Below are 57,671 nucleotides of genomic sequence, written 5' to 3'. Positions count from 1 at the left end.
GAGCCCGACCGCCGAGACATCGCCCATCGCGGGCAGCACATCGGGCCAGTAGCGCTCGCGCTGGAAGGCGTACGTCGGCAGGTCCACCCGCCGCGCACCGCGACCGGCGAAGAACACCTCCCAGTCCACTCGGACGCCCCGTACGTGGAGCTGTCCTGCGGCGGTCGTGGCGGCGGCCGCCTCCGGGCGGTCGCCACGCAGTACCGGTACGAAGGTTGCCTCCGGCGCGGACTCACGGCCCAGCGCCGACAGCGTGCCACCCGGGCCGACCTCGACGAACGTACCCACGCCCTCAGCGACCAGAGCCCCGACGGCGTCGGCGAACCGCACCGACTCACGCACATGCCGCACCCAGTACTCCGCCGACGCCAACTCCTCGGCGGACGCGCGGACGCCGGTCAGCGTCGACACGATCGGGATCTGGGGTTCGCCGCACTCGACTGCCTCGACCACCGAGCGGAACTCGTCGAGCATGGGGTCCATCAGCGGCGAGTGGAAAGCGTGACTCACGCGGAGACGGGGACGGGACCCCGCCCATCAGGCGGAAGAGGCGCGCGGCCTCGGCCCGGAGGCGGCCCGCCTCCGGCTCCGGCTCCGCGTCGGCCAGGGCCGCAAGCGCGGGGGCCGTGCCGACCAGATAGCCCAGCTCCTCGCGGATGCGGAGGGACTCGGAGAAGCCGTGCCGTGCCTCCGCCAACTCCCCCTCCCGCAGGGCGAGTCCGGCAAGATGCCGCCACGTGAAGGACAGCAGGAGCGAGTCGCCGTGCGCCGTCGCGCCCGCATGCGCCCGCCGGTACGCGGCCCGCGCCGCCTGCGGTGAGTCCGCGAGATGCTCGGCGACAAGACCGCGACGGAAGTCGAGGAGAGGCCGCCCCGAGGCGTTCGGGGCGAGCAACGCCGCCGCCCGCCCCAGCGCCGTACGCGCCTCGTCCGCCCGGTCCCGGACCCCGAGCACCGTCGACGCGTACGCCAACTGCCCCCGCTCACAAGCCGCTTCGCCCCGGTCGTCGTCCTCGGCGGCCAGCGCCTCCGCCGAACGGAGCCCGTCCTCGGCCTCGCTCCATCCGTCCCCGGTGAACAGGCAGCGTTCCACCAGGAGTGACGTTCTCTGGAGGGCCGCCCTCGCCCCCTCCCGGGAGGCGAGCAGCGCGGCCGCGTCGGTCCAACAGCCGCGCGAGCGCAGCCGCCATACCGCGGTCTGGAGTGGATCGTCCCCTGCAGTCGTTCCGGTACCAGACATGGCGGTATGCGCCACGTTGCCCTCCCCGAGCACGCCATTGAGCTGTTGAGTCGTGGGCGCATCTCAGCACGGATCGACACGTCCGGCCAAGGGGCTGGGTGAAAGATTTCACAAAGGGCGGGTCATGGAAGGGGTTTGAGGGCCGTGCCCGCTGTCAGCTCATGCGCAGTGCCAGGAAGAAATCGAGCTTGTCCTCGAGGCGCGAAAGGTCACGACTCGTCAACTGCTCGATACGGCCGACGCGGTAGCGCAACGTGTTGACGTGCAGGTGCAGCCGCGCGGCGCAGCGCGTCCACGAACCGTCGCAGTCGAGGAACGCCTCCAGGGTGGGGATGAGCTCCGCGCGGTGGCGCCGGTCGTAGTCCCGCAGCGGGTCGAGGAGGCGGGCCGTGAACGCCCTGCGGACGTCGTCCGGCACGAAGGGGAGCAGAAGTACGTGCGAGGCCAGTTCCTGGTGGCCGGCCGCGCAGACCCGGCCGGGGCGCGCCGCGGCGACCCGGCGGGCGTGCCGGGCCTCCTCCAGGGCGCCGCGCAGGCCCTCCGCCGAGTGCACGGACGCGCTCACGCCGAGCGTGAGGCGGCCGTCGCCGTCGAGGCCCGCCGACAAGGGGGCGCGGACGGATTCGAGGAGAGAGTCCGCGAGCAGGCCCGTCTCCGAGCCGTCGTGTTCCGAGGACACCGCCGGCAGCGGTACGAGCGCGATCGCCTCGTCACCCGTATGGGCCACCGCGATCCGGTCGGAGGGCTCGGGGCCCGCCGACAGCGGGTCCACGAGGATCTCCTCAAGGAGGGACTGGGCCACCGGGCCGCCCTCGATCTCCCCGCCGTCCCACTCGACGCGGGCCACCACGACCTGCCAGTGCGGCGCCGCGCCGAGGCCAGGAAGCAGCACCGGGGCGGCCACCCGGAGGCGTGCGGCGATCTCCGCCGGGGCCGCGCCCGTCTGGACCAGTTCAAGGACCTCCTGGGCGAGGCGGCGGCGCACCGTGCGGGCGGCGTCCCGCCGGTCCCGCTCGACCGCGATCAGCTGGGTCACGCCCTGCAGCAGGTCGAGCCGCTCCTCGGGCCAGTCGCCCGCGTCGGCCTCGACCGCAAGGAGCCAGTCCGACAGGATCGTCTCGCGCACGTCGCGCGATGCCGCCGTGCCCGCGCTCGCGGATGCCGATGCCCGCCCGCTGCTCCGAATGGGGAACAGCGAGTACGTGACGCCGTCCACCAGGACCCGGTGCGGCCCGCGCCGCCCGGTCCGCGCCGCCGCCAGGTGCTCGCCCGCCAGACGCGCGCAGCCCTCGGTGGACAGGGCGGGCCCCGCCGCGCTGGAGCCAGCGATGGGGCGGCCCGCGGGGGAGAGCACCCAGGCCCGCAGGTCCAGGTCGGAGCCGAGCAGGTCGAGGACGACGTCGGGGCCGCCGCCCGCGGGGCCCGAGGTCATCAGGCGGCGGTGCCGGTCGACGACCGCCGCGAGGTCACCGGCCCGCTCGCCGGAGACCTGACGTACGACGTGCTCGGTGATCGTCGCGAAGGCGACCCGCTCGTTGACCGCGAACAGCGGCAGGCGGTGCCGTGCGCAGGCCTCCACGATGTCGTCGGGGATGTCGCCGAGTTCGGCCTCGCCGGCGGCCAGCGCCGCCACTCCGGCGCTCGCCAGGATCCGTACGAAAGGTTCCGTGTCCGAGGCGTCGTGGCGCCAGGCGAGACCCGTGAGGACCAGCTCGCCGCCGGTGAGGTAGCGGCTGGGGTCCCGCAGGTCGGTGGTCATTACACCGCGCACCGTGCGGTCCAGCTCGTCCTCACCGCCGAGCAGCCGCAGGCCCAGCGCGTCGGTGTCAAGGAGTGCGCGCAGCCGCATGGTGTCGTCGCCGCCGATCTGTCTCGAATGGGATGTACATGGAGTCCCCGTCCGGCTACCCGGTGTGGTGTGTCGGCGGGTGCCTGGGGTTTCCAGGGGGAATCCGCGAGGTTGCTGAGGACCGTTCTTCATACGAATCTACAAGACGCGCGGCTTGGCCAGCCAACTCCTTCATGGTTTCGGTGACTGACCCCATCGGACGGCCTGGCGGTGTACTTGCTCCACTCCGCGTTAACAGCACATGAACGAGCAGTCGAGAGGCCTCCGGCCCGGCTTGGCTGGATCACCTCCACCGAACGACCCACGATACGAAGAAGAGAGCCTCATGGACTTCCTTCGCCCCGCCAGCTGGGAGGAGGCGCTCGCCGCGAAGGCCGAGCACCCCACCGCTGTGCCGATTGCGGGTGGCACCGATGTGATGGTCGAGATCAACTTCGACCACCGTCGTCCCGAGTACCTGCTTGACCTCAACCGCATCGTCGAGCTGCGCGAGTGGGAGGTGGGCGAGGAGACGGTCCAGCTGGGCGCCTCCGTCCCGTACACCCAGATCATGGAGGAGCTGCGCACCGAGCTCCCCGGGCTCGCGCTCGCCTCGCACACGGTCGCGTCCCCGCAGATCCGTAACCGCGGCGGCGTCGGCGGCAACCTGGGCACGGCGTCCCCGGCCGGTGACGCCCACCCGGCGCTGCTCGCCGCAGACTGCGAGGTCGAGGTGGAGTCCGTACGCGGCTCGCGCCTCATCCCGATCGACGACTTCTACACTGGTGTCAAGCGCAATGCGCTGGCCCCCGACGAGCTGATCAAGTCCGTCCACATCAAGAAGGCGGACGGCCCCCAGCAGTACTCGAAGGTCGGCACCCGCAACGCGATGGTCATCGCCGTGTGCGCCTTCGGCATCGCCCTGCACCCCGAGACCCGGACGGTACGGACGGGCATCGGCTCCGCCGCCCCGACCCCGATCCGGGCCAAGGCCGCCGAGGAGTTCCTGAACGCGGCGCTCGAGGAGGGCGGCTTCTGGGACAGCAAGAAGATCATCACCCCCTCGATCGCCAAGCAGTTCGCGGATCTCGCATCCGGCGCCGCCAACCCGATCGACGACGTACGCGGCACGGCGAGCTACCGCCGCCACGCCGTCGGGATCATGGCCCGCCGCACGCTCGGCTGGACCTGGGAGACGTACCGCGGCAAGGGCCGCAGCACTGAGGGAGTCGCGTAATGCGTGTCAACTTCACGGTCAATGGCCGTCAGCAGGAAGCCGATGACGTCTGGGAGGGCGAGTCCCTTCTGTACGTGCTGCGCGAGCGCATGGGGCTTCCCGGTTCCAAGAACGCCTGCGAGCAGGGCGAGTGCGGTTCCTGCACCGTCCGTCTCGACGGTGTGCCGGTGTGTTCGTGCCTGGTCGCGGCCGGACAGGTGGAGGGCCGTGAGGTCGTCACCGTAGAGGGCCTCGCCGACTTCGCCAAGCAGCGCGAGGAGCACGGCAGTTGTGCGTCCGGCGCCTGCGGTGTCTCCCTGGACAGCGCCCAGCGCTGGCAGGCCGAGGGCACCGACGGCCAGACGGGCGAGGGCACCGAACTCTCCCCGATCCAGCAGGCGTTCATCGACGCGGGCGCCGTCCAGTGCGGCTTCTGCACCCCCGGTCTGCTCGTCGCGGCCGACGAGATGCTGGAGCGCAACCCGCAGCCGACCGACGCGGACATCCGCGAGGCGCTCTCCGGCAACCTCTGCCGCTGCACGGGTTACGAGAAGATCCTGGACGCCGTCCGCCTCGCGGCCGCCCGTCAGGATCGTCAGGAAGAGGCGGTCTGACCATGGGATCCACCCGTACGACAGGCGCCCCCACCAAGATCACCCAGGGGTCGCAGACCAAGGGCGGCATCGGCGAGTCGACGCTGCGGCCCGACGGCACCCTGAAGGTCACCGGAGAGTTCGCCTACTCCTCGGACATGTGGCACGAGGACATGCTGTGGGGCCAGGCCCTGCGCTCCACCGTGGCGCACGCCGAGATCGTGTCGATCGACACCTCCGAGGCCCTCGCGATGAGCGGCGTCTACGCCGTCCTGACCTACGACGACCTGCCGGCCGAGATGAAGAACTACGGCCTGGAGATCCAGGACACGCCGGTTCTCGCGCACGGCAAGGTCCGCCACCACGGTGAGCCGGTCGCCCTCGTGGCCGCCGACCACCCGGAGACCGCGCGCCGCGCCGCCGCGAAGATCAAGGTCGAGTACCGGGAGCTGCCGGTCATCACGGACGAGGCGTCCGCGCTCGCTCCCGACGCCGTGCTCGTGCACGAGGGCCGCACCGACAGCCACATGGGCCACGTCCCGCACCCGAACATCGTGCACCGCCAGCCGATCATCCGCGGCAACGCCGACGAGGCCGCCAAGAAGGCCGACGTCATCGTCAAGGGCGAGTACACCTTCGGCATGCAGGACCAGGCCTTCCTCGGCCCGGAGTCCGGCCTCGCGGTGCCGTCCGAGGACGGCGGCGTCGAGCTGTACGTCGCCACCCAGTGGCTGCACTCCGACCTCGAACAGATCGCCCCCGTCCTCGGCCTGCCCGAGGAGAAGGTGCGCATGACGCTCTCCGGCGTCGGCGGTGCCTTCGGCGGTCGCGAGGACATCTCGATGCAGATCCACGCGTGCCTCCTCGCGCTGCGCACGGGCAAGCCGATCAAGATCGTCTACAACCGCTTCGAGTCCTTCTTCGGCCATGTGCACCGCCACCCGGCGAAGCTCACCTACGAGCACGGCGCCACCAAGGACGGCAAGATCACGCACATGAAGTGCCGGATCGTGCTCGACGGCGGCGCCTACGCCTCCGCGTCCCCGGCCGTGGTCGGCAACGCGTCCTCGCTGAGCGTGGGCCCGTACGTGATCGACGACGTCGACATCGAGGCCGTCGCGCTCTACAGCAACAACCCGCCTTGCGGCGCCATGCGCGGCTTCGGCGCGGTCCAGGCGTGCTTCGCCTACGAGGCGCAGATGGACAAGCTCGCCGACAAGCTGGGCATGGACCGGGTCGAGTTCCGGCAGCTCAACGCCATGGAGCAGGGGACCATCATGCCGACCGGGCAGCCGGTCGACTCCCCGGCTCCCGTCGCCGAACTCCTTCGCCGCGTCAAGGAGATGCCGCTGCCGCCCGAGCGCCAGTGGGAGTCCAGCGAGGGCTCCGACGTACGGCAGCTGCCCGGTGGTCTGTCCAACACCACGCACGGCGAGAGCGTCGTACGAGGCATCGGATACGCGGTCGGCATCAAGAACGTCGGCTTCTCCGAGGGTTTCGACGACTACTCGACCGCCAAGGTGCGCATGGAGGTCGTCGGCGGCGAGCCCGTCGCGACCGTGCACACCGCGATGGCCGAGGTCGGCCAGGGCGGTGTCACCGTGCACGCCCAGATCGCCCGCACCGAGCTCGGTGTCACGCAGGTGACCATCCACCCCGCCGACACCCAGGTGGGCTCGGCCGGTTCGACGTCCGCGTCCCGTCAGACGTACGTCACCGGCGGCGCCGTCAAGAACGCCTGCGAGCTGGTGCGCGAGAAGGTCCTTGAGATCGGCCGGCGCAAGATGGGCTCGTACCACCCGGCGTGGGCGACGGCCGAGCTGCTCCTCGAAGGCGGCAAGGTCGTCACCGACGGCGGCGAGGTCCTCGCCGATCTCGTCGACGTACTGGAGGACGAGACCGTCGAGATCGAGGAGGAGTGGCGCCACCGGCCCACCGTCGCCTTCGACCTGGTCACCGGACAGGGCAACGGCCACGTCCAGTACACCTTCGCCGCGCACCGCGCCGTCGTCGAGGTCGACACCGAACTCGGTCTGGTCAAGGTCATCGAACTGGCCTGCGCCCAGGACGTCGGCAAGATGCTCAACCCGCTCTCCGTCGTCGGCCAGATCCAGGGCGGCACGATCCAGGGCATGGGCATCGCGGTCATGGAGGAGATCGTCGTCGACCCCAAGACGGCGAAGGTCAGGAACCCCTCCTTCACGGACTACTTGCTCCCCACCATCCTCGACACGCCGACCATCCCCGTCGACGTGCTCGAACTCGCCGATGAGCACGCCCCGTACGGGCTCCGTGGCATCGGCGAGGCTCCGACCCTTTCGTCGACTCCGGCCGTACTCGCGGCCATTCGGAACGCGACGGGCCTGGAGCTGAACAGGACGCCGGTACGCCCCGAACACCTCACCGGCACCTGATCCCTCCCGGGAGGGGGAGCAGAGAGAAAACTTGGGGGACTTCGTCCCCCAAACCCCCTCCCACAAAAGCCCTCCGGGCGGTGTGTGCCTCCCAGGAACGTCACACTTCCGCTTGCCCGCACCGCCCGGAGATCACAAGTACCGCACCGCTCGCGGTCATTCGCAGTACCCACGCTCTTAGGAGCCCCCGTTCGCCTCGGGCCGTCCCCCGGGTCGTGCAGCCAAACGCACCATCCCAAATCCCGCAGTCTCCACAGGTCGATCCAACCGAACCACCTGTTGCGGGTGCCCCTTTGAACCTTGGGAGTTAGGCACCATGACCCAGCAGTCAACGGAGCCGAAGACAACGGCGGAGGACGCGGGCAACGGCTCGCGTGTTCCGGCCGGCAGGTCTTGGCTCGACCGGTACTTTCACATATCCCTGCGGGAATCCACGGTCGCGCGTGAGGTGCGCGGCGGAATCACCACCTTCATGGCGATGGCGTACATCGTCCTGCTCAACCCCGTCCTCCTGTCCGGCAAGGACGTGGCCGGGGACACCATGGGCCAGAAGGCCCTGGTCACCGCGACGGCGCTCGCCGCGGCGGTCACCACCCTGCTGATGGGCTTCGTCGGCAAGGTGCCGCTCGCCCTCGCCGCCGGACTCTCCGTGTCCGGCGTGATCGCCTCGCAGGTCGCGCCCCAGATGACCTGGCCGCAGGCCATGGGCATGTGTGTGATGTACGGCGCGGTGATCATGCTCCTGGTGGTCACCGGGCTCCGCGAGATGATCATGAACGCCATCCCGCTCGCCCTCAAGCACGGCATCACCATGGGCATCGGCCTGTTCATCGCCATCATCGGCCTGGTCAAGGGCGGTTTCGTCCACCCCGGCAAGGCGACCCCGCTCACGCTCGGTCCCGCCGGTGAACTCGCGGGCTGGCCCGTTTTGCTCTTCGCGGGCACCCTGCTCCTGATCTTCATGCTGCAGGCGCGCAACACCCCCGGCGCGATCCTGATCGGCATCGTCACCGGCACCATCGTGGCCATGGTGCTCAACGCGGCGGGCGTCATCGACCCCAAGCAGTGGGCGAACGGCGCCCCCGAACTGCACGGCAGCGCGGTCTCCACACCAGACTTCTCGCTCCTCGGCGACGTCGAGTTCGGCGGCTGGGGCGACGTCGGCGCGATGACCGTCGGCATGATCGTCTTCACGCTCGTGCTCGCCGGCTTCTTCGACGCGATGGCCACCATCATCGGCGTCGGCACCGAGGCCAAGCTGGCCGACGACAAGGGCCGGATGCCCGGCCTGTCCAAGGCGCTGTTCATCGACGGCGCCGGCGGTGCCATCGGCGGTGTCGCGGGCGGCTCCGGCCAGACCGTGTTCGTCGAGTCGGCGACCGGCGTCGGCGAAGGCGCCCGTACGGGTCTCTCCTCGGTCGTCACCGGCCTGTTCTTCGCGGCCTGCCTCTTCTTCACGCCGGTCACCGCGATCGTGCCGCAGGAAGTCGCTTCCGCCGCCCTCGTCGTCATCGGAGCGATGATGATGATGAACGCCCGGCACGTCGACTGGGCCGACCGCGCCACCGCCATCCCGGTCTTCCTGACCGTCGTGCTCATGCCCTTCACGTACACCATCACGACCGGTGTCGCGGCGGGTGTCATCTCCTGGGTGGCCATCAAGGTCGCGCAGGGCAAGGCCCGCGAGATCGGGGCCTTCATGTGGGGCCTGACGGTGATCTTCATCGTCTACTTCGCCCTCAACCCCATCGAGAGCTGGCTGGGCGTCCACTAGGCGCCAAGCCCTCCACACACCCGTAGAACCTTTGAGGAGGCCGAGATGCTGGACATCGCCGAAGAGCTGAACCGGTGGGTCGAGCAGGGACGTGACTTCGCCGTCGCCACCGTGGTGGCGGTCGGCGGCAGCGCGCCCCGGCAGCCGGGAGCGGCCATGGCCGTCGACTCGGACGGCACGGCAATCGGTTCGGTCTCCGGCGGGTGTGTGGAAGGCGCCGTCTACGACCTGTGTCAGCAGGCCCTCGAAGACGGCGAGAGCGTCGTCGAGCAATTCGGATACAGCGACGAGGACGCCTTCGCCGTGGGCCTGACATGCGGCGGCATCATTGACATCTTGGTCACCCCGGTCCGCGCGGACTCCTCCGCGCGGCCGGTTCTCGCTTCCGCGCTCGCCGTGGCCTCCTTGGGAGAGGCCGCGGCGGTCGCCCGGATCACGTCAGGACCCGCGGAGCTCATGGGCCGCGCCCTTCTCGTACGTTCCGACACCGACGCCGGGTACGAAGGCGGGCTCGGCGGACATCCCGAACTGGACCGCACCGCGGCGGGGGAGGCCCGCGCCATGCTCGACGCGGGACGCACCGGCACCGTCGAGATCGGCGAGGACGGCTCGCGCTGCGGGCAGCCGATCACCCTGCTCGTCGAGTCGAGCGTGCCGCCGCCCCGCATGATCGTGTTCGGGGCCATCGACTTCGCGTCCGCGCTGGTGCGCATGGGCAAGTTCCTCGGCTACCGCGTGACGGTGTGCGACGCGCGCCCCGTCTTCGCGACGAAGACCCGTTTCCCGGACGCCGACGAGATCGTCGTCGAGTGGCCGCACAAGTACCTGGAGCGCACGGAGGTCGACGGGCGGACCGTGCTGTGCGTGCTCACGCACGACGCCAAGTTCGACGTGCCCCTCCTTGAGGCGGCGCTGCGGCTTCCCGTCGCCTACATCGGCGCGATGGGTTCGCGCCGCACCCACGAGGACCGCAACAAGCGGCTGCGCGATGTCGGCGTCACCGAGCTCGAACTGGCCCGTCTGCGCTCGCCCATCGGCCTGGACCTGGGCGCCCGTACGCCGGAGGAGACGGCGCTCTCCATCGCCGCGGAGATCGTCGCGAACCGGCGGGGCGGCAGCGGTGTCTCGCTGACCGGTGCGCACACGCCGATCCACCACGACGGCTCGCGCAAGGCGGCAGGACACATCGGATCCGTCGCCTGACGACGGCTCAATTGTGAAAACCTCCAAAGGTTTTGCTCACGCTCCGCCAGCTTTTCGTCACAAGGAATGGTGGCTGCCCAACGGGCCCACGGAATAGGTTTGTTCCCGAGCGGCAGAGAAAAGGGAATCGAAGGGGTGGGTGTGGCTCTCCAGTTGACGGAAGAACGTTTAGGAAGCAATGAAGAGCTGTTCCTGAGACAGGATGCCGCCTTTATCGAGGCACCCGGCGGTGTGCTGTTGCGGGGGAGTTCCGAGGATTTCTTCCTGAAAGGCGGCTCCGCCTATCGCTGGCTGACGGCGCTCGCCCCCGCACTCTCCCGCGGCTGCACCGAGGAACGGCTGTGCGCCGGCCTCGACGAGGAACGCGCAGCGGCGGTCTCGCGCCTGCTCGGCCAACTGGCGAGCAGCGGCTTCCTGCGGGCGCGCCGGGTCGAGGGCGACGACGTGCTCGACGCGGAAACCTGCGCCGCGTTCGCCGAGCAGATCGCCTTCTTCGCCCACCACACGGACACCCCGAAGGCCGCCTTCCGCACGGTGCGGGACGCCAGGGTGCTGCTGGTCGGGGACGGGCCCTGCGCCGCGTCGGCCGCGCGCCTGCTGCTGCGCAACGGCGTGCGCAGGGTGGCGCTGTGCCGGATCGCCGCCGGCTCCGACGACGCGCAGGGCGCCGTGGCCGGCGTGGAAGGCCTTGAGCTCTACGACGAGCGGGACGGCGCGGCCGTCCGCAGGCGGGCCGCCGCATGGCGCCCCGACGCGCTGCTCGTCCTTCCGTACGGAGTGCCCGGCGCTCTCGCCTCCGACCTCGCCGAACACGCCGGTGAACGGGGGCTGCTGTTCCTCTCCGGCGACGCGAGTTCCGAGCTCCTGCTGCTCGGTCCACTGGTCGGCACGGGAAAGTCCTGCCGGTTCTGCCTGCAGCTCTGGCTCGCCGAGAACGGGACGATAGGCGGTGCTCCCGCAGAGCTGTTTCCCGCTGTATCGGCCGCCGCCGGAAGCGAATTGGCGGCTGAGTTGTTCAAGCAACTCTCAGGCTGTATGGATTCGGAGCTCTCCGGCGGTGTCGTCCTGCGCGATCCGATTTCCCTGGAGAGCGTGCGGGAGCCGCTTGCCGTCCATTTGGACTGCCCCTACTGCATCAAGCAGCAATCCCTCCGTGAATTCACGGAAAGCGTCATGCGATTCGCCGCCGGGGGCGCCGACCTGCCCGTGGAGAGCGCGGAGCGGGCCGCGCACCAGGAGACCGCCGCCGCCCCGAGGCTCGGCCTGCTCGCGGGCTTCGACGACGCGGAGCTGCCGCAACTCCTGGTGAAGATCGGCAGGGCCCGCGTCGGCGGTGCGCCGGGTCCCGACGCGTACGGCTGCAGCTACGACACCCTGGAGGCCGCGCGGACCGACGCGGTCGAACGCCTGGCGCGCCGCGTCGCAGCGGTCCGGCGCACCCCTGTGTTCATGCCGGTCCTCACCGGCAGCCACGGCAGGCTGACGGGCGAGGGCACGGATGCGCTGCCCGCCACCGCGTTCGGCTCGCAGGCGCAGGCGCAGGCGCAGGCGCAGGCGCAGGCGCAGGCGCAGTCATCGTCATTGGCGTCGCCGTCGCCGGGTACGGGCGAGGATCCGGAGGGCAAGGACGCCTGGATTCCCGCCTACTCGCTGAGCCGCCGCGTCGTCACGTGGATTCCGGAGCGGATCGCGTTCGCCCCTGCCCTCGCCGCGGCGGATCCGCACGGCGACATGGCGGCGGGCTACGGCGCGGGCGCGACGTTCGAGGAGACCGCGCTGAACGGCCTGCTCTCCGTGCTGCTCCACGAACGCGTCCGGGCGGCCTGTGCCGGCACGGCGGCGATCCGGCGCCTCGACCCCTCGGCCGCCGGGCAGGTGAGCCGGGAACTGTCGATCCTGCCCTCGCTGCGCCGCCTCGCGGCCGACGTGAGCTTCACCGAAGTCCTTGGGGACGGCCCGGAAAGGGTCGTCGTGGCGCACGCGGAGCCGCTGCGGGACAGCCGCAGGACCGCCGTACGGGTGGCCGCGATCGGCCTGACCCGGACCGATGCGCTGCACCGCGCCGTGCTCGAACTGGCCGGGCTGCTCCAGCTGCCGGCCGAGGGGCCGCGTCTCGACAGCGCCCGGTCGGTCGTCCTGGTGCCGTACGAGGAGTTCCCCGAGGCCCGCGACGAAGCGGCCACGGGGGATGAGGCGGCGGACGGCGGCCTGGCGGGCCTGCTCGCCGCGCTCCGGCGGCGCGGACGCGAGGCCGTCATCGTGCGCACGCTGCCGCCGGCGCCCGCGGCGGGACTGCCCGCCCTGACCGGCCGCGTCCTGCTGACCCACGCGTAGATCCCGACAGATCCCTACGAACTTCCCGGTGCGCGAGCGCCGGGCGGCTTCCGGGGCGTCCCGTCCCGGGAGAAGGCCAACAGAAAGGTACGACGTCATGCAGAACGACCTCGCCGACCTCAGCAGCCTGTCCGTGGAGTCCTTCGAGCTGGAGGCGGTCCCCGCCGAGCTCGTTCCGGAGTCGCTGCACACCGACTGCGTCTTCTGCGGCTGTCACTGCAACCAGGTGCCCGAGAAGAAGTAGCCCTCATGGGCCGTGGCGGCCGGCCGTGCCGCCGGCCGCCACGGCCCTGGCCCCACGGCCACGCCCCCGCCACCTACAAGGAGCGCGCTCAACCCATGGAGATAGTGACGCTGCCCGCCGCCGGGGAACCGGCCGCCGATGTGGCGGCGGTGCGGGACGGGCTCGCGCGGGAGGCGGCCGGCTACGGGCTCACGACGGGCGAACTGCTCGTGGAGATCGGTACGTTGGGCCTGCCCGGCAAGGACGACGCGCCGGCGCAGGCGTCCGCCGCGCACACCGACCGGCTCCGTGTGCCCGTCCTGCTGTACCGGACCACCGCGCTGATCGGCCCCGTACAACACCCCGTCGCCCCCGGCCACGCGCCGGTCCGCCCGTGTGTGGGCTGTCTGCGCCGCCGCTGGCTGCGCCTGCGCAAGGAGCATGAGCGCGAAGCGCTCGAAGCGGACGGTGGCGCGTATGTCGTGGCGGGCGGCACCCCGCTCCTCGCCGAGTTCGGCACACCGCACATCGCGGCCGTCCTCGCCCGGCTGTGCGCGCGGGGCGACGCCCGCGACCCACGGAGAGCCGACATGGCGGACGTCATCGAAGTGGACCTGAGCACAGGGCGGACCACCCGCCACCCGCTGCTCGCGGAGCCCGACTGCCCGCAGTGCGGCCCGGGTTGGCCGGACGCGCCGCCCCAGGCCATCGGTTTTCCCGCCGCTCGGCCGGGCCTCGCACCCGGCAGCTCCCGGCTACGGAGCTGGCGCGACTACGCCCTCCCGAAGAAGGCGCTGGTCAACCCCGTGTGCGGCGTCCTGGGCGCCCTGTCGACCGGATCGTCGCGCGGGGCCGCGGTCAACGCCAACCTCAACGGCACCATGCGCCTCGGCGGGACGCGGACCGAGGGCGTCCCCCTGTACGAGGTGAGCTGGTCGGGGCACTCCCAGTCGTACGCCGAGAGCGAGGCCATGGCGTTCCTCGAAGGCCTCGAGCGGTACGCGGGACAGCACGCCCGCGGCCGCAGGGCAGCGGCCACGGCTTCGCTGAACGAGCTGCGGCGGCTCTCCCTGCCGGCCCTGGACCCGCGGGCGGGCCTTGGGCACGGGCCGGAGTTCTACGCCGCGCGCAGTCCGCACATGGTGCCCTTCACCCCGGATCTGAGCCTGGACTGGCTGTGGGGGCACTCGTTGCGTGACGAGCGGGCCGTCCTCGTACCCGAACAGCTGGCCTTCTACGGGCCGCGCCCGCCCGGTGTGCGCTTCACGACGAGCTCATCCAGCGGGTGCGCCACCGGCAGCTGCCTCGAAGAGGCCGCCCTGTTCGGCCTGTTGGAGCTGATCGAGCGCGACGCGTTTCTGCTCACCTGGTACGGGGCGCAGCAGGTCCAGGCGATCGACCCGCGCGACTGCGGCCGCTCGGGGACGGCCGCTCTGATCGACCGGATGAGCGGCGAGGGCTACGACATCCACCTCTTCGACATGCGGATCGACCTGCCCGTGCCCGCGGTGCTCTGCGTCGCCAAGCGCCGCGTACCGGGCCCGGGTGACGTCGTCTTCTCGGCCGGTGCCGCGCTCGAACCGGCCGACGCCGTGGCATCGGCGGTGGGCGAGGTGTCGTCCCTTGTGGAGAACTTCTCCGCGCGCGTCACCACCGCCGAGAGCGAACTGCGCGCCATGGCCGATGACTACGACAAGGTGCGCACCCTGCACGACCACCTGATGCTCTACGGCCTGCCGGAGATGGCGGACCGTACGGACTTCCTGTTCGGCGCGCGGGAGACCGGGCCGCGGCCCTTGGACGAGGTGTTCGCGGACTGGAACCGCGTCAGGCCGCGGGACGGTGATGTGCGCAGCCAACTCGCCCACTGCGCACGGCTCGTCACCGACGCGGTGGACGGGGAGCTGGCCGTCGTCGACCAGACGCCGCCGGAACAGCTCGGCATCGGAGTGCGCACCGTCGCCGTCATCTCCCAGGGCCTCATCCCCATCGACTTCGGCTGCGACCAGCAACGGGCTCTGCACAGCGAGCGGTTGCGCACCGCCGCTCATCGGGCCGGACTGCGGTCCGCGCCGCTGAGCGACGAAGAGATCCACCGGCACCCGCACCCGTTTCCCTGACGGCACCCGGATCGCCGGCCCGGCGGTGACACCACGAACCATGACTGAACGACCGTCAGGCGGAGGAGAGCGATGGCCCCGGAGGACGCGGCGCAGGCCGTCCTCGACTACGTGCACGCCGTGCGCACGCGCTGGACGGCTCCGATCGCGCCACCGGGATTCGCACCCGACTGGGCCGACCGGCCCGACCCGCACACCTACTACCCGCAGACCGAACGCCAGCCGCTGCCCTTGCACGACCCCCAAGTCCCCGCCGGTGAGGGCCGGTTCGACCTGCCGCTCCTCGGTTCGTTCCTCCATCTCTCCGCCGGGGTGCTGTCCCGCCGCTGGCAGATCGACTGGAGCCCCGACGTCGCGGGCTCGACGACACTGACCGGGGCCCGCTGGGGCCGTGGCACCCCGTCCGGGGGCGGCGCCTACCCCCTGGAGCTGTATGTGGCGGCGGGCCCGTCGGCGCCGATGTCCTCCGGGATCCATCACTACGCCTCGGGGCTGCACGCGCTGGAGCGGGTCGCCGCCGGGAACCCCGTGCCGGAGATCGCCGGAGCCCTGCGCCCGGGGCGCCCCGAAGGGACCGACGCGTACCTGCTCTGCGCGCTGCGCTTCTGGAAGTCGGCGTACAAGTACAACAACTTCGCCTACCACCTGATGCTGCACGACCTGGGTGCCTTCCTCGGCTCATGGGGTGCGCTGGGGCAGCAGTACGGTGTCGTGGGCGACCCGTGCCTCGCCTTCGACGACCGGGCGCTCGCCCGGATGCTGGGCCTGGACCCCCGCGAGGGCGGTGTGCTGGCGGTCCTTCCGCTCTCCTGGGCCGCCCGGCCGTCCGGGAGCCCGCTCCGGTGCGACGATCACCGGGCCCGCCCCGTCAGAAGCGCCCCTCGCGAACGCTCCCGCGAGACCCGCGAGTTCCCTCTGGTGAGCGCCGTGCACGAGGCGACGTCGGTCAACTGGTCTTTGGGAACGGCTCAGTTGGACGAATCGCCGCCGGATCCCCCGGCAGACGCGGTGCCGTTGGACAGCGCCGACTCGCACACCGGCCCCGTCCCCGTCGCGGACGCCCTGGCCCGCAGGGCATCGGCGAACGGACGCTTCAACGGCGGCCGCCCGGTGCCCATTTCGGACCTGGGTGAGGCGCTGCGGGCGGCGTCGCACGGGCTCGGGGGCACGCGTGGAGGCGTGCGTCTGCGGCTCGCGGCCCGTCGCGTGGCCGGTCTCGAAGCCGGTGTGTACGACTACCACCCCGAACGGCACGCCCTGGTGCCGGTGGCGGACGCCACGGCACTGGACGACCGGGTCTACGCCCTGCCCAACTACTCGGTGGGTCAGGCCGCCGTGACCGTGGTCTCCCACTGGCAGCCGGAGCGCGCCGTCGCACGGGCCGGTCCTCGGGCCTACCGGTACGCGGCCGTCGCCGCGGGCGCGGCCGCCCAGCGGCTGCAACTGGCCGCCACCCGGGCCGGGTTGGCCTCCGGCATCGTGCTCGGCTTCCAAGGGCCCGTGCTCGAAGACGCCATCGGGCTCACGGCGGAGGGCCGGCACGGCCTGCTGTGCGTCTTCCTGGGCCACCACCAGGAGGGCATCGCACGCCTGGACGACCGCCTGTACTGACTGACGTCGACCGCCGCGCCGACGCCCCCCTGACCACGCCTGACCGGGAGCACCCCTTTGTCCTCGCCATCGCCCACGTCGTCGCCCCGCCCGCACATCGCCCGCCCCGCGGACGGCTACCTGCGTGACCCGCACCTGCACGACGGCCTGCTGACCTTCGTCGCCGAGCAGGACGTGTGGACCGTGCCGCTCGGCGGTGGCCGGGCGTGGCGCGCCAGCGCGGAGCGGGAACCCGCCCGGCATCCGCGCATCAGCCCCGACGGCCGGCTGCTCGCGTGGACGGCGTGGCGCGACGGCGCGCCCGAGGCCGTCGTCGCCCCGGTCGACGGCGGTGTCCCCGTCCGGGTCACGCACTGGGCCAACTCCCGTACGCGGGTGCTCGGTTGGGTCTCTCCCGAGGAACTCCTCGTGGTGACCGCGGCCGGGGAGCGCGCCACGCGAAGGACCTGGGCCTGGGCGGTTCCCCTCGACGGCGGCCCCGCGAGGCGGCTGCCCTACGGCCCGGTCTCCGGGGTGGCGCACGGACCGGCGGGCGCCGTCCTCGTACAGACCCCCTCGATGTTCGGTGAGGCCGCGTTCTGGAAGCGGTACCGGGGCGGCACCACCGGCCGGCTGTGGATCGACCGGGCGGGGGACGGCGAGTTCGCCCGGGTCCATCCGGACATCGACGGCAACATCGAGTGCCCGCTGTGGGTCGGCGGCCGCATCGCCTTCCTCTCCGACCACGAGGACAACGGCCGGCTCTGGTCGAGCCTGCCCGACGGCGGTGATCTGCGCCGTCACACGGCACATCCCTTCGCCACGCGCAACGCCACCACGGACGGCACCCGCGTCGTCTATCAGAGCGGTGGCGAGCTGTGGCTGCTGCCCGGCCTCGGCCCGGATCAGGAGGCCGTACGCGTCGACGTCGCCCTCGGCAGTCCGGGCGCAGGGCGCGTGCCGTACACCGTCACCGGAAGCGAGGCGCTCGAGGGCTTCGACGCCGACCGGACCGGCGAGGGCGTGGTGGTCACGACGAGCGGCTCGGCGCAGTGGCTCGGCGGACCGGACGAGCCCGCGCGGGAGCTGGCCGCGGAGCCGGGCACCCGGGCCAGGCTGCCCCGCGTCCTCGGCGACTCCGGCAGGGTCGCCTGCGTCGTGGTCGTGGACGGCCACGAGGCGATCGAGGTGAGCACGCCGCGGGCGGTCTCCGGCAGCAAGGCGGCATCGCACCGGTTCGGTGCCGGGCGCCTTGGCCGGGTGCGGGAACTCGTGGCGGCGCCCGACGGCGGCTCGCTCGCGCTTGCCGCCCACGACGGCCGCGTCCTCGTGGTGCGCGTCGACTCCGGTGAGGTGACCGAGGTGGACCGCACCGACGGCGGGGAGGTCACCGACGTGGTCTTCTCGCCGGACTCGCGGTGGCTCGCCTGGTCACATCCGTACCCCAACAAGGTGCGCCAGATCAGACTCGCGCACCTGGAGGACGGAGCGGTGGTGCGGGCGACCGAGCCGCGGTTCAGCGACCGCTCGCCCGCGTTCACCGCGGACGGGCGCCATCTGGCCTTCCTGTCCGAGCGGAACTTCGAAACGACCCCGCAGGCACACCTGTTGGGACCGGCGTTCGCGGCGGGCACCCGGCTCTGCCTCCTGCCCCTTGCCGCTGACACACCGTCACCCTTCTCGCCGCACGACCCGCGCCCCGCTCCGGACCCTGACGGCGCCGGGACGCGGCTCGACCCGGAGGCCATCGCCGAGCGGGTGGAGGTCTTCCCCGTACCCGCGGGAGACCTCATCGACCTGCGCGCGGCCGACGGCGGCGTGCTGTGGATCCGCAAGAACCCCAGCGGCGACTGGCTCGCGGACCGCGGCACGCTGATGCGCTGGGACTTCGCGGCGGGCCGCGCGAGCGAGATCCGGGCGGACGTCGACGAGTACACCGTGACCGGAGACGGCCGGCGGGTCCTTGCCAGGACCGGTTCGGCGCTGTCCCTGCTGCCCGCCGACCGGCCCGCGGCGCCGGGCGAGGCGAAGGACGTCGACCTGGACCGGGTGCGCGTCCGGGTCGATCCGCCCGCGCGCTGGGCCCAGGGCTTCGACGAGGACGGCGGTCTCATCCGCGACGTCTACGTACGCGCCGACATGGGAGGCGTCGACTGGGACGCCGTGCTCGAACGGTACCGGCCGCTGGTGCGGCGGCTCGGCTGCTACGACGACTTCATCGACCTGCTCTGGGAGGTGCACGGAGAGCTCGGCTGCTCCCACGCCTACGTCACCGAACGCCCGGCGCCGCACCGGGAACGGCGTGCCCAGGGCCTGCTCGGCGCCGACCTGACGCGGGACGCGGACGGGACCTGGCGGGTGGGCCGGGTGCCGCGCGGCGACGCCTCGGTGGAGGGAGCGGTGTCCCCGCTGCGGGCACCCGGCGTCGGCGTACGCGAGGGCGACGCGGTCCTGGAGGTCGACGGCGTGCCCGTCACGCCCGACCGGAGCCCCGCCGTCCTCCTCGCGGGCCGGGCGGGTCTGGCCACCCGGCTGACCGTGCGCCCCGGGCCGGGCGGTGAGCCACGGACCGTGGTGGTCGTCCCGCTGCGTGACGAGGCGGCGTTGCGGTACCACGACTGGGTGGCCTCCCGCCGCGAGCTGGTCGCCGACGCGTCGGGCGGGCGGCTCGGCTATCTGCACATCCCGGACATGCTGGGGTCGGGGTGGGCGCAGTTCCACCGCGACCTGCGCACCGAGTTCGACCGCGAGGGCGTCGTGGTGGACCTCCGGGAGAACACCGGCGGCTATCTCTCCGAGCTCGTCGTCGAGACGCTCGCGCGCCGCGTACTCGGCTGGCGCGTCACCCGCGGCGGCTCCGCGCTGAGCTACCCCTCGCTGTCCCCGCGGGGCCCGGTCGTCGTGGTCACCGACGAGTTCACGGGCTCCGACGGCGATGTCGCCGTGGCCGCGGTCCGTGCCCTTGACGTCGGCCCCGTCGTCGGCAACCGCACCTGGGGCGGGGTGAACGTGATGGACTGGAACTTCTCCCTGGGCGACGGCACCGGACTGATCCTCCCGCGTGAGGCGTACTGGTTCGCGCGGGACGGCTGGCAGCTGGAGAACAGGGGAGTCGCGCCGGACATCGAGGTGACGTGCACGCCCGGGGACCTGGTCGCAGGGCGGGACCGCCATCTGGAGGAGGCGGTCCGCGCCGGGCTCGACCGGCTCGCCGGACATCGCGTCGCGTCGCCGCCGCCCCCGGCGTGGTGACTTCCGCTGCACCTTCCGTCGCCCCTGCTACCTTGCGTCACAAATCGTTCGCCTTGTGTCGCAATGGGAGCATCTGTGAAGGTCGCCTGCGTCGGCGGCGGACCCGCCGCCCTGTACCTCTCGATCCTGCTCAAGCGGCAGGACCCGTCCCACGACATCACCGTCCATGAGCGCAACCCCGCCGGGTCCACCTACGGCTGGGGGGTGACCTACTGGGGCGGCCTGCTCGACAAGCTCCGGGCCGGTGACCCCGAGTCCGCGCACGCCGTCGTCGAGCACTCGGTCCGCTGGAGCGACGGCATCGCGCACGTGGGGGACCGCACGACCGTGCACCACGGCGACGAGGGCTTCGGCATCGGCCGCCACCGGCTGCTCGACATCCTCACCCGGCGGGCCCGGTCCCTCGGCGTACGCGTCGAGTTCGAGAGCGAGATCACGGCCGCCGACATGGTCTCCTACGCCGATCTGGTCGTCGCGGGCGACGGCGTACACAGCGGTCTTCGCGAGCGGCACGCCGGGCACTTCGGCACCGAGGTCGCGGTCGGCCGCAACAAGTACATCTGGCTCGGCACCAGCAAGGTCTTCGACTCCTTCACCTTCGCCTTCGTCGAGACAGCGCACGGCTGGATCTGGTGCTACGGCTACCGGTTCAGCGACGAGCGGAGCACCTGTGTCGTCGAGTGCTCCCCGGAGACCTGGACCGGCCTCGGTCTGCACGAGGCGAGCGAGGCCGAGAGCCTGGCCCTCCTGGAACGGCTCTTCGCGGGGCCGCTCGACGGGCACCGCCTGATCGGCAGGGCGCAGGGCGACGGCAGCGCGCAGTGGCTCAACTTCCGCACCCTGACCAACCGGACGTGGCACCGCGACAACCTCGTCCTGCTCGGCGACGCCGCGCACACCACGCACTACTCGATCGGCGCCGGCACCACCCTCGCCCTGGAGGACGCCCTCGCCCTGGCGGCGGCCCTGCGCGGGAGCCCGCTCCTCGAACCCGCCCTGGACGCCTATGGGCGCGAGCGGAGGTCGGCACTGTTCTCCGTCCAGAGCGCGGCCCGCTACAGCGCCCAGTGGTACGAGAACCTGCCGCGCTACATCCGCCTCGACCCGCCCCAGATGTTCGCACTCCTGGGCCAGCGCCACTCGCCCCTGCTTCCGCACATCCCGCCGCAGCTCTACTACCGAATCGACCGCGCGGCCGAGCAGTTGGAGCCGCTGCGGAGGATGAAGCGGTGGCTGGGGCCGAGGGTGGCGCGGACGCTGCACGCCCGTACGCGGGCGTCGCGCCAGTAGTCCCGCCCTCTCCTCACACGCCGGGCGGGCTGACATCTCCGTCGGACCGGGGCGGCGGAGACTTCAGCAGCCCGGTCACCGCCCGCCCGAACATCCACCGCGCCGCCGGCCTCAACGCCCCGTCGCAGAAGGCCGGCAGCCACCGCACCCGCAGGGCCTCGCGCCAGGCGATGCGCGAACCGGTGGCCCCGGGTCGGGGGGACACCTCGATCTCCGCCCAGCCCGTCACGAACGACCCCCGCTTCTCAAGCCGGCACAGGCCCGCGCCGCCGTCCGGGCCCGGCGGGCGCCACACCACGACCTGCATGACGTCGTCGAATCCGATGCGGCCGAGCCCCGTGCGCGCGACGAACACCGTCCCCTCGCCCGTCGGCGGGGGCGTTCTGACGACGACCCGCGTCAGCGGGACCACATCGCCGTGCCGCTCCCACGCGGTGAGCCGCCGCCAGACCTCGTGGGTGGGCAGGGGCGATTCCTTGTCGATCCGGAAGAGAGCCACCCGCCGATCCTGCCAGGCGGCGGGCTAGCGATAGACCTTCCCCGGCTCCGCCTTGCCCGGCGCGAGCAGCTGCGGGACGGTCACGAAGACGAAGCCCCGCTTCTTCAGGCCGTCGATGATGCCCGGCACCGCGGGCACCGTGCCCTTGTAGATGTCGTGCAGCAGGATGATGCCGTCCCGCTCGGTCTGGTCGAGGACGCGCTTCTTGATCAGCGCGGAGTCGTTCGTCGTGTAGTCCTTGGCGGTGACGCTCCAGAGGATTTCCGAGAGGCCCTCCTCGCGGGAGATCTTGTTCACCTCGTCGTTGGTGCGCCCCTGCGGCGGGCGCATCAGCGTCGGCTTGTGGCCGATCAGCTTCTCTATCGCCTCGTTGGGCCTGCGCAGCTCCTCGCGCGCCTCGTCGGGATCGATGTCGGTGAGGATCTTGTGCGACCAGGTGTGGCTCGCGACCTCGTGCCCCTCGGCGTCCATGCGCTTCACGAGCTCGGGGTACTTGGCTATGTGGTTCTTGCCGAGCGTGAAGAAGGTGGCGGGCACCTTCTCGTCCTTGAGGATGTCGAGCAGCTTCGCCGAGTTCTCGCTCGGCCCGGCGTCGAAGGTCAGCGCGACGCACTTGGCCCTGCTGCAGTCGACCGTCCCCAGCTTCACCTGGTTCGCGGAGTTCGCGGCCGCGCCGCCGTCGCGGACGGTGCTGGGCGAGGTCGTCTCCAGCTTGGTGCACCCCGTGAGGGCCATGGCGAGGCCCAGGGCGGCCACCGTCGTAAAGGTGGTGGTTGAAAGCAACCGGGGGGCACGTCTCTTCATCTTGCTTTTCGAAGCGGGCATGCGATGACTATACATAGCGTGTATACATCGAGTGCATAGTAGGTCGAGGGTGGGCGAGGTGAGCGCCCCCGAAGGGGCGCGGGGCTGTGACATATGCGGCTCCGCCGCGTGGGCGCGACCAGCCACGACGCGCCCACGGACGAGGCCGGCACTTCCCCGCGCGGAGCGCTCAGCGACCGGCGGTCAGTCCACCCATCCAGCTCTCCACAGCGGCAGCGTCCCGCGGCAGGCCCGCCGACAGGTTCTCGTTGCCGTCGGCGGTGACCAGGATGTCGTCCTCGATGCGGACCCCGATGCCGCGGTACTCCTCGGGCACGGTGAGATCGTCCGCCTGGAAGTACAGGCCGGGCTCGACGGTCAGCACCATCCCCGCTTCGAGTACGCCGCCCACGTACTCCTCGGTGCGCGCCTGGGCGCAGTCGTGGACGTCGAGGCCGAGCATGTGGCCGGTGCCCGCCATGGTGAAGCGGCGCTGCAGGCCCAGTTCGAAGACCCGGTCCGGGTCGCCGTCAAGCAGGCCCCACTCGACGAGGCGGTGCGCGAGATGCCGCTGCGCCGCGTCGTGGAAGTCGCGGTAGGCGGCGCCAGGCTTCACCGCGGCGATGCCCGCCTCCTGCGCCTCGTACACCGCGTCGTAGATCTTGCGCTGGAGCGGCGTGAAGGTGCCGTCGATGGGGAGGGTCCTGGTGACATCGGCGGTGTAGAGGGAGTGGGTCTCCACGCCCGCGTCCAGGAGCAGGAGTTCACCGGGACGCACCGGTCCGTCGTTCTCCTGCCAGTGCATGATCGTCGCGTGCTCGCCCGCCGCGCAGATCGATCCGTACCCGATGTGGTTGCCCTCCAGGCGGGCTCGGCGGAAGAAGGTGCCCTCGATCCAGCGCTCCGACGTGGCGATCGCGGTCGCCAACTCCCTTACGACATCGGTGAATCCGCGCACCGTGGAGTCCACGGCCTTGCGCAGCTCGCCGATCTCCCAGTCGTCCTTGATCAGGCGAAGCTCCGAGAGCGCCTCGTCGAGCTCGGCGTCGCGCCGCTCGTCGGTCGTCACCGCCGCTTCGAGCGCCGGGTCGTGGCCGCGCACGATGCGGGTCGGCACGGTGGATTCCGCCAGCTCGGCGGGGGCGTCGCGAACGTCGCGGCAGGGCAGGCCGAGCAGCAGCTCGGACTCGGCGAGGCTGCGCCTGCGGCCCATCCACAGCTCGGCCGTCATGCCGGTCCAGAACTCGTCGCTGTCCCGGCCGTCGCGGGGGAGCTGGTACAGGTGCGCGTCGTGGCCGCCGCCGGGGCGCGGTTCGAGGACGAGGGCGCAGTCCCTCGCCTGGTCGCCGGTCATGTGGACGTACGCGGAGTAGGGGCGGAAGGGGTAATGGCTGTCGTTCGAGCGGATCTTGAGGTTTCCGGAGGGGATCACGAGGCGCTCGCCCGGGAAGCGTGCGGACAGGGCGGCGCGGCGGCGGGCGGCGTGCGCGGACTGCTCGGCCGGGCGCAGGTCGCGCTGCTCGGTGTCGGCCCAGCCCGTTCTCATCAGGGCGGAGAGTTCTTCGGAGATGGCGGGGTAGAGGCCGTTCTTGCGCCCCTCGGGCCTGGGTGCGGGCTTCGTGGAATCGGTCATCTGGTTCACCTTTCCTGCCAGGTGTGGATCTCGTCCGACTGTTCGCTCGCCACAGCCGTCCTGCCACCGTAGATACCCTTGGCCCATAAGGGAATATGTGACATAGTACTGATGTGACCAAGCGGCTGACCTGCGATGTTGTGGTTGTCGGCGCCGGGATGGTGGGCGCTGCCTGTGCGCTGTACGCGGCGCGTGCCGGGCTGTCCGTCGTTCTGGTGGACCGCGGTCCTGTGGCCGGCGGCACGACCGGATCGGGCGAGGGGAATGTGCTCGTCTCCGACAAGGAGCCGGGGCCCGAGCTTGAACTCGCCCTGCTCTCCGGCCGGTTGTGGGCCGAGCTCGCCGCCGAGCCCGGCCTTGGCGCGGGCATCGAGTTCGAGGCCAAGGGTGGCGTCGTCGTGGCCTCGTCCGGCGAAGGGCTCGCGGCGCTCGGGGAGTTCGCCGCCGGGCAGCGGGCGGCCGGGGTCGACGCGCGTGCCGTCGCGGCCGATGAGCTGCGCGCACTTGAACCGCACCTCGCTCCCGACGCCGTCGGCGGCGTTCACTATCCCCAGGACAGCCAGGTGATGCCGACCCTCGCTGCCGCCCAACTGGTGCGCATCGCACGGTCGTTGGGCGCTGAACTGCGAACCGGCTGGACCGTCACCGCCGTGCTGCGCGGCGCGGACGGCGCGGTGCGCGGTGTCCGCACCGACCAGGGGGAGATCCACGCCCCGGCGGTCGTGAACGCCGCGGGCACCTGGGGCGGCGAGCTCGCCGCCCTCGCGGGAGTGCGCCTCCCCGTCCTGCCCCGGCGCGGCTTCGTCCTGGTCACCGAGCCGCTGCCACGCATGGTCCGGCACAAGGTGTACGCCGCTGACTACGTGGCCGATGTGGCCAGCGGATCCGCCGCGCTGCAGACCTCACCGGTGGTCGAGGGGACGGCGGCGGGGCCGGTCCTGATCGGGGCGAGCCGTGAACGGGTCGGCTTCGACCGGAGCTTCTCGCTGCCCGTCATGCGGGCCCTCGCGGCGGGCGCGACCCGGCTCTTCCCGTTCCTGGAGAACATCCGCGCGATGCGCGCCTACGTAGGCTTCCGCCCCTACCTGCCCGACCACCTGCCCGCCATCGGACCGGACGCGCGGATGCCGGGGCTGTTCCACGCGTGCGGGCACGAGGGCGCGGGCATCGGACTGGCCACGGGGACGGGGCACTTGATCGCTCAGGTGCTGGGTGGGGTGAGTCCGGACCTTGGGCTCGGCCCGTTCCGGCCGGAGCGATTTGGGGAGGGGGTTTCGTGAGGGTGCGTGTCGTGCCGTTGGGTCGGGTCCGGGCGCGCTTGGGGGTGGCGGGTGGCGGCGTCTGCGTCCGCTTGGGGCTGGCGGGTGACGTCCGGTCGGCGGCGGCACGGGGCATCGGGCTGGCCGTGGGTGCGGGGTGCTTGATTGCCGAGGTGGTCGGTGGGGTGCGTCTGGACTTTGGGTTCGGCTCGTTCCGGTCCGATCGGTTTGGCGAGGGGGTTTCGTGAGCGTGCGTGTCATGCCGTTGGGCCGGGACCGTGCCCGCCTGGGGCTGGCGGGTGGCACCGTCTCCGTCCGCTTGGGGCCGGCGGGGGCGGGGCGCTTGACCGCTGAGGTGCTGGGTGGGGTGCGTCTGGACCTTGCCTCGGCTCGTTCCGGTCCGATCGATTTGCCGAGGAGGCTTTGTGAGTAAGCGCGTTACCCCTATCGACCTGGTCCGCGCCCGCCCCGGGGCGGCGTACACCGTCACGTTCGACGGCCGCGAGCTTCCCGCTCTGCCCGGTCAGACCGTCGCCGCCGCGCTGTGGTCGGCCGGCGTCGCCGCCTGGCGCACCACGCGGGGCGGCGGAGAACCGCGGGGCGTGTTCTGCGGGATCGGCGTCTGCTTCGACTGCCTGGTCACCGTCAACGGCCGCCCCAATCAACGCGCTTGCCTCGTGCCCGTCGCGCCCGGCGACGAGATCCGCAGCCAGGACGGGACCGGCCGCTCCGACACGGGCGAGGCGCGATGAACCTCGCCGTCATCGGCGCCGGTCCCGCCGGTCTCGCCGCCGCACTCGCCGCCGCGGACCGGGGTATTCGCGTACGCCTCGTCGACTCGGCCGCGCAGCCGGGCGGACAGTTCTACCGGCAGCCTCCCCTCGCCTTCGGCGCCCGGCGCCCGCAGGAGCTGCACCACCAGTGGCGGACGTGGCAGCGGCTGCGGGACGGGCTTGCGAGGCATGTCGAGGCGGGGCGCGTCACGCATCTGGTGGAGCATCATGTGTGGTTTGTGGAGCGCCAGTTGGAGCCGTCCGGCTTCACCGTGCACGCTCTGCTCGGGCCGGAGCAGGAAGAGCCCGCGACCGTGCGCGCCGACGCCGTGCTGATCGCCACCGGCGGATACGAGAAGGTCCTGCCGTTCCCCGGCTGGACGCTGCCCGGCGTGGTCACCGCCGGCGGTGCGCAGGCCATGCTCAAGGGTGGCCTCGTGCTCCCCGGACGCACCGCCGTGGTCGCCGGAACGGGACCGCTGCTCATGCCGGTCGCCGTCGGTCTCGCCGCCGCCGGGGCCGACGTCGCGGCGCTGGTCGAGTCCGCGGGGCCGAAGGACTTCGCCCGGCACGCCGCGACCTTCGCCGCCCACCCGGCCAAGCTTGCCGAGGGTGCCTCGTATGCGGCCGAACTGCTGTGCCACCGTGTGCCGTTGCTGCCGCACCACACCGTCGTCGAGGCGCACGGCAAGGACAGGATCGAGGCGGTGACCGTCGCCGCGCTCGACCCTGCGGGGCGGGTCGAGGCGGGCACCGAGCGGTGCATCCCCTGCGACACGCTGGCCGTGGGGCACGGCATGCTGCCGCACACCGACATCGCCGAGGCGCTCGGCTGCCGGATCGTCGGACCGGGGGTCGCCGTCGACGCCGAGCAGCGCACCGACGTGCCCGGCGTCTGGGCCGCCGGTGAGAGCACCGGCATCGGCGGCGCCGCCCTCTCCCTCGCCGAGGGGCACATCGCGGGACGCTCCGCCGCCGCCCGGCTCCGGGGGCGGGCGCCCGACCCTCGCTCGTGGGCGGCGGCGGCCAAGTCCCGTACCAGAGCACGGCAGTTCGCCGCCGCCGTCGAGGCCGTGTACGCGCCGCCCGCACACTGGGCCGAGCTGCTGCGGGACGACACCCTCGTCTGCCGCTGCGAGGAGGTCCCCGCGTCGGCGGTCCGCGAGGCCGTCGACGAACTCGGGGCGACGGACGCGCGGAGCGTGAAGCTCCTGACCCGCGCCGGCATGGGCTGGTGCCAGGGCCGGATGTGCGCGGCGGCCGTCGACGGGCTGACGGGCTGCGATGCGACGTCCGCGCGCAGACCGTTCGCCCGGCCGGTGCCGCTGGGGGTCCTCGCCCGGGCGGGCGACGACGAGCCCGACTCAGGCCCGCCGGGGTGACCGCCGCTGAACCCGGCCGATGGCACACCGCCCCTGCCCCGGCCGAGGGGCGGCGGTTGCCCCGGCTCTGGTCGAACGGCGGTGACCGCCCCGGTTCTGGCCGATGGTGCGACGTCCCTGACTCGGCCGATGGCTATGGCCGCCGTGGTTTTGGTCGATGGTGCGACGCCCCTGGCCCGGCCGATGGCGATGGCCGCCTTGGTTCTGGCCGATGGCGCGACGCCCTCGACCGTGGCCGACGGTGGTGGTTGTCCCGGTTCTGGTCGAACGGCGGTGGCGCCGCTCTGGTTCCGGCCGACGGCGCGACGCCCCTGCCCTGGCCGACGGTGTCCGTTGCCCCGCCCCTGGTCGACGGCGATCACCGCCCCGGCACCGGCCGACGACACGACGCCCCCTGCCCCTGGCCGACGGCGATCACCGCCCCGGCACCGGCCGACGACACGACGCCCCCCCGCCCCTGGCCGACGGCGGTGGCCGCCCCGCCTCCCGGCCGACGGCGGTGGCTGCCCCCGCCTCCCCGGCCGACGGCACCGACGCCCTCGCCCGCACCGAACCGCCCCGCGCGGAACCGCACGGCACACGGCACCGACGCCCCGCCCCCGTACCGAACCGCCCCGCACCCCACAGAACCGCACGGCACCAAGAGAGGACCACGCACATGAGCACGCCCACCACGCCCACCACACCCGTCACCGCCACCCGGCATCGCCCCTGGCACGGCATCCTCGTCGCCACCGCCCTCCCGTTGAACGACGATCTCTCCGTGAACTACCGCAAGTTCGCCGAGCACTGCGTCTGGCTCGTCGAGAACGGCTGTGACGGTGTCGTGCCCAACGGGTCGCTCGGTGAGTACCAGGTCCTCACCCCGGAGGAGCGCGCCAAGGTCGTGGAGACCGCCGTCGCGGCGGTCGGCGGGGAGCGCGTGATGCCCGGCGTCGCCGCCTACGGGTCCGCCGAGGCGCGCCGGTGGGCCGAGCAGGCCAAGGACGCCGGGTGCGCGTCCGTGATGCTGCTGCCGCCGAACGCCTACCGCGCCGACGAGCGCTCCGTCATCGCCCACTACGCGGAGGTCGCCGAAGCGGGCATCCCGGTCGTGGCGTACAACAACCCCATCGACACCAAGGTCGACCTGCAGCCCGAGCTCCTCGCGAAGCTGCACGCGGAGGGATACGTACACGCCGTCAAGGAGTTCTCCGGCGACGTCCGCCGCGCCTATCGCATCGCCGAACTCGCCCCGGAGCTCGACCTGTTGGTCGGTGCCGATGATGTGCTCCTCGAACTCGCCGTGGCCGGCGCCAAGGGGTGGGTCGCCGGTTACCCGAACGCGCTGCCCGCCGCCTCCGTCGAGCTCTACCGCACCGCCGTGACCGGAGACCTTGTCGCGGCACGGGAGCTGTACCGGGAGCTTCACCCGCTCCTGCGCTGGGACTCGCAGTCCGAGTTCGTGCAGGCCATCAAGTTGTCCATGGACATCGTCGGGCGGCACGGCGGCCCCTGCCGTCCGCCCCGCGCGGCGCTGCTTCCGGAGCAGGAGAAGGCGGTGCGCCTCGCCACCGAGCGGGCCGCCGCCGCAGGCCTCGCCTGATCCGCCTTCCCCGTACCGCTCACGTATCACGTATCACGTACGAAAGGCTTCCGACATGCGCAGCAAACTCGTCCTGCACGCCGTCGACTCGCACACCGAGGGCATGCCGACGCGGGTGATCACCGGCGGCATCGGCACCGTCCCCGGCGCGACGATGAACGAGCGCAGGCTGTACTTCCGCGAGCACCGCGACGACATCAAGCAGCTCCTGATGAACGAGCCGCGCGGGCACTCCGCGATGAGCGGCGCGATCCTCCAGCCGCCGACCCGGCCCGACTGCGACTACGGCGTCATCTACATCGAGGTCTCCGGCTATCTGCCGATGTGCGGGCACGGCACCATCGGCGTCGCCACCGTCCTCGTCGAGACCGGCATGGTCGAGGTGATTGAGCCGGTCACCACGATCCGTTTGGACACCCCGGCCGGTCTCGTCGTCGCCGAGGTCGCCGTCGAGGGCGGCGCCGCGAAGGCCGTCACGTTGAAGAACGTGCCGTCCTTCGCCGTCGGTCTCGACCGCAAGATCACCCTGCCGGATGGTCGTTCGGTGACGTATGACCTGGCCTACGGCGGCAACTTCTACGCGATCCTGCCCATGGAACAGTTCGGGCTTCCCTTCGAGCGTGGGCGCAAGGACGAGATCCTCGCCGCCGGGCTCGCGTTGATGGATGCCATCAATGCCGAGGGCGAGCCGGTGCACCCGGAGGACCCCTCCATCCGCGGCTGCCACCACGTCCACCTCTACGCACCCGGCGCCACCGCCCGCCACTCACGGCACGCGATGGCGATCCACCCCGGCTGGTTCGACCGCTCGCCGTGCGGCACCGGCACGAGCGCGCGCATGGCCCAGCTGCACGCGCGCGGCGAACTGCCCCTGGACACCGAGTTCATCAACGAGTCCTTCATCGGTACGCGGTTCAGCGGGCGCCTGCTGGGGACGACCGAAGTGGCGGGCATCCCCGCCGTGCTGCCCAGCTTCACCGGGCGCGCATGGGTGACGGGCACCGCCCAGTACCTGCTCGACCCGGACGATCCCTTCCCCGCGGGATTCGTGCTGTAGGGGGTTGGGATACTCGTGGGACGTGACATTGCACCCGCGTGACTTTGCGCCAAGGAGGACCGGCCCCATGACCGACCGGAGCAGCAGTGCCCCGTCCGCCGCGCCCGCGGCCCTGCCCAGTCTCGGCGGGACGCGCAGCAGCTACCGCGAGCGGGTCGCGGACGCGCTGCGCGCCGCGCTCATCGCGGGCGAGCTGCGCGCGGGCGAGGTCTACTCCGCACCCACCCTCGCCGTGCGCTTCGGCGTCTCGGCGACGCCGGTGCGCGAGGCCATGCTCGACCTCGTCAAGGAGGGGCTCGTCGACACGGTGCCGAACAAGGGCTTCCGGGTCACCGCGGTCTCCGGCAAGCAGCTCGACGAGTACAAGCACATCCGTGCCCTGATCGAGATCCCCACCACGGCGGAGCTCGCCACCACCGCGGACCCCGCGGAGCTCGAGGCGCTGCGGCCGGTCGCGCGGGAGATCGTCACCGCGGCCGCCAAGGGCGACCTCATCGCGTACGTCGAGGCGGACATCCGCTTCCACCTCGGCCTGCTCGCGCTCTCCGGCAACGACCACCTGGTCGAGGTGGTCGGCGATCTGCGCAAGCGTTCCCGTCTCTACGGGCTGCAGGCGCTGGTCGACGCGGGCCGTCTGGAGGTGTCGGCCGAGGAGCACCTGGAGATCCTCGACGCGCTGCTCGACCGCGACGAGGAGGCCGTGCGCGCGGTGATGACCCGCCATCTCGGTCATGTGCGCGGTCTGTGGGCGGCCGAGTAGCCCGGCCGCCCCGAACGGCCGCCCCGAACGGCCGCCCCGAACTCGTGCATCAGATCGCCCCGGGAATTCAGACCGCCCCGGGGATCAGGAACAGGTGGATCGACTGGTCCTTCGCGCGGAAGCGTTCGCTGGCCGCGCCCTTCTTCGCCCGGTCGGAGACGACCACCACGTGGTCGGCCGAGACCCAGGACACGCCCTCGGGGTTGCCGTAGACCGTGCGGCCCTTGGAGTCCGTGGGCAGGCGGTAGACCGTGCCCTCGTCCACCTGCCATTTCTTCGTCGAGAGACGGCCGACCCACAGCGCGGACGACGCCTGCGACAGGACGGCGATCCTGCCGTCGTCGCGCACGGACACGCTGCTGTAGTCCTCGAAGGGCAGCGAGGCGGGCAGCCGGATCGTGGCCTTGTGGTCCCACTGCTTGCCGCCGTGCCGGAAGACCTGGATGCGGCCGCCGCCGGGACGCCGCCCCTCCTTGCCGCCGGCGCAGCGGTTGCCCTCACACAGGCCGAGGAGGTATCCGGTGCCCGAGCGCTCGACCCACTCCAGGCCTTCCATGCCCTTGTTGGCGTCCGTCAGTGTGAAGTCCAGGAAGGAGGAGCCGGTCGGGCGCAGTTTCGCGTCGTACTCCTGGACGCGGGCGCGGAAGCCCTTCGGCTTGACCGGCACGGCCTCGCTCAGCGTGAAGTAGTGGTCGCGCAACTCGTCGTGGGCGAGATCCTCGTACCCTTCGGTCTCCTTTGAACTCGAACTGCCCTTGCCCTTCAGGCCTTTGGGGGTGAGGACACCGTTCTCGGGGGCCTTCGGCGACAGCTCGCTGCTGATCCGGATGAAGGAGGCCAGGTTGTCGCAGACGACGAGGAAGGCGCCGTCGCGGTACAGGACGCCGCTCGCCTCAAGGCGGGTGCCGGCGCCGTCGCCGATGAGGTCCTCGATCTTGGCCTCTTTCACCAGGCGCAGTTCGCGCGGCGCATCGGCCTTCCGCTCCGCTTTCCGCTCGGCTTTCTGCCCGGCCTTCTTCGGTTTCTTGTTGGCTGCGGTCATGAGGGGAGCACCTCCATCGCGCCCGGGAACTGTGCCCCGCTGGCGCCGTTGGGATAGGTCTTGCGCAGCTCGGCGAGCTGCTGCCGGGCGTGGTCGTAACGCATCCGCGTGTAGTGGAAGATCCCGTGGGTGAACTGCGAGCCCCGGCTCAGCTCCCACTGCCGGTACGCCGCCCGATACACCTCGTCGTTGGTGAACTGCCGCCCGGTGAACGGCTGTCCGTGCGGGCTTTCCGACTCCCCGTACGCGGCGGACGAGATCAGCTGCCACAGACCGTCGGTCCGCCCCGAGCCCTCGGCGCCGATCAGCGCGGCGACCCGCTCCGGGCCGAACTCGGTGTCCAGGAGGTACTCCAGGTGGTCGAGGTAGTACTGGCAGAAGTCGTGGTGCCGCAGCAGATTGGTGAAGAGCGGCAGGTGTGAGACCTCGTGCGGGGCGTGCGTGATCCGGCAGTAATTGCGGGTCATCGCGGGCCAGTCGAGCAGGTCCGTGTACTGCCACGGCGTGCCGAAGAAGTCGATGCCCGAGCTGTTGTCGTAGTCCCAGGGGATGAGCGTGAAGTACGGGCGGTCTAGGAAGCTCCGCGGGTCGCCCAGCCGCCCCGAGTTGTAGAGGTAGTAGTTCGACGGGGTGGCGAAGTAGTTGTCCCAGCTGCCGAGCAGCACGTTGGCGCCCGCCCAGCGCAGGAAGGCGCGGACGTTCAGGACTTCCTCGACGGACGCACGGAAGGCGTCGGACGTGAACCGGTCGTCGCCGCCCGGCAGTTGAATCCCATTCACTGCGCGGATGAGCGTGGCGAGATCGTCGTACGTGTTGGCGGCCGGATCGTCCTCGTTCGTCTTCAGACGGTACGTACGGTCGTCCTCGACGCTGCCCGCGGTGAAGTACTGGCGGCCGTCGTCGTCTCCGCCCGTGCCGGTGCGGTGCTCCAGGGTCGCGCAGCCGACGTCGCCGCAGTACGCCTTGTAGAGGTTGCCCGCGGAGTTCTTGCCGAAGTGGTCCTTCAGGAACTTCTTGTCGACCTGCTCGATGACCGAATAGAGGCCCATGTAGCGGTCGTTGAGGGAGAACGTCGCGTACGTGTGCTGCGCCGCGGGGATCCCCGCACGGTCGAGCAGCCGCCAGGCGACGGCCTCGCGCATCTGCGACGGGTCGTTGTACATCGCCTTGAGGTTGACCCGCTCCATGCCGTAGAGCCGGTCCTCGCTCTCCCCGATCTCGAGGTCGACCTTCCAGGACCGCTTGGGCGCGTGGGCCGTCATGTTGCCGCTGTTGACCATCGAGAACGCACCGGTCGCGAGCAGCGTGTCACCGGGGGCGGCGCTCCTGGCCAGGGTCAGCCGGGCGCCCGGCGGTGCCACCATCACCTCGTCGGCGGTCAGTACGCCCTGCGGCCAGCCGGTGACCTTGACCTGATACATGTCCTGAGCGAAGAACTCCTCTTTGTTCTCACGGGAGTTGAGGAGTGACTCGACGAGCTGCCCGATCGCGGTGATCCGCCCGTCCACGCCGAGGAGCACCAGGCGGCCGTCCGCCGCCGCGTCCGCCTGCTCGGCGAGCAGCAGGTCGTACAGCACGCCGAACTCGGCCTTCGTGCGCAGGGCCGCGTCGGACGGGCCCGCCGTGGCGTTGGCCTCCGTGGCGAGCCGCTGCTCCGTTCCCCGCGGCAGCCCGGAGATGACGACTGCCTGGTTCTTGAACGCGTCCTGGAACGTTCCCTTGTCGATGGTCCTGTCCACGCCGGCCTCCCAGGGGTGAACTCTTCTCTCTACGCCCGGTGGCACATGACCGCCAGGCTGAGAACCGGCCCTGTGCCCAAGAGGCCCCTCCGGCGGAACACGTCCGCCGGAGGGGCCTCAGAGGTGTGCTCGCGTCACACGCCGAGGATCCTGATCGACGGGTGGATCGCCGTGTTCAGATAGAGCTTCTCCTTCTTGCGCTCCTGCTCGAGCTCCATCACGAGCCGGTAGCGGTACAGGCCGGGCCTCGCGGTGGGACTGACCGCGCCCGCCCAGTAGTAGTAGACGGACGTGAACTTGTCCCGGGTGCGGTCCGGACCGCCGTAGATCTTCAGTTCGTTGAAGATCCTGCGCTCCGACACGTCCTCCTCGTCGCCCAGCTCGGTGTCGAGGAACACGATGTTGTTGATCTTCGGCATGGGGGGCCAGGTGCCGTCCGGGCGCTTCTCCATGTCGATCGGCCGCACGATCCAGTTGATGACCTGCCCTTGCTTGCAGACCGTCTCCAGCGAGGACGTGCCCTGCCCCTTGCCGCCGATGCTGTTGTCCATCATGTACATCGAGTCGCTCAGTGAGCCCGTCTCCGTCGCCCGCTCCATGTTGATGAGCGTCACGATGTTGAGCTGGACCGAGTTCAGCTGGCCGGGATTCTGCTTCTCCGGCGCGACGCCGTGCGTGCTGGTCGTCATCGTTCCTCCTTCGCGTACACCGTCATGACTGCACGGTCACAGGCCGACGATGGCCGACGCCTGTGTGGTGGTGATCGGTTCGTCCCTCGTGCCCAGCTTGAACTTGATCTGGTACGGGATCGGGCCCGCGGCGGTCTTCTTCACCGTGCCGGTCCAGTACGCGACGTCGGTGCCGGGATACACCTTCCGCTCCGGCTCGCAGAACTCGCTGTCGATGATGATGCCGTCGATGGCGACGTACGCCTCGCACTCCAACGCCAGGCAGTTCCACAGGAGTTGGTCACCGCGCTGGGCCTTGGTCTGCAGCTCTCCGCTGGCGAACCCGGTGGAGCCGGCCGCCTTGTTCGTGTCGTACATGTACAGGTGGCCCTGAAGGTTGCCGCCCGCCAGGGCGCCCACGGCGTCCACGACCGCGGTGATGGAGATCGGCCGCTTCGCCACGGCCTCCCGCCTCTGCTTGGTGGTCATGTGTTCCTCCTCGTCCGGTGGGGGTGCTCAGGTGCCTTGGCCGGGCCGCGGGGCCGGCGGGATGGGCAGCGGGCCGATTCCCGCCTTGGTGAAGGCGTTGCGCCGCGGTTCCGAGGTGATCCTCACCGACGAGGAACACGTCAGGTTCACCGGCTCCCACCGGACCTCGCCGTTGGTCTGCGCCAGTTTGTGCAGCTGGATGCGCATCGTGTACGAGTACGTCCCCGGGCGGGACGTGTCGACCGACGCCGCCCAGTACCAGCCGTCGGTCACCATGTCCGGGGAGCCGTACTCGGCCGGATAGATGATCTTCGCGTCCACGGCCTCGCCGTAGATGTCGGTGATCACCGGGGCCGGGTAGCTGGCCGCGCCCGCGGAGTCCTCGGTGACGACCTGGCCCGTGACGTCCACGATCTTCTGTCCGGACATCCGGCCGCGGGTGCGCCGCGTGGTCTTGACCCGGGTGCCCACGTTCCTGCGGATGCGGCTGAGCTCGGCCGCCGCGTCGGCGCTCGGCACCGTGGACTTGGCCGCGAGGTCCTGCAGTTCGGCGAGGGCCTGCTCGTCGCTCTGCCGGGCCCGCTCGACCTCGTAGCCGCGGGGCACGGTCGGCGGGATGGAACCGAGGCTGTAGGGAAGCCAGTTGAGCACCTGCTCGCTGGCCTGCGACCCGTCGCGCCAGTACGAGCCGTGGACCGCGGTGACCAGCTCGCCGGTCCCCTGGTTCGTGGAGCCGTGGAGCTTCATGTTGTCGAACAGGTAGGTGTTGCCGTCGAGCGAGTTGGACTCCAGCGCATTGCCGACGTCCACGAGCACGATGATCGCCAACTGTTGGGGCATGATTCCGCCTTCGTCGTCGTTCCCGGCTTTGCCGTTGTCGGGTCTGCCGCTACTGGCACATCAACGCGGGGGAGTCGATGTGCATGATGCTGTTGGGGCCGTCGTACATCTGGACTTCGAGCCGGTACTGGTACGGCACGCCCCGTGTCATCCAGTGCGGCACCACGCCGGTCCACACGTCGAGGTCGAGCTTCGCGCTCTTCGGGTCGCCGTGCGGCTCGGCGCCGGCCGAGGCCGTCGCCGGGCCGAGCGCACCCGGCGCCGGGGCGTTCGGAACGGGCCCGCCGGGGCTGCCCGCGGTGGCCGAGCCCTGCGGGGGTGTTCCGGGTACGGCCGCTCCCGGCGCACCCGCGGTGCTGTGGCCGTTGCCCGGCATGAACGAGATGCTCTTGATCTCGACCGGTGTCTGCAGGTCCACGGCGAGCGCGGTCCACGAGACGACCTGACCGGGCCTGACGACGGTGACGAGATTCGGCGTCCCCTGGTGGGCGCTGTTGAACGCCCCGTCGTCCACCATGCAGAGATTGCCGTCGAGCAGCGACTTGATCGACAGCGCCCCGATGACGTCCACGACGGCGATGATGTTCACTTGCGAGTTCGTTCCACTCACGGTCATTCCACTCCTGTCTGCGCACCTGGTGGTTGCGCGCGGTGCCCCGCGCCTAGCCGCGGTCCCGCACCAGCGGGACCTTGCCGACGGCGGTCCGCTCGATCTCGGCGGACAGCCTGGGCACGAACTTGAGCTGGAGGGTGTACCCGGTCTTCTCGATCGACGCGGCGTTCGCCTCTCCGTGGTTGAACAGCGAAAGGGCCCGTGGCAGGGCGTTCACGAACACCTGCTGCAGGCCGTAGGGGCCGAGCGTCGTGTCCGCCCGGTACGTCAGGCCGAGCACGTCGTCGACCGACGCGAACAGCGTGATCTGCTTGCCCTCACGGTGGTTGACGAACTGGACCTCGTGCGCGACCGCGTCCAGGTCGACCACTTCGGCAGCCTTCAGCTCGTCGCGCAGCGAGGCATAGGCCCGCGCGGCCGAGTACTGGCTGTCGTTGATGTGCAGCACATCGCCGGTGCGGCCCGCGAACTCGAACCGCTGGGTCTTCAGGCCAGGGCCCTCGGTCCTGGGCCGCCGGATCATCCGGTCGCCCAGCTTCAGGCGGAGCAGCGGCGCCTCGTGCGCGTGCAGCCGGGTGACGACGAGCTCGCCCTCCTCGCCCTCCGCGACCCAGCGCCCGTTCTCGTCGACGATCTCGATGAAGTGCAGGCCCGGCACCGCGGACAGATACGGCGACGCGGCGTCGAGCTGCAGACCGATGGTCTCCGCCTGGGTGGCGGCGAAGTAGCTGAGGATCGACAGATTCGGGTACAGCGCCTGCAGCTCGACCCGCTTGCGCTGCGAGAGCACCCCGCTGCCGTACAGGGCGACACGGAAGCTCTCCCTGGACTCCTGGCGCATGCCCGCGCCCAGCTCGCTCAGGATGCCGATGCCGGCGGAGATCCCCATCAGCGCCTTGGGGCCCTTGTACGAGAACATGTGCTCGAGTACGGGAGCCGTCACGGGGCCCGCGCCGACGTAGTTGACGCCCGGCACATGCTGGAGGACGCCGCCCACCATGGTGCCGCTGCTCCACATCTGGTAGTCGGCCAGCGTGGTGAACAGCCACTTGGGATCGCTGCCGCGCAGATGCTCGGCCAGCTGGTAGGCGCCCATGAAGCGCCCGGCGATCTCGTAGGTATCCTTCAACTCCCGCAGTGCGTAGACGACTTCGAGCGGGCGGCCGCCGCTGGTGCCGCCGCTGGCCACGATCTCGAACTCGCCGCGGGTGAGCGGGACGACCATGCCGGGCCGCGACTCCATGAAGAAGTCACGCTGTACGTCCTTGTCGGACAGCGGGATGCGCTGCCACGCCTCGTACGACTCGGGGGCCTGGAGGGCGCCCGCGCCGCGCAGCCGTTCGCGCCAGAGCGGATTGAGCAGCACCGTGTTCACCATCTGCTGCAGACGGCGCAGCACGAGCGCTTCCTGGACCTCGTGCGACACCTCGCTGTACGGAGCCTGGCAGACGCGCTCGCATTCCTGGAGTTTGCTCGCGAACGAGGGAAGTACGGTTACTGCTTCAACCGATTCGGGCCGTAACTCCCAGTCGGGGATCAGCCAATGGGCCAGTTCGGTGGCGCCGCCGGGTGCGGTGGCGGTCGGTGGAACATGTGTGGCCTGTGGAGCGTGCGATGTACTCAACATCCGTCCCCTCTAAGCTGTTTCTGTTCCCGGTTCGCTGTTGAGAAGTTCCTGACCCGTGGCCCTGATCTCGGAGATCAGCATCCGGAAGTGCCCGTCGGTGACCTGATGGTTCATCATGACCACGCGCAGTGCGGCCACCCCATCGATGTTCACCTTGGAGATGAAGAAGTTTCCCCGGAGTTTGACGCGATTTCGGATGGCGATCTGAAGGCGGTGCACATCCTCCTTCCTGATGTCCGCCGGGCGATATCGGAAGCACAGGATGTTCGCCTCGGGACGGTGCAGCGTCTCGAAGTCGGGATCGGCCCGCAGGATTCCGTGGGCCTCCTCCGTCAACCGGCAGAGATAATCGATCTTCTCCGCGAAAAGCGCCGGTCCGTACATGGCCCAGAGCGTCCACAAGGTCATGATCATCGGGCGCTTCGTGCACTCGAAGTTCTTGCCGCCGCTGTCGTACGCCGTGTATATGTCCGGCTCCTCGTCGAACACATAGCTGGCCTTCTGCCGGAACGCGGTGCGGCTGGTCTCCTTGTCCCGGTAGAAGAGCATCGTGCAGGGCGCGGGCACGAACATCATTTTGTGCGCGTCCCAGGTCAGCGAATCCGCACGCTCGATTCCCCGCAGTTTTTCGCGGAGGGTGTCCGACACGAGGAGGCTCGCCCCGTGTGCCCCGTCGACATGTAGCCAGAGATTGAATTCCCGGGCCAGTTCCGCCAGTTCGTCGATCGGGTCGAAGGCCCCCACCGACGTACTGCCTGCCGACGCGACCAGGCAGAACACCTTCAGGTTCTGCCGCTCGGCCGCGGCGAGGGCCGGGCGTGCGTCGGCCACCGAGATCTGCCCCTGCGAGTTGAGCGGAAGGCGCACGAGCTGCGCCTCGCCGATGCCCATCACGCCGGCCGCGCGAGCGACGCTGTAGTGCACGTCCGCGCCCACCGCGATGGCGGGCCTCGGCTGGCCGCGCACGGCGGAGCCGCCGTGCGCCCAGAATCCGGGCAGCTTCTGGTTCCGGGCCGCCAGCAGCGCGGTGAGGTTGGCAAGCGACCCCCCTGACGTGGTCACCATGGTGAATCGAGCCGGGTCGTAGCCGATGAACCGGTTCAGCTCGTCGGCCATGATCCGCTCGACCACGTTGGGCAGCTGGGCCGCCTCGTAGAACGACGCCGGCTGGTTGATCACCGAGCTCACGAAGTCGATGACGCCCGCGAGCGGTACGACGCCCGAGAACTGCCGGCCCATGTATCCGGGCGAGTGCACCTGGATGCCGGTCCTGATGTACAGGTCGATGATCCCTGCCAGCTTCTCCTCGTCGAACGCCGCGACGCTCTCGCGCTCCGTCGTCATCAGGGCCCTCGCGGCCTGCGAGAGCAGCGCCGGATCCGTCAGCTCGAGGCCCCTGATGGACAGATCGGAAAGGTGTTTCTCCAGCTTCGCAAGGGCGGTTTCGGAAGTCTCCCGGAACAGTTGGGCGTCAAACGCTTCGAGCAGTAATCCGCTCCCTTCGGAAGCGGGATTGTTCGGCCGAGATTCCGTCACGAGGGTCTCCTTCAGAAAGTCCCTGTGTTGCCCGACATGATCGTGTGGGGCGCACGCAACCTGCGCAGATTCCAGAGTTTTTGAGCATGCCGATGGGCATAAGGACTTCGATGCCGATGCGGCGGCCTCGGCTGGTCAAGTCGGGCAGCAACATCCTTTCCGGCAGCCCGCGTTCAGCGGTGACCGCACGGAACTTCCCCCTCGAAGGAACGGCCTTTTGTGTTACAGAGCGACGCGGACCCCCCGGTTCTCGCGCCACTCCCGCACGATCGGCGTCTCCCCCCTCATGCCCCTCGTGGTTCCCCCCACGTGGAGCAACCGTAGGGCCATATGTTTCGGATCGGTGACTCTTTCAATGGTCTGTCTGAAAACTATGCGCGTCGCCTGATGGCCTTTCAATTGCTCTTGGCCACAACTGTGTTCACCGGCACCCCGCATGTCATGAGGCGTCCGCCATTTTGAGACAAGTGGCCGAACGGCGTGATCCGGGGTGCGCGATACGATTCCCAGGGCGGGCAAGGGATGGCACTTCGATTCGGCGGATGGAGCAGACCAAGGGCGAATGATTTTTGCCATCGTCATGTGACGGCCTGGTTGACCGAACTGCCGAGACGGGGAGCGTCTCATTCTGGGTGGGTGAAATTCAGGCCACGCCAAATTTGCTTACCAATTCAACCGGCCGGATTTTCTTGATTCGTTGTGACCCGTGGGACGGCAGGGACGCGGCGCGGCGCTGTCGGCTGCCGATCGCTCGATCGCCTGATCACCAGGGTGTGCCGCCGCACCGCCCCCCTGAAAAGCGATCACCGGGAAAGCGATCAACGGGATACCGTGCACTGTGGGAATTGCCGATGCCTTGAGGAGTACGTCATGACCCTTTTGACGACCTGGCCGGAGTCCGGCCCCGACACCGTCGTACGCCGCACCACCGACCCGGTGGAGATAGCCGCCGTCCTTGCGCCCGCAGGGGTCCGCTACGAGCAGTGGCCGCTGCGCGCCGAGGTGCCCGAAGACGCCGATTCCGAGACGGTGTTCGCCGGCTACCGCGCCGAGATCGACGAGCTGACGGCGGCGGAGGGCTTCGCCACCGTCGACGTCGTCGGCCTGCGCCCCAGCGAGGACCTGGGGCAGCGGCTGCACGCGAAGGCGGCCCGCAAGAAGTTTCTCAGTGAGCACACGCACGACGATGACGACGAGGTGCGGTTCTTCGTGGCGGGCGCGGGGGCCTTCTACCTGCACATCGGCAGCGAGGTGCACGCGGTGCTGTGCGAGGCGGGGGATCTGCTCGGCGTGCCGCGCGGCACCAAGCACTGGTTCGACATGGGGGCCGCGCCGTCGTTCTCCGTCATCCGCTTCTTCCACGAGGAGGACGGCTGGATCGGCAACTTCACCGGCAGCGACATCGCGCTGAGCTTCCCCGACTTCGACGAACTCATCGCGGGGCGCGTGGCGTTGTGAACGCAGGACCGCCGGTCACCGCGCCCGGTGACCGGCGGTCCTGACAGCGTGGGCGGGGCCGGAAGGACCCGTGCCGCTAGTCGAGGCTCTCGGGCAGCGACAGCTCCAGATAGTCGGGATAGCCGTGCTTCAGGCCAGGGGTGAGCCGCAGCACCTGCGCGGGACCCTCGACGGGGGTCTTCTTGAACCCGGCGAGCCGATAGACCGTATACATCGGCTTGTTCACCTCGGTGGGCAGGAAGTCCGCGGTCAGGGACACCTGCCCGGCATCGGCGGCCTGGGCCAGGTACCGCAGGATCGCGCCCCCGACGTTGCGCCCCATGACGCGGCAGGACATCAGGAACAGCCTGATCCGCCACTCCGACTGCGACCTGCCGACCAGCGTGAGACCGATCGTGCCGTACGAGCCGAAGCGGTCCTCAAGGCGCGCGACGAGGAGCGTCTGGTCGTCCCTGTCCATCAGGTCGCGCAGTTCCGCCTTGGAGAACGTCAGGCCGGTCGTGTTGAGCTGGTGCGTACGCTCGGTCAGCTCGGCCGCGCGCTCCAGGTCCTCCGGGGTGGCCACCGCGACGGTCAGCCGCATCCGCAGCGACCTGAGGAACTCGATCTGGGGCCCCGCGAAGGACTTCTCGTACTCGCCCCGCTGCTCCGCCTGCACATACATCGCGCGGCGCCCGCGCCCCTCCGCGGTCACAGGACGGGACAGCTCGGGACGCGCGAGCAGCCCGGAGACCTCGGCGGCGTCCACGCACCGCACCTGCGGCAGCGCGAACTCGACCTCGGCGCGCTCGAATTCGGAGTCGTCGATGAACATCAGCGTGTCGACGCCGATGTTGAGCCGCTCGGCTATGGACCGCACCAGCTCGGACTTCGGCTGCCAGGAGACGTGCGGCACCAGGAAGTAGTCGCGGATGCCGAGGCGTTCGAGCTCGGTGAGCGCCGCCTTCTCGTCGTTCTTGCTGACGATCGACTGCAGGATGCCGCGCTGGTCCAGGGCGTCGATGACCTCGCGCACGCCGGGCCGCAGTTCCACTCCGGTGCCCTCGGACAGCACGCCGTCCCACACGGTGTCGTCCAGATCCCAGACGACACACTTGACCAGCTCACTCGGCGTGACGGGCCCATCGGGCGTGGCCGGCTCGCTGGGCGCGACCGGCTCCCCGGGCGTGACGGGCTCACTCGACATGATCAGCTCCTTGCGTGAACGGATACCGAGGATCGCGGCGGCGTACCCGGAAGCTCTGCAGGCTCTCCTCGGCCAGCAGATGCTGCAGCAGCTGAGTGCTGCCCTCGATGACCTGCATGACCCGTGCGTCCCGGACCCAGCGGTCCACCGGACCCCCGTCCACCAGGCCCACCGCGCCGTGCAGTTGGGCGGCCGCCGCCGACGCCGTGCCCGCGGCGCGGGACGCCGCCAGCTTCGCGGTCAGGACCTGCTGGATGAGCCGGCCGTCCTGGACGTCCATGGCCCGCGCCGCCTGCCCGCACAGCAGCCGCGCCGCCTCGGTGTCGACCACGGCATCACTGATCAGGCCGCGCACGAGCTGCAGATCGATCAGGCGGCCGCCGAACTGCCTGCGCCCGCTGGTGTGGCCGAGCATCGCGTCGCAGCACGCCTCGGCGAGCCCCAGCGATCCGTACGCGACACAGAGCCGCCCCAACGAAAGGGCGCTGCCCGCTACTTGGGCCACACCGAAGCCCGGCCTGCCCACCATCCGGTCGGCGGGGACCCGGCAGCCCTCCAGCCGCAGATCGGCCAGCATGGCGCTGCGGAAACCACTGGTGGGGCGGCTCGGCACCACCGTGACGCCAGGGTCGTCCCGTTGGACGAGGAAACCGACACTGCGCTCGCCGTGCTTGGCGAAGACCAGGAAACAGCCGGCGACCTGCCCGAAGGACAGCCACCGCTTCACCCCGTCCAGACGCCACCACGTCTGCGAGGACTCCGTATCTCCCGGCTGCTCCTCCGGCACCGCGGTCGTCCCGATCGCCTGGGCGTCGCTGCCCGCACCGTCCTCCGTGAGGCCGAACGCACCGAGCAGCTCACCGGAGGCGAGACGCGGCAGCAGCCGCCGCCGGACGGCCGGGGACCCCCAGCGGCTCAGGCTCGCGCACACCATGCCGTGCACGGTCAACAGGCTCTGCAACGAAGCCGATGTGTGCGCCACGGCCCGGCTCAGCTCGCCGTACTCCTGATGGCTCATCGGCCGCCCGCCGTACTCGGCGGGCACCATCGCCGCCAGCGCCCCGGACTCGGCGACCGTCTCGATCACCCCGGGCGGCACCGCCCTCGCGGCATCGATCTCGTCGGCAAGCGGCAGGAGCAGCCGCCCCAGCTCCTCCGCGGTCGGCGGCGGCTCGCTCATGCCTGCTTCCCCTGCACGAACCGCACGATGCTGTCCACCGTGTCGAAGTTCTCGATCTCCAGGTCGTCGTCCTCGACCTCGACGCCGAACTCCTTCTCCAGGTGGCCGACGAGAGACACCGTGGCAAGGGAGTTGAGCACCCCGCCGGTGATGAGCTGCATGCCCTCCAGCTCGGAGGGGTCGTCCACGTACCGCAGCAGGTACTCGAGAACGCGGGATCGGACGGCCTCGTCCTCGTATACGGAAGTCACTGCGACATCACACTCCAACTCACATGATCAAGGAATTCGCCACTCGCCGGGGAGGCCACGGAGAAGGCCACCGGGGAGACCACGGGCAAGGTCGCCGGGGAGGCCACGGGGAGGCTCACCGCTTCGCCCGCCACTTCTTCTCGAGCCGGCTGATCTGGTTCTGACTGAGGCTCACGAGGGACAGGTCCGAAGGCGTACGACCGGCCGTGTCGGGACCGTCGGCGTGCGCGGCGAGCGCCTTCAACTGGGCGACCCACCCCGCACCGAGCCGCTCCACGTCCTCGCGCGCGAGGACGTCACGCGGCCACGACCAGGTGGCCGTCAGCTGCGGCCCCGACGGCCCTTCGGCCGTCACCGCGTTCACCATCAGCGCATGCGTCAGACGCATCCGCCGGTCGAGGCCGCCGGTCGCCGGGACACCGTCCACCTGCTGCCAGTCGCCCGCTCCGCGCGCCCCGCCTGCGGGCAGCCGCCCGAAGTAGTTGAACGCCACCTGCGGTTCCGGCAGCGCGGCGAGCACCGGCGCGGTCCGCGGGTTCAGATGACGCAGCAACCCATGGTCGATACGCAGCTCCGACGCGGCCCGCAGCTGCTCCTTGACCCGCTGCAGGGCCCGCCCTGCGGCCGGTCCGCCCCGCCGGAGCTCGCCCCAGGACACCCGCCCCGGATCGAGCCGTACCGGAGTCACGGCCGTGAACCAGCCCACCGTCCGGGAGGTGTCGACCCCGTCGAACAGACCGTCCTCCCTGCCGTGCCCCTCGACATCGACCAGCAGGGAGTTCCCGGCCGGGCCGCCCGATGAGCCCGGCCCACCGCGCGCGTTGCGCCATTGGGCGATCGCGAGAACGAAAGCCGTCAGGAGTACGTCGTCCACGCCGGCGTGCAGCGCGGCGGGCACCCGGCCGACCAACGCCTCCGACAACTCCACCGGCACCGTCACACGCAGCGAGAGCAACTGCTCCGCCGTATCGACCGAAGAACTCAACTCCCGCTCCCCGAGGGCGGGTTCGACCCCCGCCAGAGTCTCGGTCCAGTGGGTGAGAGAGGCCTCGCGGTCCGGGTCGATAGCAAGCGCGCCGAGCCGCTCCGCCCACCCCTTGAAGGACGTCGGCACAGGCGCCAACTCCGGTGTCCGCCCCGCGAGCACGGCCGCCCCTGCGGCGGCGAGATCGGGCAGCAGGATGCGCCAGGACACGCCGTCCACCACGAGGTGGTGCACGGTGAGCAGCAGCCTGCCGGACTCCTGCGGCCCGTTGTCGAACCACACGGCCTGCACCATGACCCCGTCGTACGGCGCGAGGCGGTCCTGCGCCTGCCGGGCATGGTCGGCCATCAGCCGCTCACGCTCGGCCGCACTCACGCCGGCGCAGTCCACACGGGTCAGCACCTCGTCGGCCTGTTTCCCCCCGGCCCGGGGAACCTCCAGGGCAGCCTCGCCCTCGTCACCGGCATGCGTCAGACGGGCCCGCAGCATGTCGTGACGGTCGAGCAGGGCCTGCACGACCTCCAGCAGCGGGCCGCGCCCGATACCGGCGGGCACCTGTACCAGCCTCGCCTGGAAGAACGTGTCGAAGGAGTGCCCCGGCTCGATCAGCCACCGCATGATGGGCGTCAGCGGCACCCGGCCCACACCGTCGTCCGCCACCGGCTGGGCGCGGCCGACGTCCAATGGCCTTGCGGTACGGGCCAGTTGCTTCGGGGTCTGGTCCTTGAAGATGTCGCGGGGCGAGATGTCGAGGCCGTGCTCGCGGGCCCGGCTTACCAGGACGATGGAGCTGATGCTGTCGCCGCCGAGCGCGAAGAAGCTGTCGTCGAGGCCGATGCGGGCGGGGTCGAGACCGAGAACTTCCGCGTAGAGGGCGGTGAGGGCCTTCTCTTCCGGGGTACTGGGGGCGCGGGTGGTGCTTGTCGCGCCGAGCGTGTAGTCGGGTGCGGGGAGTGCCTTGCGGTCGAGTTTTCCGTTGGGGGTAAGGGGGAGCTGGGGGAGGGGGACGACGGCTGCGGGGACCATGTAGTCGGGGAGCCGGTCGGCCAGGAGGTTTCGGATGGCGACGGTATCCACGCCGTGACTGTTGTTCTCGGGTACGACGTATCCGACGAGGCGGCGGTCGCCGGGCCGGTCCTCGCGGATGACGGCGGCAGCGCCGGCGACTCCAGGGCAGCCCTTCAACGCGGCCTCGATCTCGCCGAGTTCGATGCGGAAGCCGCGCAGCTTGACCTGGTCGTCCGCCCGGCCCAGGAACTGCAGGGTGCCGTCGGGATTCCAGCGGGCGAGGTCACCGGTCCGGTACATGCGGGTGCCGGGCGGCCCGTACGGATCGGCGACGAAGCGCTGACCGGTCAGCCCCGGCCGTCCCAGGTAGCCGCGCGCGACGCCTGCCCCGGCGACGTACAGCTCACCGGGAACACCGGGCGGTACGGGGGAGAGCCCCGCGTCCAGTACATACGTGCGTACGTTCGCGATGGGCCGGCCGATGGGCGGCACGACGGCGCCCGTCAGGGGCTCGCTCATCGTGGCGCAGACCGTCGTCTCCGACGGCCCGTACGCGTTGATCATCTGACGCCCTGCGGACCAGCGCTCGACCGCATCGGGCCCGCAGGCCTCGCCCGCCACGACCAGCGTCATCGACTGCGGCACATCCGCCACGTCGAGCACGTTCAGGGCGGACGGCGGCAGCGTGCAGTGCGTCACTCCCGCGTCCCGCGCCACACGGCCGAGGGCCTCACCGGGCATCAGGCGCTCGGCACCTGCCAGGACGAGTGCGCCGCCCGAGAGCAGGGCGGTGAAGATTTCCGAGGCGGCGGCGTCGAAGCTGGGCGACGCGAACTGCAGCACACGGCTCCGCGGTCCGATCTGCCACTGCTCGCTCTGCGCGAGGGCGAGGTTCACCAGCCCAGCGTGATGGGCGACGACGCCTTTCGGTACGCCGGTCGACCCCGAGGTGTAGATGACGTATGCCGGGCTTTCGGGGTGGGCTGCGGTGGCCGGATCGGTCGCATCGCTCGCGTCGAGTCGGGCCAACTGGGCCTGGACGGCCGGGTCGTCGAGGCGGAGGACGGGGGTGCCGTCGGCCCAGAGGCCGTCGGTGGTGGTGTCGGTATCGGTATCGGTATCGGTATCGGTCAGGACGAGGGTGGGGCGCGCGTCCCGGACCATGAAGCGGATGCGGTCGACGGGATACCCGGTGTCGATCGGCAGGTAGGCGGCGCCCGCCTTGAGCACGGCCAGCACGGCGACGATGAGCCGGGGCGATCGGGGCAGTGCGAGGGCGACGACGTGTTCCGGCCCGACATCGCGTTCGATCAGGATCCGGGCCAACTGGTTGGCGCGGGTGTTGAGTTCCGCGTACGAGGTGTGGGCGGCGCCGTCGGTGATCAGCGCGGTCGCGTCGGGCGTGGCGTGGGCCTGTGCCTGGAACAGTTCCGTGACCGTGCCGGAAGGTACGGGCGCGGCCGTGTCGTTCCATCGGTCGATGAGCTGGTGCCGTTCGCCGTCGGACAGGACGCCGACCGCGGCGACGCGACCGCCGGGGTTGTCCGCGACGGCGCGCAGCACGCGGAGCAGCCGCTCCACCAGCGCGGTCGCCGTGCCCGGCTCGAACAGGTCGGTGCGGTACGTGAGCACACCGGCGATGCCGTCCGGGGCCCCGTCGTCGCCGTGCCGCTCGGCGAGGTTGACCGTGAGGTCCATCCGGGCGGCCTGAACGTCGGCGAACTCCCGAACGGCCTCCACCGCAGGGAAGTTCACGCTGGTGGGAGGGGTGTTGTTGAACGCCAGCGTGACCTGGAAGAGGGGGTGGTGGGCGAGGGAGCGCGTGGGGTTGACGGCCTCGACGAGGCTTTCGAAGGGGATGTCCTGGTGGGCGTAGGCGTTGAGGTTCCTCTCGCGTACGCGGTCGAGGAGCTCGGTGAAGGTGGGGTCGCCGGTGAGGTCGGTGCGCAGGACGAGGGTGTTGACGAAGAAGCCCACCAGGTCGTCGAGTTCGTCTTCGCTGCGTCCGGCGACGGGGGTGCCGATGGGAATGTCGGTGCCGGCCCCGAGTCGGTGCAACAGGACGCCGATGGCGGCTTGGAGCACCATGAAGACGGTGGTCTGGGTCGAGCGGGCCAGTGCGGTCAGGGCCTGGTGCAGTTCGGCGTCGACATGTACGGGGAGGGATGCGCCCTCGTATCCGGCCTGCTCGGGGTAAGGGTGGTCGGTGGGCAGTTCGAGGCGCTCGGGGAGTCCGGCGAGAGCCTCACGCCAGTAGGCGGCCTGGGAGGCAAGGAGGCTGTCCGGGTCGCCCTCGTCGCCGAGCAACTCCCGCTGCCAGAGGGTGTAGTCGGCGTATTGGACCGGGAGGGGAGTCCAGGCCGGGGTGTGGCCGTCGCGGCGGGCGGCGTAGGCGGTGCTGAGGTCGCGGGCCAGAGGCCCCATGGACCAGCCGTCACCGGCGATGTGATGGATGGTCAGGACGAGTACGTGCTCGTCTTCACCCAGGCTGAACAGGCGGGCCCGCAGGGGCAGTTCGGTGGCGAGGTCGAAGCTGTGGCGCACGGCTTGGTCGATGGCGGTGGTGAGGTCGGCCTCGTCGATCGTCTCGACGGTGAGGTCGGGGCGGGCCTCGGCGGCCGGGCAGATGTGCTGGTGCGGCTGGCCGTCGACGTCGGGGAAGACGGTGCGCAGGGCCTCGTGGCGTTCGACGACATCACCTAGCGCGGCCTGCAAGGCGTCCGCGTCCAGAGGGCCGGTGAGGCGGAGTACGACGGGGACGTTGTACGTGGGGCTGGGGCCTTCGAGGCGGTAGAGGAACCAGAGGCGGCGCTGGGCGAAGGAGAGGGGTATCGGCTGCGGGCGGGTGGTGGCCGGGAGCAGCGCGGGGCGGCTAGTGGCGTCTGTGCCGGTGTCGAGGGTTCGTGCCAGGGTCGCGATGGTGGGTGCGGTGAACAGGTCCCGTATCGCCAGGTCCGTTCCCAGCACCGCCCGTATTCGGCCGATCAGCCGCATCGCGAGCAGGGAGTGCCCGCCCAGCGTGAAGAAGTCGTCCTCCACACTCACCTGACTCGACTCAAGCCCAAGCACCTCGGCGAAGAGCCCGGCAAGGATCTCCTCGCGTGCATCGCGCGGGGCGCGGGAGGGTCCGTTGCCGCTGCTGTAATCGGGTGCGGGGAGTGCCTTGCGGTCGAGCTTCCCGTTGGGGGTGAGGGGGAGCTCCGTGACCGTGACGACGGCTGCGGGGACCATGTAGTCGGGGAGCCGGTCGGCCAGGAGGGTTCGGATGGCGACGGTATCCACGCCATGACTGTTGTTCTCGGGTACGACGTATCCGACGAGGCGGTGGTCACCGGGCCGGTCCTCACGGATGACGGCGACGGCGCCGACGACTCCCGGGGCGGCCGTCAACGCGGCCTCGATCTCGCCGAGTTCGATGCGGAAGCCGCGCAGCTTCACTTGGTCGTCCGCCCGGCCCAGGAACTGCAGGGTGCCGTCGGGATTCCAGCGGGCGAGGTCACCGGTGCGGTACATGCGGGTGCCGGGCGGCCCGTAGGGATCGGCGACGAATCGCTGGCCGGTCAGCCCCGGCCGTCCCAGGTAGCCGCGCGCGACGCCTGCCCCGGCGACGTACAACTCACCAGGAACACCGGGAGGTACAGGTGCTAGCCCTGCATTCAGCACATACACCCGTACGTTCGCGATCGGGTGGCCGATGGGCGGCACGACGGCGCCCGACAGGGGCTCGCTCATCGTGGCGCAGACCGTCGTCTCCGACGGCCCGTACGCATTGATCATCTGTCGCCCTGCGGACCAGCGCTCGACCGCGTCGGGCCCGCAGGCCTCGCCCGCCACCACCAGCGTCATCGACTGCGGCACATCCGCAACCTCCAGGAGAGGCAGCGCGGACGGTGGCAGCGTGCAGTGGCTGACGCTCGCGTCGCGCAACACCGCCGCCAGGGCCGCTCCCGGCGCCAACTGCTCCGCATCGGCGGTCACGAGGGCGCCGCCCGAGAGGAGGGCGGTGAAGATCTCGGAGGCGGCGGCGTCGAAGCTGGGCGATGCGAACTGCAGGACACGGCTGTGGGTGTCGATCTGCCACTGCTCGCTCTGCGCGAGGGCGAGGTTGACCAGCCCAGCGTGGTGGGCGACGACGCCCTTGGGTACGCCGGTCGATCCGGAGGTGTAGATGACGTACGCGGGGTGGTCCGGAACCAGAGGCGCCACCCGGTCCGCGTCGCTCAGGTCAGCGGCCGACAGTCCAGCGAGCCGCTCCTCGACCCCCACACCGTTTAAGACCAGCGCAGTGACACCCTCCTGCGGCAGCAGTCCCACCGAGGCCGAGTCCGCAAGGACCACGCTCGGTCCGGCATCCCGGAGCATGAACCCGATCCGCTCCACCGGATAGGCGGTGTCGATCGGCAGATACGCCGCACCCGCCTTCAGTACGGCCAGAACGGCGACCACCAGCTCCGGAGACCGAGGCAGCGCAAGAGCCACGACCTGCTCCGGCCCCACGCCCCGCTCCACGAGCAGCCGCGCCAGGCGGTTCGCCCGAGCATTCAACTCGACATAGGTGAACGCCACTTCATCGCCCGCGGACAACACGGCCGCGGCATCCGGCGCCCCGGCGACCCGCTCCTCGAAGAGGGCGGGCACCGTACCCACCGGCGCCCCCGCCCCCGCCCCCGCCCCAGCCTCCGCCTCCGCTGAGCCGCTCCACGCCCCCAGCACGGACGCCCGCTCGGCGGCGGTCAGCAGGCTCAGCGAGCCCACCCGCTGGTCCGGTCCGGCATTCGCCATTCGTCCCAGGAAGAGGAGGAATCTCTCGACATGGGCGTCGAGTTCCTCCTGGCTGTACATCTGGTTGTTCGCGTCGAAGTGCGCCTCTATGGAGCCTTCGCGCTCACCCTCGTGGAAGGCTATGGAGAAGTCGTCGGTGTAGCGTCGCGAGATGCTGCTCGCTCTGGCCCGGTGGCCGCCGAAGTCGATGTCGTAGTCGAATGCCATGACATTGACGACGGGTCCATAGGGGAGGCCGGCGCCCGTCGTCCAGGCGAGTTCACGGCGCAGATCCTCCATTCGATATCTGCTGTGCCTGGCCGCACGGGTCGTCTGGGCCCAGACCTGCTTTGCGACCTTGGACAAAGGCAGTTCGGGCCCCACCGCGATGTGCAGCGGAACGACATTGACCGCCATTCCCGGTGTATTGCGCTCGTCCTCGTCCAGACGTCCCGAGACGGGAAGTCCGACGGATACCGTGCTCTCTCCGGTGACCGCGCCCACATAGGCGGCTGTTGCCACAACGGCCAATACCGACCAGTTGACGCCGAGTTGAGCGGCCGCGGAACGCAACGTGTCCGCAAGATGCGCGTCGAGCGTGGTGCGCTGCCGGAGAATTTCTGTGGGCCTGCTGTACGGCCGGTCGGACAGACTGACCGGAGCAGGGGCGTTACGGAGTCGCTTGAGCCAGTATCGGCGGTCGGTTTCCTGCTCCTCTGAACCGCGATAACTGCCCTCGCGTTCCAGCAGGGTTCGGAAGGGGGGAAACGGAGTTCCGTGGTCCGGTTGATCGGTGACCATGGCCGAGTAGACCTGGGCGGTACGGCGGGTGATCAGCGCGGAACTCCACGCGTCCATGACGACGTGATGGTAACGGCTGTAAAGAATATGGGAGTTCGGGCCGACGGTGAGCAGCGCGGGGGCGTACAACGGCCCTTGGACCAGGTCGAACGCGGTGTCCATGTCCGACCGCAGCCATGCCTCGGCCGCTTCCCGCGGGTTCGCATCCGCGCTGAAGTCGAGGCGACGTACCGGCACTTGAGCGTCCCGGCGCACCTGGAACGGACCGTCCGAGGCTTCCGGATCACCGGTTGGGCCGGGACCGTCGGCGATCGTGAACCGCAGCGTCTCTGCCTCGTCGAGAACAATCCGATGTGCTCGCTCGAGAATATCGGGCACGATCGGCCCGTGGATCTCGACCTGCTCGCCGACGTTGTACACCGAGCCGCCAGGCCCCAGCGAACCGGCGAACCAGACACCCAACTGAGCCGCCGTCAACGGCCATTGTTCATCCATGGGATCCGGCACCCCACGCCCCCCGCAGCGACTTGAACCCGGGCCCGGTCACTCGCCGGGCGACTGCATAGTTACACATTGCGCCTTCCGGCTGCACATGGTTTGGCCTCCGGTTTCGGAGTGTTACCCGAAGGGTCGGCAACCGTCATCCTTACTGGTGTCTTACTAGTGTTGGATACGCCACAGTTCGGCTCCTTCAGTGCGTCTTGCGAGGCGTCAGAACTCGTACGCAGAGGGGGTGTTGGGGCAGGTGGCGCGCATCACGGGTGACAGCCCCGGGCAACTGTAGTAGCGTCTGACCAGGCTCATCGCCACGTGTCGAGATGTATATTCAGCACGGGAGAGCGGGGCCCATGGAAAGCTTTCTCGGGGGAGATCTCAAAGGCATGTCAGGCTTATCTGCGAGTTGTCGTCAATTTGGCTACGGGCGGATCGGCCGATTCGAAAGCCTTTCTCGATGCCGGGCCCTTTGTCGATTCAAAGCATCTCGGCGATCCCTTTCCGGGCCCCTTTCCGGATCCCTTTCTTTGCGATCCGGCACGTATGGTGCCCGAGCCTTCGTCATCGGTTTACACGTCACAAGCAGCGCATGAGTCACGAGTAGCGTCCAAAGTACGTACGGGGAGTGGATCAGCCATGTCGCATGAGCTCGAGGATGTCTGGCCGCTCTCGCCGCTGCAGGAGGGGCTGGTCTACCACGCCCTCCTCGACGGCGAGGGGCCCGATGTCTACGCGATTCAGCTGATCCTGGACTTCGAGGGCGCCGTGGACGGCGTCGCGCTGCGCGCCGCGGGGCAGGCCCTGTTGGACCGGCACGCGAATCTGCGCGCCGCGTTCTGGATCGACGACCTCGACCAGCCGGTCCAGGTCGTCTCGCGCGACGTGGAGCTGCCGTGGGAGGAGGTCGACCTCACCCACCTGCCCGCCGCGCAGGCCGAAGCCGAGTCGAAGGCGTTCGCCGACGCCGAGCGGGCCCGCCGGTTCGACCTCGAAACCCCGCCCCTGCTGCGGTTCGCCCTGCTCAGGCACCGGCCCGACGAAGGCGGCGCCGACCGCGGCCGGCTGATCATCACCCAGCACCATGTTCTCGTCGACGGCTGGTCGTCGCCCCTGATGGTGCGCGAACTGCTCGCCCTGTACGACGCCAAGGGCGACGACAGCGACCTTCCTCCCGTCACGCCCTACCGGGACTACCTGGTCTGGCTCTCCGAGCAGGACCGCGACGCGGCGCTCGCCTCCTGGACCACCGCGCTCTCCGGCGCGGAGCCCACCCATCTCGCAAATCCCGTGCCGGCCAAGCCCCTTGACGGCTCCTCAACTTCCTTGCCGGAGCGCTTTGTCACACAGCTCCCGCAGGAGACCACGGCCGCGCTGCTCGCCCAGGCACGCCGCACGGGCGTCACGCTGAGCACGCTCATCCAGGCCGCCTGGGGCGTACTCGTCGGCCGGATGACCGGCCGGGACGACGTGCTGTTCGGCGCCGTCGTCTCCGGTCGCACGCCCGAGATCCCGGGCATCGAGAACATGATCGGCCTGTTCATCAACACGGTCCCGGTCCGGGTCCGGGTCGATACCGCGGACACCTGGTCCGACCTCGCCGTGCGCATCCAGGCCGAACAGGGCGCTCTGCTGCCCCACCAGCACCTGGGGCTCACCGAGATCCAGCGGGCCGCCGGCATCGGCGACGCGTTCGACACCGTAGTGGCCGTCGAGAATTTCCCCGCCGACCGTGACAAGTCCGCCGCCGCCCGGGCACCCGGCCTGAAGATCGCGGCGACCGAGGGCCGAGACGCCACCCACTACCCGCTGAGCCTGGCCATCGCCCCCGGCGATGTCCTCCGCCTCCGCCTGGACTACCGCACCGACCGCTTCGACCACGACACCGTCACCACCATCGCCGACCGTCTGCTTCGCCTTCTGTCGGCGGTGGCGGAGGGTGCTGATCAGCGGGTGGGTGCGACGAGTCTGCTGGCTGCTGCTGAGCGTGAGCATGTGGTGGAGGTGTGGGGTCGTGGTCCGCTGACGGAGGTGCCGACGGGTGCGGCCGCGTCGGAGGTCTTCGAGGCGTGGGCCGCGAAGGCGCCGGATGCGGCGGCAGTCGTTTCGGGGGATGGCGGCACGGTCTATTCGTATGGCGAGCTGAACGCGCGGGCGAATCGTCTGGCGCGGCTGTTGGTCGAACAGGGCGTGGGGGCTGAGCAGTTGGTGGCTCTTGCGTTGCCGCGGTCTGCGGAGTTGGTGGTCGCGGTGCTCGCGGTGTGGAAGGCGGGTGCGGCGTATCTGCCGGTCGACACGGCCTATCCGGTGGAGCGGATCCGCTTCATGCTGCGGGATGCCGGGCCGAGCGTGGTCCTTGTGGACTCCGCCTCGGTGGGGCTGCTGCCGGACGAGGGTTTCACCGCGGTCGCTTTGGACGATGCGGGGGTCGAGGAGCGGCTGGAGCGGCTTGCGTCCGGTGACTTGCGGGACGCGGACCGGGTGGCGCCTCTGGTTCCGGAACATCCCGCGTACGTCATCTACACCTCCGGATCGACCGGCGTGCCCAAGGGTGTGGTGGTGGCGCATGCCGGTCTGGTGAATCTGGTGGCGTCGTCGGGCCCGGAGCTGGGGCTGGGTCCGGGCAGTCGGGTGTTGCAGTTCGCGTCGCCGAGTTTTGATGCGGCGACGTGGGACTGGAGTCTGGCGTTGCTGTCGGGCGCGGCGCTGGTGGTGGCCGGGGCTGAGGAGTTGGCTCCGGGCGATGCGCTGGCGCGTGTGCTGCGTGATGCGGGCGTGACGTATTGCATGGTGCCGCCGTCGGCGCTGGGTGTGCTCGATGTCGCTGATGTTCCGGCGTCGATGACGGTGGTCGTGGGCGGTGAGGCCTGCGGTCCGGATGTTGCCGGGCGCTGGTCCCAGGGCCGTCTGATGGTCAATGCGTATGGTCCGACGGAGTCGACGGTGTGCGCCACGATGAGTGGGCCCCTGTCGGGTGCGGTGGTGCCGCCGATCGGCAGGCCGTTGGGGAACGTACGCGCATACGTTCTGGATGCGGGGCTCGCCCCGGTGCCGTCGGGTGTCCCGGGTGAGTTGTATGTGGCCGGTGCGGGGCTCGCTCGCGGCTATCTGAACCGGCCGGGGCTGACCGCGGAGCGGTTCGTCCCCGATCCTTACGGCCCGCCCGGCGCCCGCATGTATCGCACCGGTGACCTCGCGCGCTGGAACACCGACGGCACACTGCACTTCCTCGGTCGCGCCGACGACCAGGTCAAACTGCGTGGCTTCCGCATCGAACTCGGGGAAATCGAGGCGGCGTTGACGGCCTGCCCGGGAGTCGCCGGCGCCGTCGCCGTCATCCGCGAGGACCGCCCCGGCGACCGCCGCCTCATCGGCTACGCCGTACCCGGCACGGACCACGCCACCCCCGACGCGGCCCAGGTGAGGCAAGCGGTCGCCGACCGCCTGCCGGAGCACATGGTGCCGTCCGCCGTGATGGTCATGGACGCGTTGCCGTTGATGCCGAACGGGAAGCTGGACCGCAAGGCGCTGCCCGCTCCCGACTACACCGGCGGCAACGGACCCTTCCGCGCCCCGCGCGATGCACGCGAGGAGATCCTTGCCGGGCTCTTCGCCGAGGTGCTCGGCATCGAGCCCGGCGGCATCGGCGTGGACGACAACTTCTTTACGCTGGGCGGGCACTCCCTGCTCGCGATGCGGCTGATCGGTCGAATACGGGCGGTGCTGGGAACGGACCTGGCGATACGGGACCTGTTCACCGCACCCACCATCGCGACCCTGACACGAACCCTGGACACCGGCACAGACGCGACTAGCCGTCCCGCGCTGGTGGCGGCCGGCAACCGCCCGCAGCCGATGCCGCTGTCCTTCGCCCAGCGCCGCCTGTGGTTCCTCTACCGCCTGGAGGGCCCCAGCGCGACGTACAACGTCCCCGTCGTACTCCGCCTCACCGGCCCCCTGGACGCGGATGCCCTCCGCGCCGCCCTCACCGACGTCGTCGAACGCCACGAGGCCCTGCGCACCGTCTTCCCCGACGCTGACGGCCAGCCGCACCAGCACATCCTGCCCGCGGGCCAGGCGGCGGCCCGGTCCGAGATGAGCGTCGAGACGATCGACGAGGCCGACCTCACCACCGCCATCGACCACGCCGTACGCCACAGCTTCGACCTCGCCACCGAACTGCCCCTGCGGGCCCGCCTGTTCAACTTGGCTGAAGACGAGCACGTACTCGTCCTCACCATCCACCACATCGCCGGCGACGGCTGGTCCATGGGCCCCCTGGCCCGCGACCTCAGCACCGCCTACGCCGCCCGCCGCGACGGCGCATCCCCGGCCTGGACCCCCCTCCCGGTCCAGTACGCCGACTACACCCTCTGGCAGCGGGAGTTGCTCGGCGACGAGGGCGACCCGGACAGCCTCCTCTCCGCGCAGCTCGGCTACTGGAAGAAGGCCCTGGCCGACCTCCCCGACCGCATCGACCTGCCCGCCGACCTCCCGGGGACGGCCGCGGGCGAGCGGCGTGGTGAAGTGGCCCCGCTGCCCTTGGCGGCGGACCTGCACGCGGAGCTCGTCGAGGTGGCGCGGGGGCACCGCAGCACCGTGTTCATGGTGCTGCAGGCCGCCCTCGGCGTGCTCCTGCACCGGCTCGGCGCGGGCACCGACATCCCCATCGGTACGCCGACGGCCGGCCGGGCACAGCAGGAGCTGGACACACTCGTCGGCAACTTCGTCAACACCCTGGTCCTGCGCACCGACCTGTCCGGCGACCCCACCTTCGCCGAGCTCCTCGACCGCGTACGCGAGACCGATCTCAGCGCCTACGCCCACCAGGACGTGCCGTTCGAGAGTCTGGTGGAGGTCCTCAACCCGGCCCGTTCCGCGGATCATCAGCCGCTCTACCAGGTCATGCTCACGCTGCAGAACCATGAGGCGCGGCAGCTGGAGATCCCCGGGCTCGACGTGTCGACCTCGTCGTGGAACACACAGGTCTCGCGCCGGGATCTGACCCTGACCCTGCGGGAGCGGTACGGCCCCGACGGTGAGCCGCAGGGGATCGACGGAGTCATCCAGTTCGACGCGACCCGGTTCTCGCGGGAGCGGATCGAGGCCATCGGGCGCTGGTACCGCCAGGCGCTGACGAGTCTTCTCGACGACCCCGAGCAGCCCGTCGGGGCGGTGGATCTGTTGTCGGCCGCCGAGCAGGACGAGCTGCTCCGGACGTGGAACGACACCGTCGTGCCCGCCACGCCCGGCACGCTCCCCGAGCTGTTCCAGGCACAGGCCCACGCCTCGCCCGACGCGACCGCGCTGACCGTCGACGGCGCACATACCTCGTACGCGGAACTCAACACCCGCGCCAACCAGTTGGCCCGGCTGCTGATCGAGCGGGGCGTCGGTCCGGAGCAGGTCGTCGCCCTCGCACTGCCCCGTTCCGCCGAGGTGATCACCGCGGTTCTGGGCGTGCTGAAGACCGGTGCCGCCTACCTGCCGATCGACACCGGCTACCCGGTCGACCGCATCCGCTTCATGGTCCAGGACGCGCGCCCCACCCTCGTCCTCACCGACACCACCACTGAGGGCCTCTGGGCCGACGGCACCCCCGTCCTCCGCCTCGACGACCCGGCCGTCGGGCAGCTCCTGGACCGGCAGCCCACCGCCGATCCGGGCGATGCCGACCGCGTCTCGCCGCTGGACCCCGCCCACCCGGCGTACGTCATCTACACCTCGGGCTCCACCGGCACCCCCAAGGGCGTCGCCGTCCCGCACGCGGCGGTGACCGACTACCTCCGCGACACCAGCCGCCGCTACCCAGGGGCTCAAGGCGTCGCGCTCCTGCACACCTCCCTCTCCTTCGACCTCTCGATCACCGCGCTCTTCACCCCGCTCGTCTCCGGCGGCCGCGTGGTCCTCGCCGAGCTGCGGGACGACCTGGAGGGGAACGGGGAGGTGCGGTCGCTCGGCTGTGACTTCCTCAAGGCCACGCCCAGCCACCTCGCCCTCCTCGAAGGCCTTCCCGAGGAGATCTCGCCGCGCCGGGAGCTGCTGCTCGGCGGTGAGGCGCTGCTCGGCGACGCACTGCGGAAGTGGCGCTCCGCGCACCCGGACGTGACCGTCCTGAATGTGTACGGCCCGACCGAAGCCACCGTGAACTGCACGGAGTTCAGGA

The 57,671-nt window shown here is 70.6% G+C and carries 36 protein-coding genes and 1 pseudogene (2 of these 37 running past the window's edge); 19 read left to right on the top strand and 18 right to left on the bottom strand.

Annotated features, from left to right (window positions below; genetic code table 11):
* From AB0G47_RS07485 to AB0G47_RS07475, 3 genes and pseudogenes are all read right to left on the bottom strand, one after another.
* A protein-coding gene (locus tag AB0G47_RS07485; protein ID WP_360765069.1) for a type I polyketide synthase crosses the window boundary here: on the bottom strand, positions 1-483 show its start. The gene continues 7,227 nt to the left of window position 1, outside the view; only the first 483 of its 7,710 coding nucleotides appear in the window; its start codon is at positions 481-483; its stop codon lies off the left edge, out of view.
* 37 nt (positions 484-520) lie between these two features.
* Positions 521-1,240, bottom strand: a pseudogene (locus tag AB0G47_RS07480) (hypothetical protein); the annotation flags it as partial.
* 154 nt (positions 1,241-1,394) lie between these two features.
* A complete protein-coding gene (locus tag AB0G47_RS07475) occupies positions 1,395-3,089 on the bottom strand; it encodes a PucR family transcriptional regulator ligand-binding domain-containing protein (RefSeq protein ID WP_360765067.1) in 1,695 nt (564 codons plus the stop codon).
* Between the two features lie 325 nt (positions 3,090-3,414).
* Between AB0G47_RS07475 and AB0G47_RS07470 the strand changes: the two genes are divergently transcribed.
* The 11 genes from AB0G47_RS07470 to AB0G47_RS07420 all read left to right on the top strand — a co-directional run bounded on the left by AB0G47_RS07470 (position 3,415) and on the right by AB0G47_RS07420 (position 21,077).
* The gene (locus AB0G47_RS07470; protein WP_266871704.1) at positions 3,415-4,305 is read left to right on the top strand and encodes a xanthine dehydrogenase family protein subunit M; all 891 of its coding nucleotides are present in this window, start codon (positions 3,415-3,417) and stop codon (positions 4,303-4,305) included.
* Positions 4,305-4,898, top strand: coding sequence for a (2Fe-2S)-binding protein (locus AB0G47_RS07465; protein WP_360765064.1), 594 nt, complete (start codon positions 4,305-4,307; stop codon positions 4,896-4,898). Before AB0G47_RS07470 ends, AB0G47_RS07465 begins: the two co-directional genes overlap by 1 nt.
* Positions 4,899-4,900: 2 nt before the next feature.
* Positions 4,901-7,291 (top strand): molybdopterin cofactor-binding domain-containing protein, encoded by a 2,391-nt coding sequence (locus AB0G47_RS07460; protein WP_360765061.1) that lies wholly within the window; start codon positions 4,901-4,903, stop codon positions 7,289-7,291.
* A 316-nt stretch (positions 7,292-7,607) separates the two neighbouring features.
* The gene (locus AB0G47_RS07455) at positions 7,608-9,065 is read left to right on the top strand and encodes an NCS2 family permease (protein ID WP_360765058.1); all 1,458 of its coding nucleotides are present in this window, start codon (positions 7,608-7,610) and stop codon (positions 9,063-9,065) included.
* A 45-nt stretch (positions 9,066-9,110) separates the two neighbouring features.
* Positions 9,111-10,268 (top strand): XdhC/CoxI family protein, encoded by a 1,158-nt coding sequence (locus AB0G47_RS07450; RefSeq protein ID WP_360765056.1) that lies wholly within the window; start codon positions 9,111-9,113, stop codon positions 10,266-10,268.
* Between the two features lie 141 nt (positions 10,269-10,409).
* Complete coding sequence (locus tag AB0G47_RS07445; RefSeq protein WP_360765053.1) at positions 10,410-12,602, top strand: hypothetical protein; 2,193 nt, start codon at positions 10,410-10,412, stop codon at positions 12,600-12,602.
* A 97-nt stretch (positions 12,603-12,699) separates the two neighbouring features.
* A complete protein-coding gene (locus AB0G47_RS07440; RefSeq protein WP_266871709.1) occupies positions 12,700-12,846 on the top strand; it encodes a hypothetical protein in 147 nt (48 codons plus the stop codon).
* A 95-nt stretch (positions 12,847-12,941) separates the two neighbouring features.
* Positions 12,942-14,945, top strand: coding sequence for a TOMM precursor leader peptide-binding protein (locus tag AB0G47_RS07435; RefSeq protein ID WP_360765050.1), 2,004 nt, complete (start codon positions 12,942-12,944; stop codon positions 14,943-14,945).
* A 72-nt stretch (positions 14,946-15,017) separates the two neighbouring features.
* The gene (locus tag AB0G47_RS07430; protein ID WP_360765048.1) at positions 15,018-16,556 is read left to right on the top strand and encodes a nitroreductase family protein; all 1,539 of its coding nucleotides are present in this window, start codon (positions 15,018-15,020) and stop codon (positions 16,554-16,556) included.
* Between the two features lie 57 nt (positions 16,557-16,613).
* Positions 16,614-19,787, top strand: coding sequence for a S41 family peptidase (locus AB0G47_RS07425; RefSeq protein ID WP_360765047.1), 3,174 nt, complete (start codon positions 16,614-16,616; stop codon positions 19,785-19,787).
* 63 nt (positions 19,788-19,850) lie between these two features.
* A complete protein-coding gene (locus tag AB0G47_RS07420) occupies positions 19,851-21,077 on the top strand; it encodes an FAD-dependent monooxygenase (RefSeq protein ID WP_360765044.1) in 1,227 nt (408 codons plus the stop codon).
* Between the two features lie 13 nt (positions 21,078-21,090).
* Here AB0G47_RS07420 and AB0G47_RS07415 read toward each other — a convergent pair whose 3' ends face one another.
* The 3 genes from AB0G47_RS07415 to AB0G47_RS07405 all read right to left on the bottom strand — a co-directional run bounded on the left by AB0G47_RS07415 (position 21,091) and on the right by AB0G47_RS07405 (position 24,013).
* Positions 21,091-21,576 (bottom strand): SRPBCC family protein, encoded by a 486-nt coding sequence (locus tag AB0G47_RS07415; RefSeq protein WP_360765041.1) that lies wholly within the window; start codon positions 21,574-21,576, stop codon positions 21,091-21,093.
* 24 nt (positions 21,577-21,600) lie between these two features.
* On the bottom strand, positions 21,601-22,380 hold the full coding sequence (locus AB0G47_RS07410) for a polysaccharide deacetylase family protein (protein WP_360765163.1): 780 nt from the start codon (positions 22,378-22,380) through the stop codon (positions 21,601-21,603).
* 190 nt (positions 22,381-22,570) lie between these two features.
* Complete coding sequence (locus AB0G47_RS07405) at positions 22,571-24,013, bottom strand: aminopeptidase P family protein (protein ID WP_360765039.1); 1,443 nt, start codon at positions 24,011-24,013, stop codon at positions 22,571-22,573.
* Between the two features lie 113 nt (positions 24,014-24,126).
* On the opposite strand from AB0G47_RS07405, the gene AB0G47_RS07400 reads away from it, so the two are divergent.
* From AB0G47_RS07400 to AB0G47_RS07375, 6 genes are all read left to right on the top strand, one after another.
* Complete coding sequence (locus AB0G47_RS07400) at positions 24,127-25,293, top strand: FAD-dependent oxidoreductase (protein ID WP_360765037.1); 1,167 nt, start codon at positions 24,127-24,129, stop codon at positions 25,291-25,293.
* A gap of 404 nt (positions 25,294-25,697) precedes the next feature.
* Positions 25,698-26,024, top strand: coding sequence for a (2Fe-2S)-binding protein (locus AB0G47_RS07395; RefSeq protein ID WP_360765034.1), 327 nt, complete (start codon positions 25,698-25,700; stop codon positions 26,022-26,024).
* Positions 26,021-27,427 (top strand): FAD-dependent oxidoreductase, encoded by a 1,407-nt coding sequence (locus tag AB0G47_RS07390; protein ID WP_360765031.1) that lies wholly within the window; start codon positions 26,021-26,023, stop codon positions 27,425-27,427. Before AB0G47_RS07395 ends, AB0G47_RS07390 begins: the two co-directional genes overlap by 4 nt.
* A gap of 658 nt (positions 27,428-28,085) precedes the next feature.
* Entirely contained in the window at positions 28,086-29,012 is a 927-nt protein-coding gene (locus AB0G47_RS07385; RefSeq protein ID WP_360765028.1) for a dihydrodipicolinate synthase family protein, read from the top strand.
* 55 nt (positions 29,013-29,067) lie between these two features.
* Complete coding sequence (locus tag AB0G47_RS07380; RefSeq protein WP_360765026.1) at positions 29,068-30,069, top strand: proline racemase family protein; 1,002 nt, start codon at positions 29,068-29,070, stop codon at positions 30,067-30,069.
* A gap of 67 nt (positions 30,070-30,136) precedes the next feature.
* Positions 30,137-30,829, top strand: coding sequence for a GntR family transcriptional regulator (locus AB0G47_RS07375; protein ID WP_360765023.1), 693 nt, complete (start codon positions 30,137-30,139; stop codon positions 30,827-30,829).
* Positions 30,830-30,896: 67 nt separating this feature from the next.
* Here AB0G47_RS07375 and AB0G47_RS07370 read toward each other — a convergent pair whose 3' ends face one another.
* The 8 genes from AB0G47_RS07370 to AB0G47_RS07335 all read right to left on the bottom strand — a co-directional run bounded on the left by AB0G47_RS07370 (position 30,897) and on the right by AB0G47_RS07335 (position 39,383).
* Complete coding sequence (locus tag AB0G47_RS07370) at positions 30,897-31,871, bottom strand: hypothetical protein (protein WP_360765020.1); 975 nt, start codon at positions 31,869-31,871, stop codon at positions 30,897-30,899.
* On the bottom strand, positions 31,868-33,610 hold the full coding sequence (locus tag AB0G47_RS07365) for a CotH kinase family protein (protein ID WP_360765017.1): 1,743 nt from the start codon (positions 33,608-33,610) through the stop codon (positions 31,868-31,870). The genes AB0G47_RS07370 and AB0G47_RS07365 overlap by 4 nt, the downstream gene beginning before the upstream one ends.
* Before the next feature lie 134 nt (positions 33,611-33,744).
* A complete protein-coding gene (locus AB0G47_RS07360; protein WP_360765014.1) occupies positions 33,745-34,299 on the bottom strand; it encodes a hypothetical protein in 555 nt (184 codons plus the stop codon).
* A 36-nt stretch (positions 34,300-34,335) separates the two neighbouring features.
* Entirely contained in the window at positions 34,336-34,767 is a 432-nt protein-coding gene (locus AB0G47_RS07355) for a hypothetical protein (RefSeq protein ID WP_360765011.1), read from the bottom strand.
* 27 nt (positions 34,768-34,794) lie between these two features.
* The gene (locus AB0G47_RS07350; RefSeq protein ID WP_360765008.1) at positions 34,795-35,607 is read right to left on the bottom strand and encodes a hypothetical protein; all 813 of its coding nucleotides are present in this window, start codon (positions 35,605-35,607) and stop codon (positions 34,795-34,797) included.
* A gap of 49 nt (positions 35,608-35,656) precedes the next feature.
* Positions 35,657-36,217, bottom strand: coding sequence for a hypothetical protein (locus tag AB0G47_RS07345; RefSeq protein ID WP_360765005.1), 561 nt, complete (start codon positions 36,215-36,217; stop codon positions 35,657-35,659).
* Between the two features lie 52 nt (positions 36,218-36,269).
* The gene (locus tag AB0G47_RS07340) at positions 36,270-37,844 is read right to left on the bottom strand and encodes a hypothetical protein (RefSeq protein WP_360765002.1); all 1,575 of its coding nucleotides are present in this window, start codon (positions 37,842-37,844) and stop codon (positions 36,270-36,272) included.
* A gap of 12 nt (positions 37,845-37,856) precedes the next feature.
* Positions 37,857-39,383 (bottom strand): aminotransferase class V-fold PLP-dependent enzyme, encoded by a 1,527-nt coding sequence (locus AB0G47_RS07335; RefSeq protein ID WP_360764999.1) that lies wholly within the window; start codon positions 39,381-39,383, stop codon positions 37,857-37,859.
* A gap of 870 nt (positions 39,384-40,253) precedes the next feature.
* Between AB0G47_RS07335 and AB0G47_RS07330 the strand changes: the two genes are divergently transcribed.
* On the top strand, positions 40,254-40,841 hold the full coding sequence (locus tag AB0G47_RS07330) for a cupin (RefSeq protein WP_266871731.1): 588 nt from the start codon (positions 40,254-40,256) through the stop codon (positions 40,839-40,841).
* Positions 40,842-40,917: 76 nt separating this feature from the next.
* Here AB0G47_RS07330 and AB0G47_RS07325 read toward each other — a convergent pair whose 3' ends face one another.
* From AB0G47_RS07325 to AB0G47_RS07310, 4 genes are all read right to left on the bottom strand, one after another.
* Positions 40,918-42,027: an HAD-IIIC family phosphatase gene (locus AB0G47_RS07325; protein WP_360764995.1), complete on the bottom strand. Its 1,110-nt coding sequence runs from the start codon at positions 42,025-42,027 to the stop codon at positions 40,918-40,920.
* The gene (locus AB0G47_RS07320; RefSeq protein WP_360764993.1) at positions 42,017-43,207 is read right to left on the bottom strand and encodes an acyl-CoA dehydrogenase family protein; all 1,191 of its coding nucleotides are present in this window, start codon (positions 43,205-43,207) and stop codon (positions 42,017-42,019) included. Before AB0G47_RS07320 ends, AB0G47_RS07325 begins: the two co-directional genes overlap by 11 nt.
* Positions 43,204-43,458 carry an acyl carrier protein gene (locus AB0G47_RS07315; protein WP_266871734.1) on the bottom strand — a complete coding sequence of 85 codons (255 nt, stop codon included), beginning with the start codon at positions 43,456-43,458 and terminating at the stop codon, positions 43,204-43,206. The genes AB0G47_RS07320 and AB0G47_RS07315 overlap by 4 nt, the downstream gene beginning before the upstream one ends.
* A gap of 115 nt (positions 43,459-43,573) precedes the next feature.
* Entirely contained in the window at positions 43,574-51,508 is a 7,935-nt protein-coding gene (locus tag AB0G47_RS07310; protein WP_360764989.1) for an amino acid adenylation domain-containing protein, read from the bottom strand.
* A gap of 636 nt (positions 51,509-52,144) precedes the next feature.
* Between AB0G47_RS07310 and AB0G47_RS07305 the strand changes: the two genes are divergently transcribed.
* A protein-coding gene (locus AB0G47_RS07305) for an amino acid adenylation domain-containing protein (protein ID WP_360764987.1) crosses the window boundary here: on the top strand, positions 52,145-57,671 show its 5' portion. The gene runs 4,091 nt beyond the window's last position; the window shows 5,527 of its 9,618 coding nt (coding positions 1-5,527); it begins with the start codon at positions 52,145-52,147; its stop codon lies off the right edge, out of view.

The sequence above is a fragment of the Streptomyces sp. NPDC021622 genome (assembly GCF_040640795.1).
Classification (GTDB): Bacteria; Actinomycetota; Actinomycetes; order Streptomycetales; family Streptomycetaceae; genus Streptomyces.
Note: the sequence above shows the minus strand (reverse complement) of the source record. Positions and strands in the feature narration are given on the sequence as shown.

Coding starts and splice junctions, on each gene's coding strand:
- AB0G47_RS07475 (WP_360765067.1), bottom strand. CDS start 3,089: ATGCGGCTGCGCGCACTCCTTGACACCGACGCGCTGGGCCTGCGGCTG.
- AB0G47_RS07470 (WP_266871704.1), top strand. CDS start 3,415: ATGGACTTCCTTCGCCCCGCCAGCTGGGAGGAGGCGCTCGCCGCGAAG.
- AB0G47_RS07465 (WP_360765064.1), top strand. CDS start 4,305: ATGCGTGTCAACTTCACGGTCAATGGCCGTCAGCAGGAAGCCGATGAC.
- AB0G47_RS07460 (WP_360765061.1), top strand. CDS start 4,901: ATGGGATCCACCCGTACGACAGGCGCCCCCACCAAGATCACCCAGGGG.
- AB0G47_RS07455 (WP_360765058.1), top strand. CDS start 7,608: ATGACCCAGCAGTCAACGGAGCCGAAGACAACGGCGGAGGACGCGGGC.
- AB0G47_RS07450 (WP_360765056.1), top strand. CDS start 9,111: ATGCTGGACATCGCCGAAGAGCTGAACCGGTGGGTCGAGCAGGGACGT.
- AB0G47_RS07440 (WP_266871709.1), top strand. CDS start 12,700: ATGCAGAACGACCTCGCCGACCTCAGCAGCCTGTCCGTGGAGTCCTTC.
- AB0G47_RS07435 (WP_360765050.1), top strand. CDS start 12,942: ATGGAGATAGTGACGCTGCCCGCCGCCGGGGAACCGGCCGCCGATGTG.
- AB0G47_RS07430 (WP_360765048.1), top strand. CDS start 15,018: ATGGCCCCGGAGGACGCGGCGCAGGCCGTCCTCGACTACGTGCACGCC.
- AB0G47_RS07420 (WP_360765044.1), top strand. CDS start 19,851: ATGGGAGCATCTGTGAAGGTCGCCTGCGTCGGCGGCGGACCCGCCGCC.
- AB0G47_RS07410 (WP_360765163.1), bottom strand. CDS start 22,380: ATGAAGAGACGTGCCCCCCGGTTGCTTTCAACCACCACCTTTACGACG.
- AB0G47_RS07405 (WP_360765039.1), bottom strand. CDS start 24,013: ATGACCGATTCCACGAAGCCCGCACCCAGGCCCGAGGGGCGCAAGAAC.
- AB0G47_RS07390 (WP_360765031.1), top strand. CDS start 26,021: ATGAACCTCGCCGTCATCGGCGCCGGTCCCGCCGGTCTCGCCGCCGCA.
- AB0G47_RS07385 (WP_360765028.1), top strand. CDS start 28,086: ATGAGCACGCCCACCACGCCCACCACACCCGTCACCGCCACCCGGCAT.
- AB0G47_RS07380 (WP_360765026.1), top strand. CDS start 29,068: ATGCGCAGCAAACTCGTCCTGCACGCCGTCGACTCGCACACCGAGGGC.
- AB0G47_RS07375 (WP_360765023.1), top strand. CDS start 30,137: ATGACCGACCGGAGCAGCAGTGCCCCGTCCGCCGCGCCCGCGGCCCTG.
- AB0G47_RS07370 (WP_360765020.1), bottom strand. CDS start 31,871: ATGACCGCAGCCAACAAGAAACCGAAGAAGGCCGGGCAGAAAGCCGAG.
- AB0G47_RS07360 (WP_360765014.1), bottom strand. CDS start 34,299: ATGACGACCAGCACGCACGGCGTCGCGCCGGAGAAGCAGAATCCCGGC.
- AB0G47_RS07355 (WP_360765011.1), bottom strand. CDS start 34,767: ATGACCACCAAGCAGAGGCGGGAGGCCGTGGCGAAGCGGCCGATCTCC.
- AB0G47_RS07350 (WP_360765008.1), bottom strand. CDS start 35,607: ATGCCCCAACAGTTGGCGATCATCGTGCTCGTGGACGTCGGCAATGCG.
- AB0G47_RS07330 (WP_266871731.1), top strand. CDS start 40,254: ATGACCCTTTTGACGACCTGGCCGGAGTCCGGCCCCGACACCGTCGTA.
- AB0G47_RS07325 (WP_360764995.1), bottom strand. CDS start 42,027: ATGTCGAGTGAGCCCGTCACGCCCGGGGAGCCGGTCGCGCCCAGCGAG.
- AB0G47_RS07320 (WP_360764993.1), bottom strand. CDS start 43,207: ATGAGCGAGCCGCCGCCGACCGCGGAGGAGCTGGGGCGGCTGCTCCTG.
- AB0G47_RS07310 (WP_360764989.1), bottom strand. CDS start 51,508: ATGGATGAACAATGGCCGTTGACGGCGGCTCAGTTGGGTGTCTGGTTC.